Here is a 57671-nt window from a genome sequence, read left to right on the forward strand (position 1 = left end):
TCGGCCAGGCCGGACCGTACCTCGCCGGTGTCCGGTGACGTCGCGCGCACCCGCCAACTGACCGTCTCCCGGGCGATCTGTTTGCGGGTGAAGTCGATGGCGACGTTGGTGCGCACGCGTTCGGTGACCAGGTCTTCGACGGAGGCCCGGTTGCGGGTGGCGGCCAGTTCACGGAACGGCGCCGTGGTGCTCACCTCGCAGTCGTCGGCGAAGAACTCCAGCATCTGCTCGGCGTCGCCCCGGGCCCACGCGTCCTCGAACCGCCGGGCGAGCAGGAAATCCCCGGCCTGCCGCACCCCCAGCTCGATCAGTTCGTCCAGGAACGCGGGCGACCGGTTGAGCTTGGAGGCGTAGCCCCGCTGCCGGGAGGAGCGCGGGCGTTCCATCTCCAGCACGCGGACGGTCATCCGCTTGTACCGCGGGTCGGTGATGACGCCCTGCTCGACGAGCCGGTCGATGCGCTCGATGAACGCGAGCTCCTGGTACAGCGACAGGTTGCCGGCCAGCTCGTTGCGGCGGTCGGCGATGGCGGCCACCGACTCCGGCTCGTCGTCACGGGCCGACGGGTTGATCTGGATGACCCACACCTCGTCCGGATGGTCGTCCAGCAGGTCGCGGATCGGTGGGTTCTGCGAGAACAGGCCGTCCCAGTACTTGCGACCGGCGACGTCGATCGACCGGAACAGCGTCGGGATGGCCGCGGACGCCAGCACGGCGTCCGTGCTGATCTCGCCCCGGCGGCTGTCGAAGGCCTTGAACGCCCCGGACAGCACGTCGACCGCGCCGAGCAGCAGGTGCGGCGCACCGGTCCCGAGGGCCTCGGCCCGCCGGTTCAGGTCGGCCACGTCGACGTGCTGGTCGATCAGGCCACGCAGCATCCGTTCGGCCGCGTCGGCCCCGGGGTTCTGGTACGGGCTCAGAGCCGGGAAGGCGATGTAGTCGGCCGCCTTCGCCGACCACTGCACGAAGGCGTTGACGAACGCCTCGCCGGGGGAGCGGGCCGCGTTGTCGGCCCAGAACCCGCGCAGCCGCTGCCCGGCCACCGACGGGTCACCGTCGACGAGGGCCGACCAGGCCAGCAGCGCGCAGATCGCCCCGCCGGACGTGCCGCTGATGCCGGTGACCTCGATCCGGGACTGCGCGTCCGGCTCCAGCAGCCGGCTCAACACCCCGGCCGTGAAGGCGGTGTGGCTCCCGCCGCCCTGGCAGGCGATCGCCACCCGTGGCCGTTGATCGCCCACCGCTCCCGCCGCTGCCGTGCTGTCGTCGATCCCCACCATGAGTCAGCCTCTCCGTCGACGATCCGGTGTCCTGCGGCCCCGGCGCGCCGGTGGGACGGGCCCGATCGGAACGCTAGTGGGCGCCGGTCCGGCGGGCCATGGTGACGGCGGCCGGTCCGCGATCCCTGCCCCGAACGGTAGGTCTGGAGTAGCCTGGCCTGAACTGTCCGGGTCCCACCCCGTGTGCCGAGCACCGTCGTACCTCCGTGGGAACCGACTGCCGTGGCCGACCGTTGCATCACCGAAGAGGCGGATGCACCCGGCCGGGTCACCGGCACCGACGACCGCCCAGACGATCGCAAGGAGAAACCCCCCGTGGAAGGCCTGCTCCTCCCCGTCCTGTTGTTCGCCGCCCTCGGCGTGATGATGTACATGTCCGTCAAGAAGCAGAAGCGGATGGCCGCGCAGACGCAGGAGATGCACAACGCGCTGCGTCCCGGCACCCGCGTGATGACCAGCTCCGGTCTGCATGGCACCGTCACGGCCATCGCCGACGACACCATCGAGCTCGAGATCTCCCCGGGTGTCCGCACCACCTGGGTGAAGGCCGCCGTGCGCGAGGTCGTCGTCCCGGCCGCCGACGCCATCAGCGAGCCGGCCATCGTCGAGTCGGTCGAGCCGCTGCCGCCGTTCGGTGAGTCCGACGGTCGGTCGAACCTGCGCAAGGACAGCTGACCCCTCGATCCTCCGACGCCCCGACCCCGCATTCCCGGGTCGGGGCGTTCTCATGCGGGTTGCGCGTGGGAAGGGGCCGTCGGCCCCGTCCCGCGTTCTAGGGTGACAAGCACAGCCGGTCGAGGGCCGTGACCGTCCGTCATCAGACGGCGGCGCGCCGTTCCCTCACCGGGGCGTGCAGGAAGAAAGTGGCGACGTGGCGACACCAACGGGACAGTTCCGTCCGTGGCGGTTGATCTGGACCTTCATCGGTATCACGGCCGTGCTCTACGGCCTGGTGTTCCTCCTTCCCGGAGCGAACACCCCAAAGCTGGGCATCGACCTGCAGGGCGGGACCCGCATCACCCTCACCGCCCGCACCCTGGACGGGTCGGATCCGACCCGCACCCAGATGGACCAGGCGCGGAACATCATGGAGAGCCGGGTCAACGGCTCCGGTGTCGCCGGGGCGCAGGTGCAGATCGACGGGTCCCGTCAGCTGGTCATCACCGTGCCCGGCACCCAGGACCTCAACAACCTGACCCGCAGCGCCCAACTGAACATCCGGCCCGTCTCGATCGACGCGTCCGGCAACCCGGTCGCGAGCTTCCCGGCCGGCTACGTGCCGCCGACCACGAGTGCCGCGCCGACGTCCGGTTCCGAGGCCACCGGGTCCAGTGCCCCCACCACCGTCTCGGCCATCGGCGACACCGCGTCGCCGACCCCGACAGTCGACGAGAGCGTCGGTCAGGGGACCGGTGCCGCCGCCACGACCGAGACCGCCGCCCCGACCGCGGCGGCCAGCCCGAGCGTCGTCCCGGCCATCGGCGACACCACCACCGCCTCGCCGCAGGGCCTGCGGGCGGCGGCGGAGGCCACCGACGCGCCGACCAGCGCCGCGGCCACCGACGCGAGCGCCGCGGCCACGACCCCGGCCGGCACCGACGCCTCGGCCACCGGCGCCACCCCGACCAGCACGGCCCCAGTGGCCTGGCCGACCGGCAGCAACCCGGAGAACCCGACCCAGCCGCTGGCCACCGACACCGCCGGGTGGGCGTCCTGGCTGACCGCCGCGCAGAGCGCGCTCCCCGGGCTGAGCTGCGCCGACCTCGAGCCCTACCGTGGGCTGGACGATCCCAGCAAGCCGCTGATCGCCTGCAGCGACAACGGTGACGCGATCTACCTCCTCGAGCCGACGATCATCGCCGGCACCGAGATCAGCAACGCCACCTCCGGTCTGGACCCCCAGGGTGGCGGCTACGTCGTCAACCTGACGTTCAAGTCCGACGGCGCCTCGACCTGGGGCTCCTACACCTCGGCCAACGTCGGCAAGCTGACCGCGATGACGCTGGACGGCGAGGTCATCTCCGCGCCGCGCATCAACTCGGCCATCATCGGCGGCAACACCCAGATCTCTGGTGGCTTCACCCAGGCCTCAGCCTCGGCCCTGGCCAACTCGCTGAAGTTCGGCTCGCTGCCACTGGCCTTCGACCGGGCCGAGTCCGTCAGCGTGTCGGCCGAACTGGGCCTGGAGTACCTCAAGGCGGGCATCATCGCCGGCGGCATCGGGCTGCTGCTGGTGATCATCTACTGCCTGATCTACTACCGGCTGCTCGGCGTCATCACCATCCTGTCGCTGGTGCTGTCGTTCGGCATCGTCTACGCCGTGCTGGTGCTGCTCGGCCGGTGGATCAACTACAGCCTGGACATGGCCGGCGTCGCCGGTCTGATCATCGCCATCGGCATCACCGCCGACTCGTTCGTCATCTACTTCGAACGCATCAAGGACGAGGTCCGCGAAGGCCGGACGTTCCGCTCCGCCGTGCCCCGCGGCTGGTCGCGGGCCAAGCGGACCATCCTGTCCGCGGACGCGGTCTCGTTCCTGTCCGCGTTCATCCTCTACATCCTGGCCGTCGGCGAGGTGAAGGGCTTCGCGTTCACGCTGGGCCTGTCGACCGTCCTGGACCTCGTCGTCGTGTTCCTCGTGACCCACCCGCTGGTCCACCTGGCGTCCGGGTCCAAGATCTTCCAGTCGCCGACGTGGTCGGGCCTGGGCGGGGTGGCCCGGGCCGGTGCCCGGCAGCGCGCCGCCACCAGCCGGGCCCTGGCCGGGGCGCCCGCCGACCCCGCTGCGAACAGCAAGGAGGTGTCGGTGTGACCGGCCCCGAGAAGACGGCCGCCGACGCGGCCGACCTGAACTCCGAGCCCGCGCCCGCCCCCGGGTCGGTCGACGCGGCCGCCGCCGGCCTGGACACCGGCGGCAAGTCCGGGTCGACGCGCAAGGCGTCGTTCCTGTCCCGGCTGTCCACCGGCACCGGCGCCTTCAACGTCCTCGGACCGCGCCGCTGGTACTACATCGTCTCCACCGCGCTGGTCGTCGCCTCGATCCTGCTGATCGTCGTCCGGGGCTTCAACTTCGGCATCGACTTCGCCGGCGGCACCCAGCTGCAGTTCGCCCCGGCCGCCGGGACCGGCATCTCGACGAGCGACGTCGCCTCGACCGTGGCCACCGCCACCGGGGTCGAGCCGGACGCCGTGCAGGTGGTCGGCAGCAATCTGCTGGTCAGCTCGTCCTCGCTGACCCCCGAGCAGGTCACCGCGGCCAAGGCGGCGATCACCTCGACGTTCGCCCCGACCGGCGGCGTCTCGGACTCCGCGGTGTCCGAGACCTGGGGCGGGGAGATCTCGCAGCGGGCGCTCATCGCCGTCATCGTCTTCCTCGTCGCCGTCGCGATCTTCCTGTGGATCCGGTACGAGCGACGGGTCGCCGCCGGGGCCGTGGTGTCGGTGCTGCACGACGTCGTCATCACCGCCGGCATCTACTCGTTGATCGGGTTCGAGGTCACCCCGGCGACGGTCATCGGCCTGCTGACCATCCTCGGCTTCTCGCTCTACGACACGGTCGTGGTCTACGACAAGGTCCAGGAGAACTCCAAGGGCCTGCTGTCGCTGACCCGCCGGACGTATCCGGAGGCCGCGAACCTCGCCATCAACCAGACCCTGATGCGATCCATCAACACCTCGCTGATCGCCCTGCTGCCGGTCGCCGGCCTGCTGGTCGCCGGCGTCGTGCTGCTGGGTTCGGGGACTCTGAAGGACCTGTCGCTGGTCATGCTGATCGGCATGCTCGTCGGCGCCTACTCGTCGGTGTTCATCGCCGTCCCGCTGGCCGTCGACCTCAAGCTCCGCGACCCCCAGGTCAAGGCGCACACCGCCCGGGTCGCCGCCAAGCGTCAGGCCGACGGCCTGATCGTCGACGCCGACGGCGACGTGATCGCCCGCACGGTCGGCACCGGCAAGGCCAAGGCGGCCAAGCGGGGTGCCACCCGCGCCGGCGCCGCGACTCCCGGGGCGGCCCCGACGGCCGCCCCGCCGGCCGCCGGGGTGGCGGTGGCCGAACGCCCGGCCGGTGCTCCCGAGCCGGGGGCCGCACCCCGACCCGGCGTCAAGCCGGTCCGCCCCGGGGCGGGTAAGCGGCCGGCCGGCAAGGGCAGCCGACCGAGCGGCAAGCGCAGCCGGTGACCGCCGAGCACACCATGGACGCCGTGGTCGAGGCGGCCGGGCAGCAGCTCGACCGCCTTGTCCGGGTCCAGCCCGACTTCCCGCAGCCCGGGGTCCTCTTCCGGGACCTGACCCCGGTGCTGGCCGACGCGATGGCCCTGGACCTGCTGGCCCGCGCGCTGGTCGCGCCGGCCCCGACCGCGACGCTGGTCGCCGGGATCGAGGCCCGCGGGTTCCTGCTCGGCGCGGTCGCCGCGATGTCGCTGGGCGTCGGCGTGCTGGCCCTGCGCAAGCCCGGCAAGCTGCCGGGCGAGGTGCTCAGCGAGTCCTACGACCTGGAGTACGGCGCCGCCGCCCTGCAGGTCCACCCGGGGGACGTCCCGGCCGACGCCCGCGTGCTGGTCATCGACGACGTGCTGGCCACCGGCGGGACCGTCGCCGCGGCCTGCCGCCTGCTGCGCCGCGCCGGCGCCGAGGTCGTCGGGGTGTCGGTGGCCGTCGAACTCGCCGCGCTGGGCGGCCGGGCCGCGCTGGCCCGGCAGGAGGCCGACGTTCCCGTCAGCACCGTCCGGGCCTGGTAGCCGGCGGCCGGTCGGGCTCCTCCGGAGCCGGACGGCCGGGTCGCGTGGACGGATGATCGTCCGGTGACCGGATGGTCGCCGGACGTTCGCCCGGCTGTGGCATCGTCGGGGCGTGACCTCCACCGCCTCGCAGCCCACCGAGACCACCGCCGATCCGCGCACGGCCGGCCACACCACCACCCTGGACGGCAGCTGGAACTTTCGCGATCTCGGCGGGACGCGGACGGCGCTCGGTACCGTCCGCCCCGGTCTGCTGCTCCGCGCGGCCGTGCTGTCGGGCTTGACCCCGGCCGGGGAGCAGGCGCTGCTGGATCTCGGGGTGACCGACGTCTTCGACCTGCGGGGGCCCCTGGAGATCGCCCGGGAGGGCGCCGACCGGCTACCCGACGGCGTCACCGGACACGTCACCCCGTTCCACCCGGAGGAGGACGACACCCCCGTCCACGAGGCGTCCGAACAGCAGGAACAGGACCCGATGGAGCGGGCTCGAAGCTACTACACGAAGATCCCGACGCTGGCTCCGGCCTCGGAATCGGTGGCGACGATGCTGCGCGTCTTGGCCGACGACAGTCGGGGCGCGGCCCTGGTGCACTGTGCCGCCGGTAAGGACCGGACCGGCTGGACCATCGCCACGGTGCTCGGCGCCCTGGGCGCCGACCGCGAGACCATCCTGTCGGACTACCTGCTGTCCAACACGGCGGTCGGGTCGCTGCGGGACTGGATGCGCCGGCAGTACGGCGCCGAGGAGGCGGCCAAGCCGTCGGACGAGCTGCTCGGCGTGAACGAGGGCTTTCTCGACGCCGCGTGGACGGCGATGGAGGCCGCGCACGGCGACCTCGACGGCTACCTGCGGGCGATCGGTCTGGAGGGTGGCCTGGACGGCGACGTGGTGGCTCGTCTGCGGGCCCGGCTGCTGGAGTCCTGACCGGCCCGGCTCACAGGCCGCCGCGCATGGCGGCGATCGGTTCCAGGGCCGCGGCCTTCAGCGCCGGGTAGGTCCCGGCCAACACGCCGATCGCCGCACCCAGCAGCGGTGCGATCAGGGCCAGGCGGACGTCGAGGATCGGCGTCCAGTCCCGGAGCAGGGCCGTCACGACGACGGCCAGCACGCCGACCGCCGTCCCGATCAGCCCGCCGAGCAGGCCGATCAGGCCGGACTCGGTGAGGAACTGACCGGCGATGTGACGGCGCCGGGCGCCCACCGCCCGCCGCAACCCGATCTCCCCGGACCGTTCCAGGACGGACAGCAGGGTCACGTTGGCGATGCCCAGGCCGCCGACCACCAGGGCCACCGCCCCGAACGCCAGGAACAGGGTGTTCACGTCGCCGGTGACGTCCTGCGACAGGCGGCCCGGGGTCGGCGGGACCTGCAGGCTGATGGTCTGCGGGTCGTTCGGGTGCAGCGCGATCGGCAGCTGGGTGCCGACCTGCTGGGCGGCGCCCACCGCGGTCCGGACGTCGAGCTGCTGCGGTCCGGTCAGCCCGAACCGGGCCTTCGCGGTGCCGTCCGGGACGACCACGGCGTCCAGCAGGTCGGTGCGTCGCTGCACCTCGGCGAGGATGCCCAGCACGAGGTAGGGCCGGTCGCCGAGGAAGACGCTGGGTTGCCGGTCCAGGCGGGTGATGCCGAGTCGCTCGGCGGCCCGCGTTCCCAGGACAACGACCGGGTCGCCGCGCTCGGAATGGCCGGCGTCGAACATCCGGCCGGCCGACAGGACGCCCAGCTCGGCGCCCAGCAGGTCGCCGGAACTGGCCACCACCGACAGGTCGACGCCGGTGGTGGACCCCAGGACGCCGGTGTCCACCCCGCTGAAGCGGAGCCCGCCGACGTCGACCGGCGAGTAGGTGGCCGCGGCCTCGACCCCGGCCAGCCCGGTGGCCCGGACGACCGCGTCGGCGGGCAGGGCCGGGGTCGCTCCCGGCTCCCCGGTGTCGTCGCCGAACGACCCGCCGCCGGGAGCTCCGGTGGCCGGCTGGGCCACCACGCGGGTGGCGCTGACCGCGTCGAACCGTTGGGCGATCTGCCCGGCGGCCGTCTGTGCGAGACCGAGCGTGGCGACCAGCGCCGCGATACCGGCGACGCAGCCGGCCATGGTCAGGATGAGCCGGGCCGGTTTGGCGCTGATGCTCAGCACGCTCTCGTCGAACAGGTCGAGCAGGGTGAACCGGGAACGCGGCGGCCGGTCGGGTGTGTGCGGTGAAGGCTGGTCGGTGGCCGGGTCGGGGCGGACCAGTTGGCCGGTCATGCCGCCGTCACCCGGCCGTCGGACAGTCGCACGACCCGCTCGGCACGCCGGCTCACCGCTTCGTCGTGGGTGATCACGGCGATGGTCATGCCGCCGGCGTGCAGTTCGGCGAACAGGTCGAGCACCGCGGCCGCGTTGGCCTGGTCGAGATTGCCGGTCGGCTCGTCGGCCAGCAGCAGTGACGGGCCGGTGACCAGCGCCCGGGCCACGGCGACGCGTTGCCGTTCGCCGCCGGACAGGGTCAGCGGCCGGGCGTCGACCCGGTGGCTCAGGTGGACCCGGTGCAGCGCCCGCGTCGCGCGCTCCCGCCGTTCCCGGCGGCCGACGCCCTGGTAGACCAGGGGCAGGGCGACGTTGTCGACCAGGCTGCGGGTGGGCAGCAGGTGGAACGCCTGGAAAACGAACCCGATCCGGCGGCCGCGGACGGCGGCGCGTTGCGCTTCGCCCATCGCCGACACGTCCAGGCCGTCGAGCCGGTAGGCGCCGGCGGTCGGCCGGTCGAGCAGACCCAGCAGGTGCAGCATCGTCGACTTGCCCGATCCGGACGGTCCGACGATTGCGACGTACTCGCCGCGGTCCAGCCGCAGGTCGACGCCCCGGAGCACGTCGACCACCGGCGGGCCCGGGAACGAGCGGCGGATGTCGACGAGCTCGACCACCGGCACCGGCGGCCCGTCGAGAACGGCCGCGCCCCCGCCACCGTCGGCCGCTGGTCCGGTCGACACGCTCATCGCCCGACGACGACGGCGTCGCCGGCCCGCAGGGTGTCCGCCCCGGTGGCGGCGGGAGCGCCGTCCGCGGTCAACGGAGTGACCTCGGCCTCGCCGCCGGCCGACAGACCGACTGTGACCGGTTGCTGGCGGGTGGTGACGCCGTCCGTCCCCACGATCTCCACCGACGTCGACCCGGACGCCTGGGTGAACAGCGCGGCGAGCGGGACGACGAGGACGTCGCCGTCGGTGCTGGCCACCGGGATGGTGACCTTGACGTTGGTGCCGCGCAGGGCGACGGCCTGGTCGGCCGGCAGGTTCTGCGGCTGCAGGGTGACCTCCTGCGAGCCGGTGGGGGTCTGCCCGCCCCCGCTCGTCCCGCCGTCGCCGGAACCGCCGTCACCGGAACCGCCGTTGCCGGAACTGCCGTTGTCGGCACCGCTGTCGCCGGTGGCGGCGGGCTTGCCGACCGAGACCACCGTGGCGTTCAGCTCGGGGAAACCGCGGGCCGTGAGGGTGGCGATCGCCCCGGGCTTGAGCAGGCTCGCCTCCTCGGCGGTGATCCGGGCTCGCACCGTCAGGTCCGCCGCGCTGACCCGCAGGAACGCCCCGGAGACGGTGGCGCCCAGCGAGGTGGTCACCTCGTCGACCCGTCGGGGCAGGGTCGGTAACCAGACGACCTCGGCCGCGGGCAGCGGGGTGATGGCCGCCGCCTGGGCGGCGGTCAGGGCGTCGGTGGCCTGCCGGAGTTGGGCGTTGGCGGCGTCGAGCGCGGCCTGGGCGCCGGCGGTGTCGGTCCGCAGCCCCTCCTCGCGTTGCGCCTGGGCGACGGCCAGCTGGTTCTTCGCCGCGGCGATCGCGGCGGCGTCCGGCGGGCCGGGCGTGCTGGCCCGGTCGAAACGGGCCTGGGCGGCCGACACCTCGGCGTCGGCGCGGCCGACGGCGGCCTGCGCGGCGGCGATGTCGCCGCCGCTCTGCTGGGTCGCAGTCAGCGCGTCGGCCGCCTGGGCGGCGGCGGCCCGGGCGGCGTCCAGGGCCGCCGAGGCCTGGGCGACGGCGGTCGCGTCCGGGGCGCTCCCGGTGTTCTGGGCGGTGTCGAGGGCGGCCTGGGCCTGGTCGACCGCACCCTGCAGGCCGAGCCGGGTGGAACGGGGCGGCCCGGCCTGGGCGGCCGCCAACGCCTTCTCGGCCTCGGCGTCGGCGGCCTTGGCCGCGTTCTGCTGCTCGGTGGCGGACGCGACCGCGGCCTGGGCCTCGGCGGCGGCACCCGGGGCCGGGTACTGACGGGAGGCATAGAGGGCGGCCACGGCGGCGGCGGTCGCCGCGTCGTACGTGCCGTCCTGCGGTCCGGGGTCGAAACCCATTCCGGCCAGGGCGGTCTCGAGTTGGGTGACGTCCGGACCGGTGGACCCGCCGCCCAGCGAGCGATAGGCGGGCAGGGCGCCGGGCAGGGCCAGCACCGGCCGGCCGGCGACCTCCAGGATCACCGTCCCGGCGCTGACCTCGGACCCGACCTCCGGCACCCGGCCGGTCACCACCGACGTGGTGCCCGCGGCAGCGGTGAGCTTGACCTCCACCGATTCGCTGAAGCCGATATCGCCGCGGGTGACCACCGTGGAGGAGAGCTGCCGGCTGGCCACCGGCACGGTGATCGGTCGGGCCGCCGGCGGTGCCGAGCGCAGCGCCGCGTCCGCGGGGGAGACGACGAGTGTGGCCGCCGCGAACCCGGCGCCGGCCATGACGACCGCGACGACCGCCGTCACCACCACGGCCCGGCGACCGGCCAGCCACCCACCCCGGGACGGGGGCGGCGCCGTCAGCTCGTCGTCGGTGACGGCCGGGCCCTGGTCGGCGGGCGGCGGGACGTCCGCCGCCGCCTCGTCGGGTGGGGCCTCGTTCGGCAGGGCGACCCAGCCGGGGCTGACGTCCACCGGGCGGGGTTGCTGCGGCAGCACCGTCGTCGGGTCGGTCGCGGATGGGTCCACGTCGGGAGAGTGCAGGACGCGGTCGAGAAAGGTCCCGTCGGGATCCGACGCTCCGCGCTGCTCGGGCAGGCGGTGGGTCCCGGTCATCAGCCGCCGCCGTTCATGGCGTCGCGGTACCGCTCGAGTTCGGCGCGGTTGTCGTCGACGAACTGCTGCTGCAAGCGCTGGTTCGCCTCGTCCAGGGCCTTCTGGTAGCCGGCCTTCTCGCGGCAGTCGAAGTCGGCGACGGCCAGTGCGATCTCCTCGCTCCGGAGGTCGGAATACCCCGGGGCGGTGGTCAACGGATTGCCGGTGACGAGAGCCGCGGTGGGCGAGGCGGTCTCGAGCTCGGACGGGTCCGGTTGCGGCAGCGACTCGTACAGCTTGTTGACGCGGTCGTTGATGCTCTGCTGGGCGGCGTCGACGGTGCTGAACCCGGGGTGTCCGGCGTCGGACATGCAGCTGCTCCAGTCGTCCTGCGCCTGCAGGACGGCAGGTTCCTTCATGCCCTGGTCCCACAGCTGCGACATCCGGTTCTGCAGGTCGGCGAACTCCTCGCCCTGCTGATATCCGGTGCCCCACACCTGCTCCTGAGCCTGGCCCCAGCAGCCCATGTCCTGCATGTCGACGGGGCCGGCGGTGGCCATGGTCGTCACCAGCTCGCTGAGCTGACTGCTTTCGGCGGCCGGGTCGTCCGGGGCCGACGGCGTCGGGGTGATCTCCGTACCGGCCGACGCGGTCGATGCCTGCGGCTCGGAGGTGCCGGTCACGGCCGTGACGCTGACGGTCGTCTCGGTGTCCGATGGCATCTCGGCCATCGACGATTCGGCCATCATCGGGGCGCCGTGCAGGGCGGCGTAGTAGGCCTCGCGCTCCGAGTCGCTCATCGCGTCGACGATGGCCTGGTTGGGATCCACGGGTTGGTCGGTCGGCTGGGGCATCGCCGACCACGGGTCGGTCGTCATGCCGTAGCCGTACTTCTCGGCGAACTCGCGGGTGCCCCATTGCGGGCCGGTGTCGATGGTGGTGTCGGTCATGACGGGCTGCACGAAGGGGCGGTACTCGAACCCTTCGGTCTGCATGCACGAGACGATGAGGTCCTGGACCTGACGTTCGCGGGCCGTCGACTCCTCGGGGGACACGCTCGGTCCGGTGAAGAACTGGTCCAGCGGGTAGGTGGTGGTCGGTGCCCCGGCCGTGTTCTGCGCCGAGCCCGCCGTGCCATCGCCGGGGCCGCCGGCCGCACAGGCGGCCAGGCTCCCCAGCAGGATCGATGTCGCGGCGGCCGCCGCCGCGAGGGTGACCCGTTTGATTCCCACCGCTCTGTCGTGCTGTCGACTCACCCTCGGACCCCCGTCCACGTGCGGATAGTGAGGCGCACTATGCCCTATCCGGGTGACAGCGGGGAGTACCGATATGTCGTAACCGTCCAATCACCGACCGCGGTCGTACCTGGTCCGGCGAGGGCTACGACCGTGGGGGCAGCGGGCCGGACGACGGGTGCTCGCGGAGGTGGACCGCTGTCGGGCGCACCGACCGGAGACGGTGGCGGGGCCGGCCGGGCCGGCCCCGCCCGCGCTCAGCTCTCGTCGTCGGCGTCCATCCGGAAACCGACCTTCATCCCCACCTGGTAGTGGGCGACCGCCCCGTCCTGGATGTGGCCGCGAATCTCGGTGACCTCGAACCAGTTCAGGCCGCGCAGGGTCTGCGAGGCCCGGGCGATGCCCGACTCGATGGCGTCGGCCAGGCCGTCCGGGGAGGTGCCGACGATCTCGGACACCGCGTACACGTGTTTGCTCATGCGCGGCATGCTAGACCTGCGGCTATGAGCGAGCAGGGCACAGTGGCGCGCCGGGTGGCGGTGGTGACCGGGGCCGGGACGGGCATCGGGAAGGCGGCGGCCCTGGCGTTGGCCGACCGCGGCTGGACGGTGGCGGCGGTGGGGCGCCGCCCCGATCCGCTGCACGAGCTGGCCGGGCAGGTGGGGGGCGACGGACGCGTCACGGTGCATCCGGCCGATGTCAGCGACCCGCTCGCGGTCGACGCGCTCTTCGCCGATGTCGTCGCGCAGCACGGCCGGGTCGACGTGCTGTTCAACAACGCCGGGGTGTTCACCGCCGCCCACGAGCCGGACGAGATCCCGCTCGATGACTGGCATCAGGCGGTGGCGGTCAACCTGACCGGGGCGTTCCTTTGCGCGCGGGCGGCGTTCGGGGTGATGCGCCGGCAGACGCCTCGCGGTGGCCGCATCGTCAACAACGGGTCGATCTCGGCCCAGGTGCCCCGGCCATGGTCGCTGCCGTACACCACCACCAAGCACGCCATCACCGGGCTCACCCGTTCGCTGGCCCTGGACGGCCGGCCGCACGACATCGCCTGCGGGCAGATCGACATCGGCAACGCGGCCACCGAGATGACCGCCGGGTTCGCCGACGCCGTCCGTCAGGCGGACGGTTCGATGCGCGCCGAGGCCCGGATGGACGTCGCCGACGTCGCGCGGGCGGTTGTCTACATGGCCGAGCTGCCGCTGTCGGCGACCGTGCTGTCGATGACGGTCATGGCGACCGGGATGCCGTTCGTGGGCCGCGGCTGAGCCGATCGGGTCACGTCCCAGGGGTACTCCGCGGCCGTGCGTTGCCGCCGGATCACATTCGTGTTCCCAGCTTCGCCGACCGGCCCTGGATTCCTGCATCCGGTGCCGCGCGGGCATACGCTCCGCCCCGTTCCACCACGGAGTGCCAGCACTCCGACACGGATCGAGGACGCACCGTTCCCGCTGAACGCGTTCAGCAGTCAGTTTGCGGGGCGATGCGCAGACAAGGAGCCCGCCATGGTCACCAGTCCGCCCAGTAGCGCAGGTGGACCCCCGGAGTCCGGGTCGCACCACCCGTACCACCGGCCGTCGCCGCAGGACACCGAGGGGCATCTCAAGGAGATGTTCTCCGAGGAGGAGGCCGGCTATCACAAGGGTCTCAAGGCCCGGCAGATCCAGATGATCGCCATCGGCGGCGCGATCGGGACGGGCCTGTTCCTCGGGGCCGGGGGTCGGCTGAACCAGGCGGGGCCGGCGCTGGTCTTCATCTACGCGATCTGTGGCTTCTTCGCGTTCCTGGTGCTGCGCGCCATGGGCGAGCTGGTGCTGCACCGGCCGTCCTCGGGGTCGTTCGTCTCCTATGCCCGCGAGTTCTTCGGCGAGAAAGCGGCTTTCACCGCCGGCTGGATGTACTGGCTGAACTGGGCGATGACCTCCATCGTCGACGTCACTGCGGTCGCGCTGTACATGAAGTTCTTCGGTCAGTACTCCGAGTTCATCAACTCGGTGCCGCAGTGGATATGGGCGCTGCTGGCGCTGGCCATCGTGCTCAGCCTGAACCTGGTGTCGGTCAAGGTGTTCGGCGAGATGGAGTTCTGGTTCGCCCTCATCAAGGTCGTCGCGCTGGTCGCGTTCCTGCTCGTGGGCACCTACTTCGTCATTTTCGGTACACCCATCGAGGGGCAGCAGGTCGGGTTCAGCGTCATCACCGACAACGGTGGCTGGCTGCCGAACGGCATCCTGCCGGCCATCGTGATCATCCAGGGCGTGGTGTTCGCTTACGCCGCGATCGAGCTGGTCGGCACGACGGCGGGGGAGACCGAGAACCCGGAGAAGGTCATGCCCAAGGCCATCAACACCGTCATCTGGCGGATCGCCATCTTCTACGTCGGCTCGGTCCTGCTGCTGGCCCTGCTGCTCCCGTACACCGCGTACCAGTCGGGCGAGTCGCCGTTCGTCACGTTCTTCTCGTCGATCGGCGTCGACGGCATCGGCATCATCATGAACCTGGTGGTGCTGACCGCCGCGCTGTCGTCGCTCAACGCCGGCCTCTACTCGACCGGCCGCATCCTGCACTCGATGTCGTCCGCCGGGTCGGCGCCGAAGTACGCGGGCCGGATGAACAAGGCCGGCGTCCCCTACGGCGGTATCGCGATCACCGCCGTGGTCACGCTGCTCGGCGTCGGACTGAACGCGGTCGTCCCGGAGGAGGCCTTCGAGATCGTCCTGAACGTCGCCTCGCTGGGCATCCTGTCGAGCTGGGCGATGATCGTCCTCTGCCAGCTCAAGCTCAAGCAGTGGGCCGACAAGGGCCTGCTGGAACGGCCGTCGTTCCGGATGTTCGGGGCGCCGTACACGGGCTATTTGACGCTGGCGTTCCTGTTCGCGGTGCTGGTGCTGATCGGTTTCGACTACCCGGTCGGCACATGGACCATCGGTTCGCTCGTGATCATCGTCCCGCTGCTGGTCCTGGGCTGGTTCGCGTGCCGCGAGCGGATCACCGCCATCGCCGAGCAGCGTTCCGGCGTCACCGGCGCCTACCCGGTGGTCGCCAACCGGCCGCCGGACAGCGCTCTCCGGCCGAAGGACACCCCGCCGGACGCCTGACCGTGACCGGCCGACGGCCCGCCGGGAAGACCACCCGGCGGGCCGTCGTTGCATCCGGTGGCGATGACGCGGCGGTGAACGTCGCCGTCCGGAACGCGTGGGCCCGGCAGAGGGCGACCGGGCACGGTCGTATGCTCGGACGACCATCGCAGGGCCCGGGCCGCCGCCGAGGGAGGGACGTGCAATGACAGCGAACATCGGTTCCGATCTCGCGGCCGAGGCCGCCGCCGTTCCGACCGAGGCCCGCGCGCCCGTCACGCCGTCGGTGTCCGGACGGACCGGGGTCGCCGACCCGGCCACCGCGGTCACCGCCACCCGACCCACCGTCGCCGCGGCCCCCGCGACCGCCGTGCCGGCGACCTCCGCGCCCACTCCGTCGGCCACCCGCCGGGTGCGGGCCCGGTTGACCCGGCGGATCAGCGGTCAGCGGTCCGGCACGGCGACCCACAGCGTCCTGGAACCGCTGTTCGCGGTGCACCGCACGCTGCATCCGAAGGCCGACGTCAAGGTCCTGCAACGGGCCTACGAAGTGGCCGAGAAGGCTCACAACGGCCAGTTCCGCCGGTCCGGCGACCCGTACATCACGCACCCGCTCGCGGTCGCGACCATCCTGGCCGACCTCGGCATGGACACCACCACCCTGATCGCGGCCCTGCTGCACGACACGGTGGAGGACACCCCCTACACGCTCGACTCGGTGCGCGGCGACTTCGGTGACGAGGTCGCCCACCTGGTCGACGGCGTCACGAAGCTCGACAAGGTCAAGTTCGGCGACGCCACCGAGGCCGAGACCATCCGCAAGATGATCATCGCGATGGCCCAGGACCCCCGGGTGCTGGTCATCAAGCTGGCCGACCGGCTGCACAACATGCGCACCATGCGGTTCCTGCCGCCGGACAAACAGGCTCGCAAGGCCCGCGAGACCCTTGAGGTGCTGGCCCCGCTGGCTCACCGACTGGGGATGGCGACGGTCAAGTGGGAGCTGGAGGACCTCGCGTTCTCGATCCTGCACTCGAAGCGGTACGACGAGATCGTCCGGCTCGTCGCCGACCGGGCCCCGTCCCGGGAGACGTATCTGTCCCGGGTCACCGAGCAGCTCAACACCGAGCTCTCGGCGGCGAAGATCCCCGGCCAGGTCGTCGGCCGCGGCAAGCACTACTACTCGATCTACCAGAAGATGCAGGTCCGGGGCCGCGAGTTCGACGAGATCCACGACCTCGTCGCGGTGCGCATCCTGGTCGGCTCGGTGCGGGAGTGTTACGCGGCCATGGGTGTGGTGCACGCTCTGTGGGCGCCGATGCCCGGACGGTTCAAGGACTACATCGCCCAGCCCCGGTTCGGGGTCTACCAGTCGCTGCACACCACGGTCATCGGCCCGGAGGGCAAACCGCTCGAGGTGCAGATCCGCACCCACGAGATGCACCACACCGCCGAGTACGGCATCGCCGCGCACTGGCGGTACAAGGAGACCCGCGGCACGCACACCGGCGCGCTGGCCACCGTCGACGAGATGGCCTGGATGCGGCAGCTCCTCGACTGGCAGAAGGAAGCCGGTGACGCCGGCGAGTTCCTCGACAACCTGCGCTACGAGATGGCGCACAGCGAGATCTTCGTCTTCACGCCCAAGGGCGACGTGCAGACGCTGCCGGCCGGGTCGACCCCCGTCGACTTCGCCTACGCCGTGCACACCGAGGTCGGGCACCGTTGTATCGGGGCCAAGGTCGACGGCCGCCTGGTGGCCCTGGAACGGCAGTTGACCAACGGCCAGATCGTCGAGATCTTCACCTCGAAGGCCCCGAATGCCGGGCCGTCCCGGGACTGGCTCGGCTTCGTCGCCTCCCCCCGGGCCAAGACCAAGATCCGCCAGTACTTCGCCAAGTCCCGCCGCGAGGAGGCGGTCGAACTCGGTAAGGAAGCCATCGCCAAGGCCGCCCGCCGCGCCGGTATGCCCGTCCAACGGCTCATCTCGCACGAGGCGCTGTCGCACGTCGGCAACGAGCTCGGCTACCGCGAGATCACCGCGCTCTACGCCGCGGTCGGCGAGAACCACGTCTCGGCCGCCACCGTGGTCGCCCGGGTGGTCTCCGTCCTCGGTGGGGAGGACGAGGTCGGCGACGACGTCGCCGAGAAGTCCGCATCCCCGGTACCGCGCCGGCGGCCCCGGGTCACCGGCGACGCCGGGGTCCTGGTCACCGGGATGTCCGACATCCAGGTCAAGCTGGCCCGCTGCTGCACGCCGGTACCGGGCGACGAGATCCTGGGATTCATCACCAAGGGCGGCGCCGTCTCCGTGCACCGCACCGACTGCACCAACGCCGACGCCCTGCACGCCGAGGCGAACCGTCTCGTCGACGTCACCTGGGACCCGACGTCGGCCTCGGTGTTCCTGGTGGCCATCCAGGTCGAGGCTCTGGACCGGGCCCGGTTGCTGTCCGACATCACCAAGACGCTGGCCGACGAGAAGGTCAACATCCTGTCGGCCAACCTGTCGATGTCCAAGGACCGGATGGCGATCTCCCGGTTCTCCTTCGAGATGGCCGACCCCAAACACCTCGGGCACCTGCTCCGCACGGTGCGGGGCGTCGAAGGCGTCTACGACGTCTACCGGGTCACCAGCGCCTGAGGTGACCCGGCGGTCGGTCTGGGTCGACGCGTTCCGGTCCGCACCGTGGCGGCGTAGTCTCCTGGTCGGTCTGGTGGCGTCGATCGCCCTGGCCTTCCTGGTCCCGGCGGTCTTCGCGGCCGTACGTCAGCGTCCGGGCGCAGTGCCGTGGGAGCCGGTGCTGCCTCATCTGCCCGCGCTGCAGCTGTCGGTCCCGATCTTCACCGTCCAGTACGCCACCATCGCCCTCGTCGCGGTGCGGTTGGTCCGGCGGCCGGGTCTGCTGCCCCGGGCCGTGCACGCCGTCGCCCTGCTCGTCACGCTGCGGATGGTGACGATCGGAATGGTCGCGCTCGACCCGCCGCCCGACCTGGTCACCTTGCAGGACCCGATCAACCAGCTGCTTTACGGGGGGATCGAGCCTCTGACCCGGGATCTGTTCTTCTCCGGGCACACTGCGCTCATGGTGCTGCTGGTCTTCCTGGCCGGACCGGGGGCGGCGCGTCGACTCGCCGCGGCCGCCGCGGTGGCCGTGGCGGTGATGCTGGTGCTGCAGCACGTGCACTGGACGATCGACGTGCTGGCCGCCCCCGCGTTCGCGGCCCTGGCCTGGTGGGTCAGCGGCCGGACGGCCCCGGCCGTCAGCGGCGTCGGGCCGGCGTCTCCCGGTCGGTGAAGACGGTCTGCACCACGGACAGGATGCGCGCCAGGCCGTCCTCGTCCTTGACCGCCACCCGAACGGCTCGTTCCCCGAGCACGGTCCCCATCGAGGTCACGTCGCGCAGGAAGACTCGGTGGGCAGCGGCTCGGGACACCAGGTCGGCCGCGGTCGGACCGCTCGAGGGCAGGTGGGCGAGCAGGAAATTGGCGACACCGGGCACGACGTCCAGGCCCAGTGCGGTCAGGCCGTCGGCCAGGCGGTGGCGCAGGACGGCGGTGCGCTGCCAGCGCCGCTGGTAGTAGTCGGGGTCCTCCAGGGCCCGCACCGCGGCCACCTGGGTGGGCAGGCCGACCGCCCACGGCGGTGACCAGCGCCGGAGTTCGGCGATCGCTTCGGGCGGACCGACGAGGTGGGCGACCCGTGCCCCGCTGAGCGCGTACGCCTTGGACAATGAGGTCACCACGAACACCGAGGACGACGCGGCGGCGAACGGCGCCACGGAGCCGAGGTGGTGGGCCACCGGCAGCCCGGGGGTGGCGTCGGCGGCCTGCGCGTACCGCAGGTACGTCTCGTCGATCCAGATCCGGGTGCTCGCCGGTAGTTCGGCCAGAGCCGTTCGCAGCTCGGCGGTGTCGACCAGGCGGCCGGTCGGGCTGTTCGGGTTGACCAGCACCGCGAGGTCGTACCGCGCCGCCCGCCGCACGAAGTCCGCCGCGTCGAGGTCGTAACAGTCGTTGCGGTGCAACGGATATCGATCCACCTGACAACCGATGACCCGTTCCAGGACGTGCGCGTACTCGCCGTAGCTGGGGTCGGGCAGCAGGACGCGGGACGCCGCGGTGAGCCAGCGACCGAAGGCCAGGTAGATCAGCGCCGAGGATCCCGCCCCCGGCAGGACCGCCGCCGGGGGCACCGACCAGGCCCGGGCCACCGCGGCGACCAGGCCGCTGGCGCCGGTCGGTGGCGAGGTGTGCAGCAACCAGGGCAGGTGCGCCGACACCGCGTCCAGCACGCCGGGGGCCGGTGGGAACCAGGCGTCCAGCACGTCGGCGTTGACCACCCCGTGTCGCCGGTCGAGATCGGCGAAGTCCTCGCCGATGGCCGCGAAGAAGGCGCCGCCGTGGAAGCAGCCGTCGTCGGTCCCGACCGGTTCGGTCGCCGTCGACGGTTCCGGCGAGCACCAGTCCGCGGTGGGGGCGGGGACGCCGGCGACATCCCACACGGCCGCGGTCAGGGCTGCGGTGACGCCGGGGTGGCCGGCCGCTGCGGCGACCAGCTCGGCGACCGACGCCGTCATCACCTCGTAATGCACCGCCCCGCTGGTCACCGGGAGCCCGACCGGGCGCAACCCGGCGCGTCGATACATCCCCAGCACCTCGCGGCGTCCCATCCCGATCACGCGGTCACCGCCCGCGACCCTGACCCGGTGCAGGGCGGCCGCCATCAGCACGGCCGCCATCCGTCCGCCGCGGGCCCCGCCGGGCACGGTCAGCAGTCGGATCTCGAACACGGACTCGCCGGGACGGATGGGCAACCGGTCCCGGTCCAGGTACTTCTCGAGCGACCACCGGCCCGCCGACGGCGGGGTGATACTGACGAAGCCGACCACCGTCGACCCGTTCAGCGCGACCAGGTAGTCGTTCGTCGGATCGAGGGCGTCGGTCAGCCGGCCCTCCGGGGTCGGACGGTGCTGACCCAGCTCGACCGCGTAGATCGCGTGTCGCAGACGGTAGATCTGTTCGCGCTCGGCCGGGCCGGCGAGGGCCAGACGAAGCGGTGCGGTGACCGGCCCCATCCGACGAGGATCGCATCCGGATCACCCGTTCCCGACCCGATCGTCCGAAAATGACGCTCCGGCGGGTCGCCCCGGCTCAGCGCAGCACGGCCCGACAGGCCAGGTGCAGCGCGAGCCGTACCCCGGGATCGTGCATGTCGACACCCAGGATCTCCTGGATGCGTTGGACTCGGCCGGTGACGGTGTTGCGGTGCACGCCCAGGGCCTCGGCGGTGGCGGCGATTCCCGACTCGTGGTCCAGGTAGCTGGTCAACGTCACGAGCAGCACGTCGTCGTCGGCCCGACCACCGGCCGGGTCGCCCCCGCGCAGTGGCGCCAGCAACGACTGCGCCGCGGGCAGGAAGGTGTCGTTCTCGGTGCGGGCCAGCAGCAGTTGCTCCAGGCCCAGACCGTCGACCCGGACGAACCAGTTGTTGGCCGAGCGTTCCGCGGCGATCCGGGCCGCGTCGACCGCCTCGCCGATGGTGACGGCCAGGCCGGTGCGGTCGGCCTGCAGCGAGCCGATCCCGGTGGCGACGTTGAACGTCCGGCGGAGGTTCTCGTGCACCGCCCGCAACTGGTGGACATGGCGTTCGAGGTCCCGCGGCGTCGGGGCGGGGACGAAGCGCAGCCAGGCGGTGACTCCCCGGCCCTGGATGGTGGCGAGCGTCTCGATGCCGAGCGCCTCCAGACCGGTGCGGACCGCGCGGAGCAGCGCGAACCCGTCGACCCGGGTGCGGCCGATCACCCGGAAAGCGAGGTGGTGCCCACTCGTCCGCCAGCCCCGCTCGGTCATCCGGCGGTCGACGTCGGCGTCGTAGGTCTCGCCGAGATCGAGGAAGTCGCGCAGCAGATCGGAGGACACCGACGCATCGGTGACCGAGGCAACCTCGTCGATGAGGATGCGCGCCGCGACCGCGGGCATGGCGATCTCCGCGGCGACCGCCAGGGCGTCGAGTTGGCTCTCCCCGATGCCGGCGGCGAAGAAGGCCAGCCGCAGGCCCGGTCGGGACGGGCTGTCCAGCCGGACGGACGCGACGGACAGCGCCGGGGTGTGCACGATGCTGGTCCACCGGTCCCACTGCACCAGCTCGACCCACAGCCGTCCGACGTCGACCGCCGAGCGTTCGTCCCGGTACTCCTCGAGCACCCCGGAGGTGTCCAGCAGGGCCACCCCGCTGTTCGTCACCGCCGACAGATGGCGCAGCAGGTCGCCGAGATCCCTTGCTCCGTAACGGAAAGCGGACGTCAGCCGGCGCACCAGGTCCAGGACGACGGCGTCGCGGGCCAGGGCCAGCCGCCAGCACGCCTCCACCAGCTCGAACGGCCGGGCCACCGTCAGCACCGTCAGGCCGACCCGGTCGGCCAGTCGGCGGGCTCCGCTGTCCAGCTGGTCGGCCCCGGGGACGGCCAACCCGCGATAGCCGTACTCGTGCACCCGCCGGAGGATCGCGTCCACCCGCCACGGTTCGTGGGGCAGCGGGGTGGCGACGACGGCGAGCCGGCCCGCGCCGGCCGGGTCCAGCTGGTCCTCGGTGAGAGCCGTTGCCGCAGTCGGCCAGTGGCCGTCGACCGGACCGGCGACGAGGCGAAGGCCCCCGCTGCGCGACTCGGCGAGCAACGCCGACAGGCCGAACCCGCTCACGGCGTCACCGTCGGTTCCAGGCCCACGACCCCGTAGGCGGACGGCACGACGCGGCGGAGACGATGCGGTCGGGCGGTCCACCAGGACGGCGCGGCCAGCTCGATGATCGCGACGTGGTGCGCGGGGGAGAGGTCGGTGATCTGCAGCACCGATCGGGTGCGGACGTCGAGCACGGCCAGCAAGTTGGGCGCGGCACTGATCACCTCGCCGTCGGTCATGAGCGCCAGTGTCTCCGAACCGGTCACCAGGCGGTGCACGACATCGTCGGACGAGGCGAGCTGGTAGGTCTGGATCTGCGGGTCGACGGGGTCGGTCAGGACCGAGTGGATGCGTCCCTGGGCCAGCAACCGGCCGCCGAGGGCGGTCGCCAGGTCATCCATCGGTGCCTCGTGCGCCGCGGTGAAGCGCCGGCCGAGTGATAGAGCCCGGCTGACGGTCCCCGTGCAGGCGTGCTCGGCCAGGTCGCCCACGGTGAACCCGCCGATGACGACGGCGCCGGAACCGCCGGACAGGCGCAGCGCGGCCCGCACCATGGCCTCGGCTTCCGCCGGGCGGGGCTGATCGACGACGCCGACCCCGTTGCCGGTCGTGGTCGCCACCACCAGGCCGGGCAACCCGTCGACGAGCAGGGTGATCTGATCGATCCCCGACAGCGCGCGACCCATGGTGTCCGCGTCGACGAGGGTGCGCCCCGCGGCGACGACGAACCCGGTCAGCCCGTTCAGACCGCCGATCTCGAGCGTGCACAGGGCCGGGATGCGGTGGCCCAGCCACCGTTCCACCGCGGCCATGGCCTGATGGATCTGGTCGGGATCGGGCAGGCGTTCGGTGATGACGATCGGGGAGCCGCCGACGGCCACGGTCATGCAGGGCGTGGCCGGATCCAGCTCGTCCACCCCGACGACGTCCACCGGCCAGTCCGCGGCCTGGGCCAGCAGACGCAGATGGGTCGGGCCCCCACCGCCGCCCGCGCCGAGCAGCGCGGAGCCGACGGCGAGGGCGTCGATGTCGCTGCGGTCGACGCGGAAGCCCACGAACGCGCAGCCTACTGGCGGGCCGGTCCGGTCAGTCGGTCGCCGGGACCGGGGCGCTGGCGCCCTTCTCCACGGGGAGGAACTCTTCGGTCAGCCCGAACGCCACCGGGCCGAAGGTGGCGAGCGCTCCCGGGGTCCGCATCAGATCGGGCGTCGAGATCCCCAGCACCCGGACCCGCTGGCCGTAGCGCAGCCGTTCGGTGGTGATCGGTTCGGCGCTCTCGTGGTCGAGGACGCAGATCAGGTCGGGCACGATCGCCAGCAGCTCGTCGCCGCGGTGGGCGGTCAGGTTCTCGTTCTGGAAACCGATCACCAGGTCCGGCCCGTCGCCCGTGGGGGCGATCCGTACCCGGCCGCGGGCGAACCCCTCGGTGGTGCGGCGTTCCACGTCGACGATCTTGCCCTCGAACAGGTCGGCGACATGGGAGTAGCCGGTGGGGGCGAGAGCCGCTGCGATGGCGGTGAACGGCGACCGCTTCTGTTCCCGGGCCACCCGGATGGCGCGGCCGAGCGCCAGCGCCATGGAGATGGTGCGGGGGACCGCGGTGCGGCGCACGTCCGCGCCGCTCATCGCGTACTCGGCGATGTGGCCGACCCCGCCGAGGCGGATGGTGACGGCCCGGGCGAGCCACTCGAGTTGCTTGTCGTCGTCACCGGTGTCGATCACGACAGTCTCACCGCGCTCGCCGGCCAGGGCCAGCGGCGACCCGTGCACGCCGTAGACCGCGAAGGTCTCCATGGACAGCTCCGGGAACGCCCGGCCCATCCCATCGGCGTCCACGACCGGCAGACCGGTCTCCGCGGCGACCAGGAACGGGATCATCGAGTTCACGCCACCGCACTCGATCGGCATGGTGGCGTCCGCCTGCCGGCCGAGGTGGGACTCGAGCGTCCGCAGGGCCAGCGTCGGTTCGGTGCCCGCCGGCAGTTTCTCGATCATCACCGTCGGCGCGCCCATCTGGGCGGTCGGGATGACGAACGCGTCATCGGCCAGATCCGACGGGTCCAGGACGGTGATCGACCCCGTCCCGAGGACCTGCTCGACGAGCTTGGACCCGATGTACGGATCGCCGCCACCACCGGTGCCCAGCAGGGTCGCCCCGCGGGCCAGGTCCGGCAGATCGGCCGCGGTCAGCTGCCAGCTCATGCGGAGACCTCCGAGATCTGCCCGTCGAAGATCTGCCCGTCGAACCGGCGCGCGGGGACGTCGTAGCCGAAATAGCCCGGCCCGACCATCGCCAGCCCCGCCGCCGAGTGCCATCGCGGGTCGCTCGGCGCTGCGATCACCCGGACCCGCTGGCCGTACCGCAGCCCCTCGGTGGTGACCGGTTCACCCGTGTCGTGCTCCAGCACGATGATCAGGTCGGGGGTGGTGGCGAGCACCTCATCGCCCCCCGACGAAGCGATGAGGTGCTCGTTCTGGAAGCGCAGCGTCAGACGCGCGCCGTCGGCCCCGGTGAGGGTGGCCGTGCCCCGGGCGAACCCGGTGGTGGTGGCCCGTTCCACGTCGACGACCTTGCCGGCGAACAGCTCGCGGCCGGCCAGGATGTCGACGGCGCGGGTCACCGGGTCGGTCTTGTCGAGGCGGGCCTGGGCGATACCGGCGCCCAGGTGCAGGGAGCGCTGCAGGGAGTCACGGACCAGCGACTCGCGGGCCTGGGCACCGCTCATCGCGAAGCCGCAGATCATGACGGAGCAGCCCATCTCGACGGCGGAGACGCGCACGATGCGCTCCGTCCACGAGTTGTCGATGGTCTGCACGACGCCGACGTTGCCCTTCTCGTCGGCGAAGGCCAGCGGGGAGGCGCTGATCCCGGACAGGGTGGGCAGCACCATCTGCAGTTCCGGGAACGCCCGGCCCATGCCGTCGGCGTCCAGCAGCGGCAGTCCGAGAGCGGCCGCGGCGGCGATCGGGATGGTCGAGTTGACCCCGCCGATCTCCGCGCAGGCCACGTGCGTGGCCGGCCGGCCGAGGTGCGCGTCCATGGCGCGGACCGGGGCGATGATCGACTCCAGGGTGGGCAGCTTCTCCACCATGACGGTGGGGGCGCCCAGCATGCCGACGGTGATGACCAGGGCGTCGTCGTCGAGTTCGTCGAGCGGGACCGCGGTGACGGGGCCGTGTTCGGTGATGGCCTGCCGGGCCAGCAGGGCGCCGATGTAGGGATCGCCCCCGCCGCCGGTGCCCAGCACGGCCGCGCCCCGGGCCAGGTCGCTGATGTCGTCGAAGCCGATGGACCAGCTCATCGGGCGTCCATCTGCAGATCGCCGACGGCCTTGACCCGCATGCGGGTGGCGTTGCCGGGCAGGTACGGGATCGGCACCTCGTCGAAGTCGACGATGGCCACCGAGTCGGGCCGGGCGCCGGCGGCAATGGCCTTCTCGACCGCCTCCTGCTTCACCGTGGCGATCGTCTCCTCGCGACGGCTCGGCTCCACGGCGACGACCTTGTCGATCTCGCCGCCGACCTGCGCGATGGAGGCGCCGATGGCGTTGGCGACGGAGTAGTTCTCCGGCCGGTGCACCGTGCCGAACAGGGGGAGCTCGTCGGGCAGCAGGATGGAGCCGCCGCCGACGGCGACGACGGGGATCGGATCCGGGGAGGTGCGCATGCGGTCGACGGCCTCGGCCACCCGCTCGGCGATGCGGGCCAGGACCCGGTCGACGAACGCCGGGTCCAGGTGCGCCACCTTGCTGCGGTCGCCGATGTCGGCGCGGCCGGCGGCCACCGCGATGTCGGTGGCCGTCAGGGTGGAGCCGCCGAAGACCAGCGCCTCGGTGGTGAGGCGGTAGCCGACGGATCCCGGGCCCACCTCGGCGGTCTCGGGATCGACGAGGCTGCCGCCGCCGATGCCGATGGACAGCACGTCCGGCATGCGGAAGTTGGTGCGGATCCCGGCGACCTTGACCTCGCCGGCGGTCTCCCGGGGGAACCCGCCGACCAGCAGGCCGACATCGGCGGTGGTACCGCCCACGTCGACCACGGCGCAGGTGGTCAGGCCGCTGGTGACCGCGGCGCCCCGCATGGAGTTGGTCGGCCCGGAGGCGAACGTGGCCACCGGGTAGCTGCGGACGAAGTCCTCGTCCATCAGCGTGCCGTCGTTCTGGCTGAGGTAGATCGGGGCGGTGATGCCCTGGGCCCGGGCCGCCGCGGTCAGCCCGTCGACGATCTCCCCGGCCAGCTCGCGCAGCGCGGCGTTGATGACGGTGGCGTTCTCGCGTTCGAGCAGACCGATGCGGCCGATCTCGTGGCTCAGCGAGATCGCGACCGGGGTGCCGTCCTCGGCGAAGACGTCGCGGACGATCTGTGCGGCCTGCACCTCGAGGTCGTGGTTGACCGGTGAGAAGACGCTGGAGATGGCGACCGACCGGATGCCGTGCCCGCGCATGTCACGGGCGTGCGCGCGCAGCTCTTCCGGGTCGAGCGGAGAGATGGGTCGCCCGTCGAACTCGTAGCCGCCGTGGGCCAGGTAGGTACGGGCCGACAGGGCGTCGACCAGCTCGGCCGGCCAGTCGACCATCGGCGGCAGCGACCTGGTGGCGGGCAGTCCGAGGCGGAGTGCGGCGGTCGGGGCGAGCCGCTTGGCCTCGACCAGGGCGTTGATGAAGTGCGTGGTCCCGATCATCACGGCCTGGATCTCCGGGCCGGTGAACTGGTGCTGCTCACGGAGAGCCTCGATGGCCTGCACGATGCCGGTCGTCACGTCCGGAGTGGTGGAGTGCTTGACCCCGGCCAGCGTGGTGGCGCCGTCCATGAGGACGGCGTCGGTGTTGGTGCCGCCGACATCGATACCGATGTGCATCGAACTGGTTCTCCTGTGGCTGATCGCCGTTGGGTGCGGTGTTGGGGTGGGGCTCGGTGCGGAGCACGGCGAGATGGGCCGTGCCCCGCACCGAAGTGTTCAGGCCCGGCTGGGCGCCGCCGCGGCGGTTTCCTCGGGGGTACGGGTCTGACCGAGACCCTGGACGAGCCCGACCTTGCCGGCCGCGATGTACAGGACCATCGACAGCACGAGGCTCAGCACGGAGGGGATGCCCCAGGTGACGAAGTAGCCGACCAGGGACGAGACGGCCCAGATGATGAGCGTGGCCGGCACCAGCCGCGGGGCGGTGGCGGGCAGCACGTCGTTGCGACGGCTGGACTCCAGGTCGCCGCGCCAGCGTCGGACGATGAAGTACTCGGCGACCATGATCCCGGCGATCGGCGGGAACACGACCGACAGCACGATGAGGAACTGCATGAAGTTCTGCAGGATGCCGGCGGCGGCCAGCACCGTCCCGGCCACGCCGAGGAAGATCGTCGCCGGGACGCGGTGCAGCTGGCGGCGGAAGGACACCGAGATGAAGTTGAGCAGGCCGAGCGAGGCCGAGTAGAGGTTCCAGTCGTTGATCTTGAGCGTGCCGGTGATGACGATCAGCAGACCGACGAACCCGATGGACGACGTCACGATGGCCACGATGTCGCCGCTGCGGGCGGCGTGGGCCAGCAGCACCCCGGCCAGGCCGATCACGAACTCGCCGAGGGTGACGCCCACGACGGTCTGCTTGACGACGTCGCCCGGAGTGCGGTTGAACCGGGTCATGTCGCCGGTGATGATCGCGCCGACGATGACGCCGCCGGCCACGATGCCCGACCCGACCAGGACCGAGATCTCCGGACCGGCGGGGGCGCTGGTCAGCAGGCTGCCCAGGTCGTGACGGGAGAGCTCGGCGATGACCGACCAGGCGACCAGGACCAGGAAGAGCGGCACGGTGATGTTGGCCAGCACCTGCATGCCCTTGAAGCCGAAGGCCACGATGCCGGTGACGGCCAGGCCGACGATGACGCTCCACAGCCAGCCGGGGAGGGCGCCGGGCATCAGTGAGTCCAGCGAGCTGGCGGCGATGGCCGACTGGATGCCGAACCAGCCGATGAGGCTGATGCCGACGGCCAGGCCGACGATCGAGGCGCCGACCTCGCCGAATCCGGTCCACCGGGCGAGCAGGGCGGTGTTCAGGCCCTCGCGCTGGGCGATGATCCCGACGAGGCACATGATGACCTCGACGATGATCGAGCCGAGCAGGATCGCCAGGAACGCGTTGGCGAAGGTCATGCCGTAGCCGAGGGTGGCGCCGAGTAGGAACTGGGAGAGCGCGGAGATCTGCCCGAACCGCTGCACGGCGATGCCGAACCAGTGCTTGCGTTCGGTCAGTGGCACCCGCGCCAGGGTGTAGTCGTCGATATGTGCGCTGCCGGACATGGCGTGCTCCTCAGAGGGTCCAACCGTGGGAATCCTGATTCACGGTAGGGACGGGCCGCCCGGACTGCCATGTGCGTTGTGTCGGACCTGCGGCCTCCGATGGGCGTCTTGCACAGTTCCGTGTGACGCCTTCGTGACAACAGGAACTCACGATCAGTGACCGGGGCGCTCCGTGGTGGCCGTGGCCCGCAGTTCCCCGGCGTTCACGGCCGCCCGGATCCGGTTCTGCGGCGGCGGGATCGGGCACGAGTAGAAGTCGCTGAACCCACAGGGCGGCACGAACGCGCGGTTGAAGTCCAAGGTCAGGGACTGTGGCTCGGCGTTCTCGCCGATGGCGCCGGCCGGGCCGGGGAAGCGCAGGAAGCGTCCCGGGGCGTAGCTCGTACGGCCGGTGGTCGCGTCGGCGAAGACCAGCACCAGATGGTGCCCGTCGGCGAAGACGGTGAGGGAGTACTCGACCCCGTCGATGGTGGCCTCCACCGTCCCGGGTACGGCCTTGGTGTGCCCGTCGTCGGATGCCCGGGTGAAACCCCAGGGGGTCCGCTGGATCTCGGGCGCCGGACGGAACACCGCCGGCAGCACCCAGGCCGGGTCGTAGTCCGCGACCTCGATGCCAGCGAAGGCCAGCCGGGTCGGGGCGGCGGCATCGTAGATCCGCAGCTCGCTGTCCGTCCCGTCCAGACTGAAGGCGTCCACGGTGATGTCGCCCGACCGCAGCAGCGGGAACCCGTCGGGGCCGAGTGACGGGACCAGGGTCTCGCCGGTCACCAGTCGGGTCCCGTCGGCGGTGATGAGCGCCAGCTCGCCGGTGGGCCGGACCCGGACTCCGGGCTCGCCCGGCACCCGCCACACGGTGGCCGGCAGGCCCCGTACGGGTGTCTCCTCGGCGTCGACGGGTTGGTAGTCGACGAGGGCGGTGTTGCCGACCGGGCCGGAGACCTGGGCCAACCGCGCCTGTCGCCACGCCCGATGGGCGGCGCGGGGGTCGGCGGAATCGTCCGGCGGGATTGGGGAGGCGGAGTCCGTCATGGGGCCATCTTCGGCCATCCCCGGTTGTGCGGACGCCGGAGCCCCGCCCGGCCGGCGGCGCGCCGGCGGTCACGCTCTAGCGTGGGGCCGTGATGAGCCCCCTCGAACCGGACGCGGTGGCCCGGTGGACATGACCCTGCTGTCCTTCCTCTTGCTGGTGCTGGCCGGCGTCGGTGGGGGGCTGACCGGGAGCATCGCCGGGCTGGCCTCCCTGGTCACGTTCCCCGCGCTGTTGGCCGTGGGTCTGCCGCCGGTGGCGGCGAACGTCACCAACACGGTCGGCCTGGTCTTCACCGGGGTCGGCTCGTTCCTCGGTTCGCGCAAGGAACTGCGGGGCCAGGGGAGGTGGTTGCTGGGGATCGCGCCGGTTGCCGTCGTCGGGGGCGTGATCGGCGCGGTGCTGCTGCTCACGACGCCGGCCGAGGGTTTCGAGCGGCTGGTGCCGTTCCTGCTGGGCTTCGCCTCGCTGACCATCCTGCTGCCCCGGGGCCGGGCGGCTCGGGCGGGGCATCCGCAGGTTCGTCGGACGGGGGCCCTCGTTGCCCAGGCGGTCGCGCTGTTCCTCATCACCATCTACGGCGGGTACTTCGGCGCGGCCGCCGGCGTGCTGCTGCTGGCCCTGCTGCTGCGGACCCGCGACGACGACCTGCCGCGGGCCAATGCCGCCAAGAACGCGATCCTGGCCGTGGCCAACACGGTCGCCGCGATCATCTTCATCGTCGTCGCCCCGGTCGACTGGGGGGCCGTCATCCCACTGGGCATCGGTTGCCTGATCGGTTCGCGAATCGGCCCGGTGGTGGTGCGATCGGTACCGGTTCGTCCGTTGCGCTACCTCATCGGAGCGGCCGGCTTCGCCCTGGCCATCACCCTGGGGTTCCGCGCGTTCGGCTGAAGTCACAGGGGGTGACGAACGACTGCGACAAACGAGTCACCGGTAGTAGTGGTATTGCTACTCTCCGCGCAATTGCGGGCGGTGTCCGTCCGCTCCTGACCGGGGGGATCGCATGACGGTTCGACTGTTGCTGGCCTCGACCGTGATCACGATGGATGAGGAGCGATCCCGGGCCGGCGCCGTCCTGGTCGACGACGCCACCGGGACGATTCTGGCCGTCGGGAGCGCCGACGAGTGCCGCGCCGCACTGCCGGCGGACGTCTCCTCCGGCGACGTCGAGGTGGTCGACCTCGGGGACACCGTCCTCGCCCCCGGCTTCATCGAACCGCACAGCCACCCGGTGCTGTCCGGGATCTCCACCCAACCACCGGCCATCTGGATCGCCCCGTACGTCGGCTTCCCGACGTGGGACGACGTCGCGGCCGAGTTCCGGCGGGCGGACGCGGAGACCACACCCGGGCAGGCCCTGCTCTTCACCGGACTCGACCGACTCCTGCAGGGAGCCGACGAGCTGGATCGCACCACCCTGGACGGGTTCTTCCCCGAGCGTCCGGTGGTGATCCTGGACAACTCCGGTCACGAGGTCTACTTCAACTCCGGGGCCATCGCCGTGTTGGGGTGGCCGGACGGCATCGCCCCGCCCGACCCGGTCGGCGCGTCGTACGGGCGGGACGCCGACGGGCGGTCCGACGGCCGGGCCAACGAGCTCGCCGCCGTCATGGCCGTCTGCGGTCCGGTGCTCGCGGACGCGGTCCCGCACCCGCTGCAGTCGGCCGCGCTCTGGTACGCGCAGATGGCCCGCAACGGCATCACCGCGACCAGCGACATGACCTACGGCACCACGTCGCTACCCGCCTACGAGGCGCTGGCCTCGGTGCCCGACTGCCCCCTGCGCATCTCGCTCTACCACATGTCGACCGAGCCGGACGCGGACAAGCCCCTGCACTCCCGGGTGCCCGAGGCCATGCTGCGCAAGCAGGGCATCAAGCTGTGGGCCGACGGGTCACCGTGGGTGGGTACGGCCGCGCTCAGCTACCCCTACCTCGACAACGCCACCGTCCGCGGGGCCGGGATCCCCGTCGGACCGTCCGGCACCTCGACGATGAACTACAGCGCCGAGGAACTGGACGCCATCATCGACCGGTTCGTCGGACCCGACTCCGAGGGGCACTGGCAGCTGTCCTTCCACTGCAACGGCGACGCCGGGCTCGACGTCGTGCTGGACGTCTACCGCCGGGCCCTGCAGCGACACGGTCTGACCGGCAGCGACCATCGTTGGCGCATCGAGCATCTCGGTGGCGCCCGGGCCGACCAGTTCGCGACGGTCGCCGAACTGGGGGCCCACCCGTCCATGGGGCCGTTCCAGTTCATCTACTGGGGCGACCTGCTCGACGGCACCCTGTTCCCGTCCGAGATCGGCAGTCAGTGGATGCGGTTCGCCGATGCCGTCGACTCCGGGGCGTGCGTCTCGTTCCACAACGACGGTTCGGTCAGTCCCGCGATCCCGCTGCTCAACATCCAGGCGGCGGTCACCCGGCGGACCCCGTCGGGCACCCTGCACGGGCCGGAGCAACGCATCGGCCTCGACGCCGCCTGGTCCGCGCACACCGTGGCCGCCGCCCGCACCCTGCACCGCGACCACGAGATCGGCTCCCTCGAACCCGGGAAACTGGCCGACCTGGTGGAACTCTCGGCCGACCCGGCCACCGTCGACCCCGACCGACTGACCGAACTGGTGACGGTGCGGGGAACGTGGCGCGGTGGCCGGCGCATCGACCTCGACGCGTTCGTCGCCGAGATCACCGCCATCGACCCCAGCGAGCGGCAGGCCCACGCGACCGCGCTGCACGCCGCCCCGCGGCACACCTGCTGATGAGCAGCGGAACGGTCGCCGCCCCGCCCGTCAGCGGGACCGGAGCGGCCACCCGGGGCCCGGTCGCCGGGTTGGCCCTGCTCGGGGTGATGGCCGGCGCCCAGGGCGCCGACCCGAACGTCGCCAGCACCGCGCTGGTCGGAGCCGGCCGCGGCCTGGGCATGTCCGGCGACCTGCTCGCGCTGGCCGCCAGCATCTCCACCCTCGTTCTGTCGGCAACGGTGATCTCCACCGGCCTGCTGGCCGACCGTCTCGGCCGCCGGGGCGTCCTGATGGCCGCCCTGGTGCTGGCCGCGGTGGGCGACCTGCTGGTGGCCGGCGCGCCGGCGTCCCCGCTCTACCTGCTCGGGCGGGCCCTGGCCGGGATCGGGTTCGGCGCGGTGTTCGGCGCGGCGTTCGCCTACATCCGGGCCATCACCCCACCGGACCGGATCGCCGGGGCGATGGGCGTCTTCGGTGCGGTCAGCGGCGGGACGGCGCTCGTCCTCACCTTCCTCGGCGGGGCGCTGGCCTCCGTGCACTGGCGCCTGGCCTTCGTGGTGCTACCGGTCGTCGCCCTGCTGTGCGTGCCCGCGGTCCGCGCTCTGCTGCCGGCCCAGGAACCGCGGCCGGACGGCCCGACCGACTACCCGGGCCAGGTGCTGCTGGCCCTCGGGGTCGTCGGGGTGCTCTACGGATTCAGCCATGCGGCGTCCGGGCTGACCTCCCCGGCAACCCTCGGTCCGCTCCTGGGAGGTTTCGCCCTGCTGGCCGCCTTTGCGTGGCGGGAGCGCGCGTCCGGGGCCGGCGAGGACCGGCGCTTCTTCCCAGTCGAACTGTTCCGGCGGCCGGTCTTCCTGGCCGCCGTGTGCGCCGGGTTCGTCTACAACTTCGGCACCGCCGTCGGGTTCCTGCAGCTGACCAACCTCTGGCAGTACGTCACCGGCCTGTCCACGCTGTCGGTCTCGCTGTGGCAACTGCCGTTCCTGGTCAGCGGCATCGCGGCGGCCGTCGTCGTCGGCCGGGCCATGACGCGCGGGCTGGCGGCCGCGGCCGTGGTCGGTATCGGGACGCTGACCTCCGCGGTGGGTTTCGTCCTGCTCGCCGTCCTGCACTCGTCGACCTCGCTGTGGGGCTTCCTGCCCGGGTCGATCCTGCTCGGTGGCGGCGTCATCATCGCCTCGCTGCCGTACGGCACCCTGATCATCTCGCAGGCCGACGCCCGGTACTTCGGCCCGGTGACCTCGGCGCGCACGACGATCGGCCAGTTCTACTACGCCGCGGGCCTCGCGCTGTCGACCGTGCTGATCGACCGGCTGACCACCGGCGGCGTGGTGCGCCGCCTCACCGAGGCGGGGGTCCCGCCGACCCAGACCGGACAGGGCCTGGACGCCGTCACCGCCTTCGCCGCCGCCGGCACCCAGCCCGACACCGCCCTCGGCCAGCCGGCCCTGGGGGCGGCGACCGGCTCGTACGCGTCCGGCTTCGTCGTCACCATGCTCGTCTGTGCCGTCCTGGCGCTGGTCGTCGGTGGGGCGGGCTGGCTGCTGCTCCGCCGCAGCGCGCAGGCACCGCCGGCCTCCCGGTGACCCGCAGGGGACCGGGAGGCCGGCGGTCGGACGCGGCTCAGGCGTGTCCCTGGGCGATCTGGTCGGTGTCCGCGGCGGTCGGCGTCGGGGCACCGTCCGGCGCCGCGCCGTCCGTGTTCCCGCCGGCCGAGCCGCCGGCGATCCGGTAGGACCACACCTCGCTCGAGACGCCCACCGGGTGCGGCGCCGGCCCACCGGAACGCTCCTGGGCCGACCGGTGACCGTGGGCGAACGCCGGGGACGCCATCCACGCCTGGAACGAGTCCTCGTCCCGCCAGCGGGTGATCACCAGCCAGGTGTTCCGCTCGTCGGCCGGCTGCAGCAGCTCGAAACCCTCGAAGCCGTCCTGGTTGTCGACCGATCCGGCCCGGGCGGCGAACCGCTTGGCCAGTTCGTCGCCGGAGTCGGCGGGCACGGTGATGGCGTTGATCTTGATGATGGTCACCCCGACATCTTGCCCCGCAAGCGGTGGAATTCGTCGTTGGTCCCAGAACGAAGCAGCTGGGCGTGACGGCACGTCCCACCAGGGACCATCCACATCCCGCTCCGGAATGACGTGTCCATCCGCACCCGACGGCAAGATGTCCCCATGAGTGACGCGCGTGGGCAGGACGACCGGCTGCGCGTTCTGCAGTTCTGGTGGACGAGTGAGCTGTTCAGTCCACAGTCGATCCCCACACTGACATCGGCCTCGACCCGGCCGGCTGATCGTCAGACCGTCCGGTGGTCGCCGAACGAGCCGCTCCCCTGGGAGCGATTGACTCCTCCGCCCCGACTGCGGGGGACGGAGCGTGTCTGGCGGCACACGGTCTATCTCGGCGTCTACCCCCTGGAAGCGACCTACGAGTCCCTGCATCACGCGTTCGGGGAGGACCGTGATGCCTACGACGAACGGCCGGGCGGAGAAAGCGCTTGCGCTGCATTGGTTGCCGACCAGGCTGGGTTCCTGGTCCCTGATTCCGTCGTTCTCTCGTCGGCGCTGTGGGCGGTCGGCCGTATCCGCAGCCCGGGGATCCGAGACCCCGGCTGGGCCGATGGGTTCGACCGTGCGGCGCGGGAACTCCTCGAGGCCGTTGATGACTTCGAAGGCCGGCGTCGGGAGAAAACCGGATCCGACGGACCCCCGGCCCTCGACCGCGATGCGATGACCGGGCTGTTGGCCATCGCGCATTCGATCGCGGGAGTCGACGGCCTGACCGAGTTGGCCACTGCGCAGGTGGTCATCGACAGTCGGGCCATTTCCGTACGCCGGGAGGAGGACGCGGTCGACACCGACTTCCTCAACAGCTTCTTCCTCGACGACCTCCGCCAGGTGCGCACCCAGGTTGCCAAGGGTGACATCGGCGCCGCTCTGGCCGCTTACCTGACACCGGAACACCGCGTCGACCCGGGGCGGCGTCTCGACGTCGTCGAGCGACCTGCAGTGGTCGAGGCCGGTGTGGTGGTCGAACGGCTCCCACCCGGGCGGTGGCCGAGCGAACCCGGCCATCCGTTGGCGCTCAGTCAGCAGTTCGCGGTGAACCAGGCGCTCAACGATCTGGGGCCGACGCGCGGGCTGATGGGTGTCAACGGGCCCCCCGGTACGGGCAAGACGACGATGCTGCGCGACGTCCTGGCCGGCAACGTCGTGGAGCGCGCACGACGATTGGCTTCTTACGCCACCACCGATGCCGCCTTCACCCCGGTCACCCATCGGTGGAATGCTCAGGACGGACCCCCCCGACGAGTCAGACAGCTCCGTCCGGAGCTGACCGGATTCGAAATGGTCGTCGCATCCGCCAACAACGCCGCGGTGGAGAACGTCACCACCGAGATTCCGGCCGATAAAGCCATCGCGAAATGCTGGCAAGGCTCTGCGGATTACTTCGGCTCGTTGGCGACCGAGATCCTTAAGGCATCAGCGAAGGATCAGCCCGAGGAGGCCCCGCCTCTGACGGCCTGGGGGCTGGTCGCAGCTCGGTTGGGAAACCGGAAGAATCGCTCCGACTTTCGTTCGACTTTCTGGTTCGACAAGAAGGATCCCCGGACCAAGGAAACCGTTCCCGGAAGTGTCCCGGCGATGCAGACCCGCCTGCAGCAATGGCACAGGGGACAGGTTCCGCACCGGACGTGGGGCCAGGCCCGAGAGTTGTTCGACCAGTCGTATCAGCGAGTCCTGTCATTGACAGCGGAACGGAGACGAGCCCAGGAGCGACTTCGACGACTACAGCCCCTGCGCGACGAGGAGCGTTCGAACATCGAACGAATCGCCCGAGACCGCGAAGCGCTCGCCGCGATCGAGCGAGCGTGGGCAGACGGGCACGCTTCGATGATCCACGCCGATTCCGTCCGGGCCGCTGCGGTCGACAATCACGATCGCCAGTTGATGGCCAAACCAGGCGTCCTGGAAATCATCTTCTCGTTCGGTGCCGCACTCAGGAAATGGCGTCCGGAGCTCGATCGGCTGGGGCAGGCGCTGCGGGATGCGCAGGACCGGCACCACCGAGCCACCGCCCTGTGCGATCAGCTACGACAGTCTGCCGAGCGCTCACGGGCGGATCTGCAGTCTGCGGAGCAGCGAGCTCAACGCATTCGACAGGAGCTGAAGATCCTCCAGGTGGACCTGTCGACGGACGAAAGCCGCTACGGCCTCTGCTACCCCGGTTCCGGGTGGACGGGTGACGCCCGGGAATTGCACGCACCGTGGCTCGACGCCGAGCTCGATACCGCCCGTTCGGAATTGTTCCTGGCCGCGCTACGCCTGCACGAGGACTTCCTGGCCTGCGCCGCTTCCGACCTGCTCGACGGTCTCCGCGCCGCTGTGGAGGTGGTCGCCGGCTCGGTTCCGCCCAAGCTCGAGGACGAGAAGCGCCGAGCCGCCTGGCAATTGTTCTTCTTCGTCGTCCCCCTCATCTCGACCACCTTCGCCTCGGTCGGTCGCATGATGACCGGTCTCGGGCGGGAAGCGCTGGGGTGGTTGTTCATCGATGAGGCCGGTCAGGCCTCGCCGCAGTACGCGGTCGGCTCCATCTGGCGGGCGCAACGCGTGTTGGCGGTCGGCGACCCTCTGCAATTGCAGCCGGTCGTGACCATCCCGCCCAAGGCGCAGCGCGACATCGCCGGGTTCTACCGTGTGTCGGGAGTCTGGCTGCCGCCGCGGGCCTCAGTGCAGACGCTGGCCGACCGCGTGGCGGCCACCGGGACATTCCTCCCCCAGGGCGATGACCAGGTCTGGGTCAGCGCGCCGCTCCGTGTGCACCGCCGCTGTGACGATCCGATGTTCGGCGTCAGCAACCGCATTGCCTACGGGAACATCATGGTCAACGGTGTGCGCCGAAAGTCGGACAAGTTCGGCGACGAAGATGCAGAAAAGCTTGTCTGGCCCAGTTTCTGGGCCAACACGGCCGCCGTCCAGGCCGGGACGCATGTGCAACCCGGTCAGATGGAACGTCTGCGCGGCGCGCTGTCGTATGTCAGCGGGATGGACATTCCCCTGTCCGAAGTCATCGCCATCTCTCCGTTCAGGGAGGTTGCCGACCGGCTGGCCGCTCTGGCCCACGAGTACCCGGGGTTGCGAGCCGGGACGATCCACACGGCTCAGGGACGCGAGGCGGACGTGGTGATCCTGGTGCTGGGTGGCGACCCTTCTCGCCCGGGAGCCCAGGTGTGGGCGTCGTCGTCGCCCAACCTGGTGAACGTCGCGGTCAGCCGGGCCAAGCGTCGCCTCTACGTCATCGGCGATCGCGATGCCTGGGGCCGTTACCCGCACTTTCGGGAGTTGGCCCAGGCACTGCCGACCAGGTGACCGCTACGGACTGGCCCGGTAACGCCAACGGCCCCGGTCCGCCCGCCATTGGGTCGGGAGACCGGGGCCGTCGAGGCGTGCGATCAGCTGGACGCGGGCGCGCTCGTCTCCGGGGCCGAAGCCTCGGGGCTGCCGGTCGCCGGGTCGGACGAGGCGTCCGTCGGGGCGGCGCCACCGTCCACGGCCGACGGGTCGAGACCCGGGACGTCCGTCGACGCGGACGGGGTGGCGTAGGTGCCCGAGCCCTGCAGGGCGTCCTCGGGGACGACGACCTTGGAGATGGTCGCGGTGGTGGCCGGGGCGCCGTCCTGCGCGCCGTTGGCCGTGCCGCCCGCGGCGATCTGCTGGACCACGTCCATCCCGTTGCCGTCGACCTTGCCCAGCACCGTGTACTGCGGGGTCAGACCGGGGGAGTCGCCGTAGACGATGAAGAACTGCGAGCCGGTGTCGCTGGCGCCCGCGTTGGCCAGGGCGATGGTGCCCACCGGGTAGGAGTCACCCGTGCTCTGGCCCGTCGTCGGGTCGACATTGCCGGTCGGCGGTTCGCTGGCGTAGCTGTAGCCGGGGCCACCGTTGCCCTGACCACTGGGGTCGCCGCACTGCAGGACGTTCAGACCGGCGCTCTTGGTCAACCGCCAGCAGGTGGTGTCGTTGTAGAAGCCCTGCTGGGCCAGCGACAGGAACGCGTTGACCCCGCAGGGGGCCGTCGCCCGGTCCAGGGTTATGGGAACGGCGGAACCGTTGAGGGTGATCTCGGCCTGCACCGTGCCGCTGTTGAGCGGTGAGAGATTGTCGGGGGCGCTGACGGATTTGGCCGCCGCCCCCGACGCGGGATAGGAGCACGGGGTGCTCGGCGCCGTCGAGCTCGGAGTGGCACTGCCGTCCGCGCCGGATGCTGTCGAGGTGGCCGGGGAGGAGTGGTCGGCGAAGATCAGCCATACCGCACCCGAGACCACGAGTACGGCGGCCACGACCCCCACGACGAGCAGGCGCTGCCGGCGGCGCCGTTCCTGCTGCTGCCGACGGACGAGTTGCCGTTCGAGCTTGCGCTTCGCGGCTTCCCGACGCTGCTGGTTGGTGGGCATGCTGGCCGTCCTCCTGCTGCGCTGACCCTCTCGGGCTGACGTACTGCCTCTGTCGTCCCCGCCGGCGGTCCCCCTGGAGGCCGTCCCGCCCGGTGCAGTCGACGATCGTCGAGCTGATCCCGGCCGCTTACTCTAGGCGAGCGAGGTCGACCGACCGGCGCACGAACCGGGCAAGACCATGAGAACCGACTGTGGGGAGACCGAAGTGAGGGTGGGCCGGTGCTGATCGCAGGGTTCCCGGCCGGGTCCTTCCAGGCCAACTGCTACGTGCTGGCGCCGTCCGCCGGCGCCGACCTCCCCGCTCCGTGCGTGGTCATCGACCCGGGCGAGGGCGCTCTGGAGCCGCTGGCGCGGGTGCTGGCCGACCACCACCTGCGGCCGGTCGCGGTCCTGGTCACCCACGGTCATCTCGATCACACCGCGTCCGCCGCTGCGGCCGGCCGGGAGTACGGCGTCCCCGTCGGCATCCACCCGGGTGACGAGTACATGCTGGCCGACCCCGGCGCGGCGCTGTCCGCGCAGTTGCGGGCCGCCCTGTCGGCGGCGGGCGACGCCTGGTCGGAAGGGGTGCAGCCCGACGAGGTGCGGTTGCTCGCCGACGGCGAGGAGCTGGGGTTGGCCGACCTGCCGCTGTCCGTCGTCCACGTGCCCGGCCACACCCCCGGGTCGGTGACCTACCGCCTGGCCGGGGAATCCCCCGACCCGGCCGCCGGCACACCGGGCCGGCCCGAGCTGCTGTTCACCGGGGACACCCTGTTCGCCGGGTCGATCGGCCGCACGGACCTGGCGGGCGGGTCGATGCCCCAGGAGGTGGTGAGCATCGCCGATCGCCTGCTGACCCGGCCGGACGACGCGGTCATCGCCCCCGGGCACGGACCGACCAGCACCGTGGCCGCCGAACGCGCCGGCAATCCGTTCCTGCGGCCGCCGGCGATCGCCCAGGCCCGGGCCGAGCTGGCCGCCGGGCCCGGCGCCTGACGTCACCGGCGTCGATCCACCCGTCGATTGCCCCGAACCCCGATCCGCCCCCGATCCGAAGGTCCCGATGCCTGACTTCGTCGCCCCCAAGGGTGTTCCCGACTATGTGCCGGCGCGCAGCCGCGGGTTCGCCGCCGTTCGCTCGGCGCTGCTCGCCGCCGCCGACCGGGCCGGGTACGCCCCCATCGAGCTCCCGGTCTTCGAGGACACCGCCCTGTTCGCCCGCGGCGTCGGGGAGTCCACCGACGTCGTTTCCAAGGAGATGTACACCTTCTCCGACCGGGGCGGACGGTCGGTCAGCCTGCGTCCCGAAGGCACGGCCGGGGTGATGCGCGCGGTCATCGAGCACGGACTGGACCGGGGACCGCTGCCGGTCAAGCTGGTCTACGCCGGACCGTTCTTCCGGTACGAACGCCCGCAGGCCGGTCGCTACCGGCAGCTGCAGCAGGTCGGCATCGAGGCTGTCGGCAGTGACGACCCGACCCTGGACGCCGAGGTCGTCGCCGTCGCCGACGAGGGCTTCCGCAGCCTGGGCCTGACCGGCTACCGGCTGGAGATCACCTCCCTGGGCGACCGGAACTGCCGGCCGGCCTACCGTGAGCTGCTGACCGCGCATCTGGGCGGTCTGGACCTCGACGAGGCCACGGCCGAACGCGCCCGCATCAACCCGCTCCGGGTGCTGGACGACAAGCGGCCGCACATGCGGGAGATGCTGGCCGACGCGCCGCTCATGCTCGACCACCTCTGTGACGCCTGCCGGGAGCACTTCGACCGGGTGCGGGCGGTCCTCGACCGGCTCGGCGTGGCCTACGAGGTCAACCCGCGCATGGTCCGGGGGCTGGACTACTACACCCGTACGACGTTCGAGTTCGTGCACCCCGGGCTGGGCGCCCAGTCGGGGATCGGCGGCGGCGGGCGGTACGACGGTCTGATGGCCGAACTCGGCGGGCAGTCACTATCCGGGATCGGGTTCGGCATCGGCGTGGACCGCACCCTGCTGGCGTGCGAGGCCGAAGGCATTCCCGTCGGGCAGCGGGCGCGCTGCGACGTCTTCGGTGTCCCGGTCGGGGGCACCGCGGCGGCCGATGCGGTCGCGGTGCTGCTCGGGCAGATCCGGCGGGCCGGGCACCGGGCCGACATGGCCTACGGCGGTCGGGCCCTGAAGACGGCCATGAAGGCGGCCTCCGGCTCGGGAGCCCGGGTCGCCCTCATCGTGGGCGACCAGGAACTGGCGGACGGCACCGCCGTGGTCCGCGATCTCGCTTCCGGTGACCAGCGGACCGTACCGCTGGCCGAGGTATCGGGTGCGGTGGAGAACCTGCTGGGGGACTGACCCGAAGGAACGAGGGAGAAAGATGGGAAAACACTGAGCGTGGCTCTGCGTGTCACATCAGTCACACCCTCAACCTCCACATAGGTTGCGCAAGCCCGGCATACCGCCGGACTGGCCGTTCCCTGGGAGGGTGCGTCGTGAAGGTTCACAAGCTCGGAGCAGTATCGAAGCGCGGAGCGGCGGTGGTCGGTCTCGCAGCCGCCGCCCTGCTGACCCTCGCCCCCGCCGCCGGTGCGGAGGAGAGCCCGGCCGTCGCCAGCTGCCCCACCCCGGTGCTGACCGCCATTCCGGCCGACGTCATGCCGGGCACCCAGGTCACCGTCAGTGGCAAGAACTTCGGTGGTTGCGTCGAGGAGCTCGAGGCGGCGGCGGCGACCAACACGGTCCAGATCGGCATCGCCACCGACCAGAAGGTCGGCACCGTCCTGGCCACCGTCGAGACCTCCTCGGACGACCCGTTCACCTTCACGGCCACCGTCACCATCCCGGACGTCCCGTCCGCCGGTGACACCATCGCGCTGGCGGCCGGTACCGAGGACTCCAAGACCGGCCTGACCTACTTCGCGGTGCTGCCGCTGCAGTACACCGGCGGCTCGGCGACCCCGACCGGCGTTCCCGCCGGCACCGGCGGTTTCGGTCTGTCGGACGACGACTCGGGCAACACCGCCCTGACCGTCGCCGGTGGCGTCGGCCTCGCCCTGGCCGGTGCCGGCGCGCTCGGCCTGCGCCGCCGCAAGGCCAGCGCGCACGTCTGAGGTCGAACCGGATGAACGACACGAGGCCAGGACCGGAGCCCCGCTGGGAGCATCCGTTCCTGCGTCGTGCCGCTCCTGGGCCGGACGAGTTCCCGCCGGCCCGGGGGCGGGTCCCATCGCCCGGTGCCCGTCCGGCCGGTCGTCCGCTCCCGCCGGCCGCACCGCCACCCGATCCCAGGTTCCGGGCGGCTACCCGACCGGGACCACCGCCGCAACGCCCTCGATCCCGGGCGGTCACCGGTCCGGCGTCACCGCCGCCCCGGGCGGCCGCTCCACATCGACGCTGGGCCTGGATGTCCCTGGCCCTGGGGGTCGCCCTGATGACCGGCGTCCAGCTGGCCGAGGCGCGCACCGTCACCGGCTCCGGGGATTTCTCGGCGACCGCCCCCGCCCCCCGGACACCCGCTTCCGGCCCGGCTGCACCTGGGGCCGCCAGTCCCGACGCCTCGACGTCGACCGCGCCGACCTCGTCGGCCGATGCGGCGCCGACGTCGCCGTCGTCAGCGGTACCCACGCCGGCCGCGGCCATCCCGGCAGCCCCGACCAGCGACAGCAGCTCGGCCGCCCCCAGCACCCAGGACCCGGCGCCGGCGCCGGCCCCGACCACGCCATCCCCGACCGCGGCGGCTCCTGTTCCGGCCGGCATCCCGGTCGGGTTCGCCCTCCCGCGGCTCGACGTGCAGGCGCCGATCGACCCGGTCGGGCAGGTGGACGGTGAGCTCGAGGTCCCAGAGGACATCCGCCGCCTCGGCTGGTGGACCGGAAGCGCGGCCGCCGGCGGCTCGGCCGGCACCACCGTGCTCGACGGTCACATCGACTCCCCCCAGGGGCGCGGCGTCTTCTTCCACCTGCAGGAGGTCGAACCCGACGACGAGGTGGTGCTCACCGTCGCCGGAGGCGCCACCGTCACCTACAAGGTCACCGAGCGCCGGTCGTACCACAAGGCCGATGGGCTGCCGGCCGAGGTGTTCGCGTCGACGGATCAGCCGAAGCTGGTTCTCATCACCTGCGGCGGCCGCTACGACTTCGCCCAGGCCAGCTACGACGACAACATCGTGGTGATCGCCGTCCCGGCCTGACCACGAGCCGACCGGACGGACTGTCGAACACCATCCCGCTTGCAATCGGACCATACACGTGTTCGTATGGATGGCATGCGGTGGGAAGGTCGGTCGCTGACCGTCGAGGATCCATCGGCCCTGCCGGGTCTCGGCCGGCTGGCCGGTCTGGTGCGGACGGTGCGCACCCCCGAGTTCGCCGGGGTGACCTTCCACGAGGTGCACGCGAAGTCGGCGTTGAACCGGGTGCCCGGCGGATCGCCGATGCCGTTTGCCTGGACGGTGAACCCGTACCGGGGGTGCACCCATGCCTGCGTCTACTGCTTCGCCCGGCAGACCCACGCCTACCTCGAGTTCGACGCCGGCCGCGACTTTGACAACCAGATCGTCGTCAAAACCAACATCGGCGATGTGTTGCGGCGCGAGCTGGCCCGGCCGGGCTGGAAACGCGAGCACGTGGCGATGGGCACCAACACCGACCCGTACCAGCGGGCCGAGGGGCGGTACGCGCTGATGCCCGGGGTGGTGCGCGCCCTGGCCGACAGCGGCACGCCGTTCTCGATCCTCACCAAGGGCACCGTGCTGTCCCGGGACCTGCCGGTGCTGGCCACGGCGCACCGCTCGGTGCCGGTCGGCATCGGGGTGTCGCTGGCCCTCGTCGACCCCGAACTGCAGGCCACCCTGGAACCGGGTACGCCGAGTCCCCGGGCCCGGCTCGATCTCGTCCGCCGCATCCGGGACGCCGGCCTGCCGTGCGGCGTGTTCGTGGCCCCGGTCCTGCCCCACCTGACCGACACCCCTGAGCAGATCGACGCCCTGGTCGCCCAGTTGGCCGATGCCGGTGCCACCGGGGTGAGCGGTATCGGACTCCACTTGCGGCCGGGCGCCCGGGAGTGGTTCTTCGCCTGGCTGGGCCGCCACCACCCGGACCTCGTCCCCGAGTACGAACGGCTCTACGCCCGGGGCGCGACCCTGCCGGCCGAGTACCGCCGCACGCTGGCCCGGCGGGTCGCCGACGCCGCACGTGCCCACGGGGTCGGGTCCGGCGCGATGCTCGACGCCGGCAACCCCGTCCGTGGGGTACCGGGCCAGGCGGAGGCGTCGTTCCCCGTCGGCAGCCTGCCCGCCGGAAGGAACGGACCAGCACCGGTGGAGGCCGAGCCGCTGGCCCTGTTCTGACGCTTGCCCGGGTGGCCGTCGCGCAGACCGGGTTTGGGACGGCGGTCGCCCGGTGATCTCCTGCCCCATGACGACTCTCACGCTGACGGCCCGCGGCACCGCTCCGGTGGACGTCGCCTGGGAGCGGTACGCCCGCCCCGACCGCTGGCCGGGCTGGTCGCCGCAGATCCGGCGGGTCGACGCGACCGCCGGGCGCATCGCACCCGGGGTGACCGGGACGGTGCGGGCCGTCGGAGGGGTGTCCGTCGACTTCGAGGTGCTCGCCGTCGACGAGGCGGCCCGCACCTGGACGTGGCGGGTGCGGCTCGGCCCGCTGACGCTGCATCTGGAGCACGCGGTCCGACCGGATGCGTCCCGGGCCGCCGACGGGTCCGCGACCGAACTGCGCATCGACGGTCCGTGGCCGGTGGTCGTGGGGTACGCGCCGGTGGCCCGGCTGGCGCTGGGCCGGCTGGTCAGTCGGTGACGTCCTCGCCGTCGAGCAGGTCGTCGCTGTCGCCCAGCCGGGACGCCGGACCCCACACGCGGTCCCCGATCGCCTCGACCAGCGGGCCGGCCACGAACAGCCCCAACCAACTCCACTGGGCCACGTTCGCCCCGAACCGGTAGCCCAGTGGGATCGACACCAGGAACACCAGCGGCACCGGGATGGAACCGAGGAGGTGACGGCGCTGCTGCGCCGTCGTCGGCGGGTGTCGGAGCAGGCCGTGACGGGCGGCCGTCTGCCAGACGGCGGCCTGCATGACTCCCAGATAGCTCAGCACCACCGCGTAGGCCGCGACCGCGAGGGGCTGGGTGCCCTGCCGGCCCAGCGCCTCGGTGACGAACGGCAGCAGCACGATGCCGAACATGAAGGCGACGTTGACGGTGATCAGCCGGTTGTCGAGCGCCCGGAAGCTGGCCAGCATCCGGTGGTTGGCCCGCCAGAACGACACCACCACCAGGAAACTGATGGTGAAGGCCAGCAGCGACGCCCCGTTGGCCTCCCGCAGCGCCGACAGGCTCGACCAGGCCTCCGGGGTGAAGTCGTCGACCGTCGTGATCAGCAGCGTGACGGCGAACGCGAAGATCGCGTCGAAGAAGGTGATCGCCCGGGCGAACTCCAGCGCCTCACGGTCGTAGGAACGAGCCACCGGGCGATCCTCCTCGACCGTCAGTCGCGACGCTCGCCGCGACGCTCCTTGCCGAACCGTCGCGGGGTGCGGGGGCCGTGCTGGCCGGGCGCGTGGGCGGCCCCACCCGTCCGGCGGCTGCCCCCGGTGTCGGGCTGGATGCGCAGCGCCCGGCCCGACACCTTGGCCGCCCCCAGGCGGCTGAGTGCGGCGTCCGACAGCGGCTCGTTGATCTCGACGAGCGAGAACGTGTCATAGATGTCGATCTTGCCGAGATCGGAGCCGCGCAGGTCGCTTTCGCCGGTCAACGCGCCGACGATGCCGGCCGGGCGCACTCCGTCGCGGTGTCCGACGGCCAGCCGGTAGCGGGGGCCGATGGGGCCCTCGCGACGGCGTCCGCCGCGTTCGGCGGAACCGCGATCGGAGACGCTGCGGTCCCCGCGACCACCGGGTCGGTCGCCCCGCGTCGGTCGGTCGCTGCGGGTGCGCTCGTCGAAGGTGTGCTCGACCTCGGGCTCTGCCATCGGCCGGCCCTCGTCACCGATCGACAGGGCCAGCAGGGCCACGGCCAGTTCCTCGGCGGTGGCCTGCCCGGTGGCGAGGAAGTCGGCGACGGTGCGCCGCGTGTTGCTCAGCAGGCCGGCGTCCGACCGTTCGACGGCGCGCCGCAGCATCGACCCGAGCCGGTGCGAGGCGACCTCGGCCGCGGTGGGCGGGGTGACCTGGGTGATCTTCTGCCGGGTGGCCCGCTCGATGGCGCGCAGCCGGCCGACCTCGCGGGGGGTGAAGAACGTCAGGGCCTGTCCGGTCCGACCGGCCCGGCCGGTGCGGCCGATGCGGTGGACGTAGGACTCGGGCTCGAGCGGGGCGTCGAAGTTGACGACCAGGTCGATGCGCTCGACGTCCAGACCGCGGGCGGCGACGTCGGTGGCGACCAGGACGTCCAGACGCCCGTCGCGGAGGCGCTCGATGATGCGCTCGCGTTCCTTCTGCGGCACGTCGCCGTTGAGGGCGGCGGCGGTGACGCCGCGGGCGACCAGTTCGGTGCCGACCTCGTCGCAGGCCTGCTTGGTGCGGACGAAGACGATGGTGGCCGGCTTCTGGTCCTCACCGTCGGCGCCCGCGGCGGCGGCAGCGGTGCCCTCGTTCATCTGCAGGATGCGGGCCAGCACGTCGACCTTCTGCCGGAACGGCACGACCGCGTAGGTCTGGGTGACGTTCTCGACGGTCGAGGACTGCCGGGCCACGGCGATGTCGACGGGGTTGGTCAGGTGCGAGGCGGCGATCGACCGGATGGCCGGCGGCATGGTGGCCGAGAACAGGGCCGTCTGCCGGTCGGACGGGGCGTCGGACAGGATGCGGTCGACGTCCTCGGCGAAGCCCATCCGCAGCATCTCGTCGGCCTCGTCGAGTACGAGGTAGACCAGGCCGGAGAGGTCGAGGGTGTGGCGCTCGAGGTGGTCGATGACCCGCCCCGGGGTGCCGACGACGATCTGGGCGCCCTTGCGCAGCGCGTCCCGCTGGGGCGGGAACGGGGCCCCGCCGTAGACGGCGACGACGTCGACGCTGGGCAGGTGCTTGGCGAAGGTGGTCAGGGCCTCGGCGACCTGCATGGCCAGCTCGCGCGTCGGGGTCAGCACGAGGGCCTGCACCTGGCGCTGGCGGGGCTGGATGGCGGCCAGCAGGGGCAGGCCGAAGGCCGCGGTCTTGCCGGTGCCGGTCTGGGCGACGCCGGTGATGTCGCGTCCGGCCAGCAGGGCCGGGATGGCCGCGGCCTGGATCGGGGAGGGGGTGACGAACTCGAGGTCGACGACGGCGCGCAGCAGCGGCTCGGGCAGGTCGAGGTCGGTGAACCGGAGCTGTGGGGAGAGCAGCTCGTCGTCGTCGGACTGGTCCGACTCGTCGGAGCGGTCGAGAGCGTCGGACCCGTCGGTCGCGTCCGCGTCGACGTCGGCGGCCGGCTCGGAGGTCAGGTCGGTGGCGCCGTCGGACTCGACGGCCGCAGGGGCGTCGTCGAGCGACGGAATCGATTCAGAGATGGTGTCGGGGGACAGGGTCGCGTCAGAGGTCATGACTGCCGTTCGGTGCGGTGGTGGTGGAGAGGGAGAACGTCCGACCACATGGCCGTCCGTTCCTCCGGATCTAGTCGCCCCGTCCCCGCACGACCGTGATCGATCCCGGGCCCTGGCAGCGACCGGTGCTGCACCGATCGGAACGCCGTCCCACAGCGAGAAGCTCGCGACACACTCCTTGAGCGGATCAAGCCTACCAAGCCGCTCGTCCTGGCTCGGGCGAACGAGACCGGGCTCACCCGCGCGAGCGGGTGGCGTCCGGTTCGTCCTCTGCGGCGGTCGCGCCGATGCGGCGGGTCAGACGTTCTGGAGCGGGTGCGGGGATCCGTGTTCCTCGGCTTCCCGGCGGCGGTAGGTGCGCACGTGCTGGGCGAGTTCCCCCAGCCGTTCGGCGCGCTCGGTCGGTCGGGCCTTGCCGATCCAGTCCACGTAGACGCGCTGGTCGTCGGGGCGCAGGGCCTGGAAGGCCGCGAGCGCCTCCTGGTCGTCCTGCAGTGCCGTGGCCATGTCGTCGGGGACAGCCACTCCCTGGTCGGTGATCATCGTCGATCCTTTCCCCTCGGGTGTTGCGGTGCTCGTCGGTCCGGCCGGGGTCGGGCGCCCCGGCGGAGACGGGCGGGTCGGCGCCGTTGCCGACACGCACCGACCAGTGTTCTCCTGCCGCGCCCGGGTTGCCACCGCTTGCGCGGGCGGATGGCCCGGCCGGGTGACGACCGTAGGATCGACGGGCTGGTGCGCCCGCCGGCCCGCGTCCCGCCGTTTGATCCCAGGGACGCCCGCGGACGCCAGCGCCCGACGAACCGCCAGTACCGAACGAACTCCAGTAAGGACTCCTCGTGCTCCGTGATCGCACCGCCGGATCTCTGCGTGCCGCCGATGCCGGCACCCGTGTCACCCTCGCCGGGTGGGTCGGCCGGCGCCGGGACCACGGTGGCGTGCAGTTCATCGACCTGCGCGACGCCAGCGGTGTCGTGCAGGTGGTCTTCCACGACGAGTCGGTGGCCGCGGCGGCCCACGCCCTGCGCAACGAGTACTGCATCCGGGTCAGCGGCACGGTGAGCGTGCGGCCGGCCGGCAACGAGAACCCGGAGCTGCCGACCGGCGAGATCGAGGTCGAGGTCGACGAGCTGACGGTGCTGTCGGAGGCGGCCACACTGCCGTTCCAGATCGAGGACTCCTCGTCCGGAGCCGGAACGGTCGGCGAGGAGACCCGACTGCACTACCGCTACCTGGACCTGCGGCGCCCGGCGCCGGCGGCCGCGCTGCGCCTGCGGTCGGCAGCCAACCGGGCGGCCCGGTCGGTGCTGGACGGGCACGAGTTCACCGAGATCGAGACGCCGACCCTCACCCGCTCCACCCCGGAGGGGGCCCGCGACTTCCTGGTCCCGGCCCGGCTGCGGCCCGGGTCCTGGTACGCCCTGCCGCAGTCGCCCCAGCTGTTCAAGCAGTTGCTGATGGTGGCCGGGATGGAGCGGTACTACCAGATCGCCCGCTGCTACCGCGACGAGGACTTCCGGGCCGACCGTCAGCCGGAGTTCACCCAGCTCGACGTCGAGATGTCGTTCGTCGAGCAGGACGACGTCATCGCGCTGGCCGAGGAGATCCTGGTCGCCCTGTGGAAGCTGGTCGGCCACGAGATCAGCACGCCCATCCCGCGCATCACCTTCCGTGAGGCCATGGACGCCTACGGCTCCGACAAGCCCGACCTGCGGGTCGACACCCGGCTGACCGAGCTCACCGAGTACTTCGCGAACACCCCGTTCCGGGTGTTCCAGGCGCCGTACGTGGGCGCGGTCGTGCAGCGCGGCGGGGCGGCCACCCCGCGGCGCGGGTTCGACGCCTGGCAGGAGTGGGCCAAGCAACGCGGGGCGCGCGGCCTGGCCTACGTCACCGTCGCCCAGGACGGGACGCTCGGCGGTCCGGTGTCCAAGAACATCTCCGATGCCGAACGGGAGGGTCTGGCCGCGGCCACCGGAGCCCAGCCGGGCGACGCGATCTTCTTCGCCGCCGGCGCCCGTCGCGGCGCCCAGGAACTGCTCGGCGCGGCACGCCTGGAGATCGCCCGCCGCGACGGGTTGATCGACGAGTCGGCGTGGTCGTTCGTCTGGGTGGTGGACGCCCCGCTGTTCGAGCCCACCGGCGAGACCGGCGACGTCGCGGTCGGCGGCGCGGACAGCCAGTGGACCGCGGTGCACCACGCGTTCACCTCGCCCAAGCCCGAGCACCTGGACACCTTCGACACCGATCCGGGGTCGGCGCTGGCCTACGCCTACGACATCGTCTGCAACGGCAACGAGATCGGTGGCGGGTCCATCCGTATCCACCGGGCCGACATCCAGCAGCGGGTCTTCGGCGTCATGGGCCTGAGCCCGGAAGAGGCGCAGGAGAAGTTCGGCTTCCTGCTGGAGGCGTTCTCCTTCGGCGCCCCGCCGCACGGCGGCATCGCCTTCGGCTGGGACCGCATCGTCATGCTGCTGGCCGGGGCGTTGTCGATCCGCGAGGTCATCGCGTTCCCGAAGTCCGGTGGCGGTTACGACCCGCTGACCGGCGCCCCGGCGCCGATCACCGTCGAGCAGCGCCGGGAGGCCGGGGTGGACACCCGGCCGGCGAAGCCCAAGCCCACCGACAGCCCGGACGGCGGGCCAGTTTCCGGGGACGAAACACGTCCTTCGTAGAGTGACGCCCGCTCGGCACACTCGAACAGAAGGGCTGTGACGTGGGGATCAAGGTCGCCCTGGAACACCGGACCACGTATTCGTTCGACCGGCTGGTCACCATCCATCCGCACGTGGTCCGGCTGCGGCCGGCCCCGCACACCCGGACGGCGATCGAGTCGTACTCGTTGACCATCGAACCGGCCGACCACTTCATCAACTGGCAGCAGGACCCGTTCGGCAACTACCTGGCCCGCATCGTCTTCCCGGAGCGGGCCCGGGAGCTGTCCATCACCGTCGGTGTGGTCGCCGACCTGCAGGTGGTCAACCCGTTCGACTTCTTCATCGAGGAGTACGCCGAGACCTACCCGTTCGCCTACCCGGCCGAGCTGGCCGACGACCTGGAGCCGTACCTGCGGCCGGTGGACGAGACGGAAGCCGGGTCGGGGCCGGGGCCGCGGGTCCGCCAGTGGCTGGCCGACTTCCCGATCACCCCGGGGACGCCCATCGTCGACTTCCTGGTGCAGCTGAACCTGGCCGTCCAGGGCGACGTCGGGTACTCGGTCCGGATGGAACCCGGCGTCCAGACGCCGGACCACACCCTGACCACCGCCATCGGGTCCTGCCGGGACTCGGCCTGGTTGCTGGTGTCCCTGCTCCGGCAGCTGGGTCTGGCCGCCCGGTTCGTGTCGGGCTACCTGGTCCAGCTGACCGCCGACCAGGCGTCACTGGACGGCCCGTCAGGGCCGGCGGCCGATTTCACCGACCTGCACGCCTGGGCCGAGGTGTTCGTGCCCGGGGCCGGTTGGATCGGCATGGACCCGACGTCCGGGTTGTTCGCCGGGGAGGGGCACATCCCGCTGTCGGCCACGCCGCACCCCAGCACGGCGGCGGCGATCGACGGCTCGACCAGCCCCTGTGTGGCCACCCTGGACTTCGCCAACATCGTCCGCCGGGTCCACGAGGACCCACGGGTCACGCTGCCGTACACGCCCGAACAGTGGACCGCCATCGACGCGGTCGGCCGGTCGGTCGACGAGCGACTGACCGCGGGGGACGTCCGGCTGACGATGGGCGGTGAGCCGACCTTCGTCTCCATCGACGACTACGTGGCCCCGGAGTGGACGGTCGCGGCCGACGGCCCGTTCAAGCGGCGCCGGGCCGGTGAGCTGGCCGAGCGGCTGCGGCAGGTCTACGCCCCGACCGGTCTGGTGCACCGCGGCCAGGGCAAGTGGTACCCGGGAGAACCGTTGCCGCGCTGGCAGATCGCGCTGCACTGGCGGACCGACGGGCAGCCGCTCTGGTCGGCGCCCGAGCTGCTGGCCGACCCGTGGGCGGTGGCTCCGGGAACGCCGGGGGTGCCGCTGACGAAGAAGGACCGCGAACGTCCGGCGCCGCCCGGCCCGCTCGCCGCGCTCGACGAGACGGAGCGGGCCGACCTGACCCGCCGGTTCGTCACTGCCGTGGCCGGCCGGTTCGGTCTGCCCGACAGTCAGGTGCGACCGGTCTTCGAGGACCCGGTGGCCGCCCTGGTCGCCAGGCTGCGGGCACCGGCGGGCGATCCGCCGACCGCCGATCTGGTGCCCGACGCCGACGGTCCCGACGCCCGGGCCGCGCTGGTGGCCCGACTGGATCGGCCCGTCACCGTGCCGGCCGCCCATCTGCTGCCGTTGCACGCCGACCCGGTCGACGCCGACGACGAGCGGGTCAAGGGCGTCGACTGGGGCAGCGCCGACTGGCAGCTGCGCCGCGGCCGGATCGTGCTGCTGCCCGGGGACTCCCCGGCCGGCCTCCGGTTGCCGCTGGACGCCATCTCCTGGGAGCCGGCCGACCCACCGGCCGACGCCGACCCCTACGCCGCCCGCGGCGACCTGCCCGCCGCGGCTCAGGGCGGGGTGCGGGCGGTGGTCACCAGCGCCGACAAGGCGCCCACCACTGCACTGGTGGTGGAGGTCCGGGACGGCTGGCTGCAGGTCTTCCTTCCCCCGCTGACCGACCTGGACCGCTTCGTGGAACTGATCGACGCGGTCGAGAATGCCGCCCGCACGGTCGATGTCGCGGTCGTCCTGGAGGGTTACGGGCCGCCCGGCGACCCGCGGTTGCAGACGCTGACGGTCACCCCCGACCCCGGCGTGATCGAGGTCAACGTGCAGCCCACCGGCTCCTGGGCCGAGCAGGTGGAGCTCACCACCGTGCTGTTCGAACAGGCCCGCCTGAGCCGGCTGGGCACCGAGACGTTCGCGATCGACGGCAGCCACCGGGGGACCGGCGGCGGCAACCACATCACGCTCGGTGGCCGGACCCCGGAGGAGTCGCCGCTGCTGCGTCGACCGGACCTGCTGGTCTCCCTGCTCACCCACTGGCAGCGGCACCCGTCGCTGTCGTACCTGTTCTCCGGTCAGTTCATCGGTCCGACGTCCCAGGCGCCGCGGGCCGACGAGGGGCGCGCGGAGACGCTGTACGAGCTGGAGATCGCGTTCGGCGAGATCCGCCGCCAGCTGCGGGAGGACGGCACGGTGGCCCCGTGGGTGGTCGACCGGGCGCTGCGGCACCTGTTGACCGACGTCACCGGTAACACCCACCGGGCCGAGTTCTGCATCGACAAGCTCTACAGCCCGGACTCCTCGCGTGGTCGGCTCGGCCTGCTGGAACTGCGCGGTTTCGAGATGCCGCCGCACGCCCAGATGTCACTGGTCCAGGCCCTGCTGGTCCGGTCCCTGGTCGCCCGGTTCTGGTCCGATCCCCTCAGTGATCCGCTCATCCCGCACGGCGACGACCTGCACGGCCGCTTCCTGCTGCCGCACTACGTGCACGCCGACATCGTCGAGGTGATCGAGGACCTCCGCGCCCACGGCATCGCGTTCGCCACCAGTTGGGTGGACCCTTTCCTGGAGTTCCGTTTCCCCCGCCTGGGAACTGTCACCATCGGCGAGATGGAGCTGGAACTGCGCTGGGCGATCGAGCCCTGGCATGTGCTGGGTGAGGAGGCGACAGCCGGTGGTACCGCCCGGTACGTCGACTCGTCCGTCGAGCGGCTCCAGGTCACCCTGGACGGCGCCGATCGCGACCGACACGTGTTGCTGTGCAACGGCTTCCCCGTGCCGCTGCGAACCACGGGCATCCCCGGGCGGCAGGTCGCGGGAATCCGCTACCGGGCGTGGCAACCGCCCAGTTCGCTGCACCCGACCATCCCGCCGGACGCCCCACTGCGGTTCGATCTGGTCGATTTGGCCGCCGGTGACGCGGCGGTCAGCCTGGGCGGCGCGACGTACCACGTGGCCCACCCGGGCGGCCGGTCCTACGAGGCCCCACCGGTGAACGCGATGGAGGCCGAGGCGCGGCGGAACCGACGCTTCGACGCAGCGGGCCACCGGTCGGGGGCCATCGACATGGGTGTCCTGCGCGAGCGGATGGCCCGGCAGGCGATGGACCGCTCGGCACCCGGATTGCTGGATCTGCGGCGGGCCCGCACCCTCGACGGGCCGCAGGGCGGTGGCCGGCCGGGGGCCGGTACCGGGTCTCGCGACGCCGTCGTCGGGAAGGCACCGCGGGGGTGAGGATGTGATGACCGACGGGCTGGTCGCCCGCTACCTGTCCCGGCCCGGGGCGACGGCCGCGACGGCGGACGCCGCTCCGGCGGCCCGGCGGTTCCAGGAGATGACGGGCACCTCGGGCGAGCTGCGTCCCGGGTGGGTCGACCTCGCCCGGCTGCTCGACGTGCTGGGCCCGTCCGGACTCGCCGAACTGGACCTCTCGGTGGAGCGCCTGCTCGAGGACGACGGGGTCGTCTACACGCCGATCGCCGGCACCTACGACGGCGGTCCGACGGCCCCGGAGCGCTGGCGCCTGGACCCGCTGCCGCTGGTGGTCGAGGACGCCGAGTGGCAGCAGCTGGAGGCCGGTCTGATCCAGCGTTCGGTCCTGCTCGACGCGGTGATGACCGACCTCTACGGCCCGCAGGCCCTGCTCGACCTCGGGCTGCTGCCGCCCGAGCTGGTCTTCGGCCACTCCGGGTACCTGCGGGCTGCGGCCGGGATCCGCAACCCGGGCGCCCATCAGCTGTTCTTCCACGCCGTCGACGTGGTGCGTGACGGACAGGGCGCCTTCCGCGCGCTCGGGGACCGCAGTCAGGCCCCGTCGGGCGCCGGATACGCCCTGGCCGATCGGCGGGTGGTGTCCCGGGTGCTGCCGGATCTGTTCCGCCGCAGCGCGCCTCGCGGGCTCGGCGCTTTCTTCCACACCATGAGGTCGGCGCTGATCTCGGTCGCTCCCCGGACGGCCGAGGATCCCCGGGTGGTGGTGCTGTCCCCGGACACCCACTCCGAGAGCGGTTTCGACCACGCCCTTCTGGCCTCGACCCTCGGTGTGCCACTGGTGGAGACGGCCGACCTGACGGTCCGGCACGGTCGGCTGTGGATGCTGTCGGTGGGCCGGCTGGAGCCGGTGGACGTGGTGGTCCGACGGGTGGACGCCGACTGGTCCGATCCGTTGGAGCTGCGACCGACGTCCCGGTACGGCGTCGTCGGATTGACCGAGGTCGCCCGGCGGGGTGCGGTGTCGGTGGTCAATCCCATCGGCAGCGGTCTGCTGGAGAGCCCGGGGCTGCTGCCGTTCCTACCGGAGCTGGCCGGCGCGATCCTCGGCGAGTCGTTGAAACTGCCGTCGCAGCCGTCGTTCTGGTGCGGACGGCCGATCGATCTCGACCACGTGCTGGCCCATTTCGAGCAGATGGTCCTGCTCCCCACCGACCGGGGCCGGTCGATCCACCCGGCCCGTCTGTCGCGGGCCGAGCAGGCGGCCTGGCGGGACCGGGTCCGCGCCGAGCCGCACCGGTGGGTGGGGCAGTCGATCAGCGACCTGGCCGAGGCGCCGATCGCCGATCCGACGGGTCTGCGGTCCGGGCAGGTCAGCATGCGGTTGTTCTCGGTGGCCCACGGTTCCGGGTACGTGGCGATGCCGGGTGCGCTCGGGCGGACCCAGGACGTCGCGATCCCGGGCGGTCCCAGCGTGGCCAAGGACGTCTGGGTGCAGGCGCCGCGGCGGTCGGCCGGCCGTGACCGGGTGTGGCTGTACGAGGGCCCGACGGTCACCCCGGTGCCGGTCGAGTCGACCTCGTCGCCCCGCGTGCTGGAGGACATGTTCTGGCTCGGTCGGTACGCCGAACGGGCCGAGGACCTGATCCGGCTGCTGAACGTGACCCGGGAGCGGATCGACGAGTTCCGGTTCCGTCCCGACCATCCGGGGGCCGGCACCGTTCCGGTGCTGCTGGCCGCGGTGTCCGCGGTGACCGGGACCCGGCCCAGCGCGCCGGGCGATCCGCTGCGGTACTTGCGGGACCTGTTGCTCGACGGTGCGGATCCGGGATCGGTCGCACAGTCGCTGACCGGGTTGCGCAGCGCCGCCCGGGCCGTTCGCGATCAGCTGTCGGACGACACCTGGATCGTGCTGGCCGGGATGGACCGGGCCATCGCGGAGCTGGCCGCGGCACCCGATTCCGCCGACGGCGGCGGGATCCTGCTGGAATCGGCCCAGGCCGCCGTGCTCACCGGGATGCTTGCCCTGTCGGGGATGGCCGCGGAGAACATGGTCCGCGACCCCGGTTGGCACTTCCTGGATCTCGGTCACCGGATCGAACGCGCACAGCAGCTCACCGCGCTGCTGCGGGCCACGCTGCGCCGATCGCACGGTCCCGCGGTCGACTCGCTGGTCGTCGAATCGGTGCTGACGGTCGGGGAGTCCGGCGTGACGTACCGCCGCCGCTACCGGGGCCGCATCCAGATTGCCACGATGCTGGAGTTGCTGCTGCTCGACCCCGGTAACCCGCGGTCGGTGGCCTACCAGGTGGCCCAGGCCCGGACGGACCTGCGGGCGCTGCCGGTCGGCTCGGCGACCTCGCGACCGGCCCGCCGGCTGGAGGAGATCGACGCGGTGCTGCGGCGGTGTCGGCCCGAGGAGCTCGAGGTCGAGAACGAGATCGGGGAGAGGGTCGAGTTGACCGCGTTGCTGGACGGTCTGAACGACGCCTTCCGGGCGGTGGCCGACGCCACCACGGCCCAGCACTTCTGGCGGCCCGCGCCGATGGTGTCCTTCGGTCTGGACGGCCTGGTGGAGACCCGGTGACCGCTCACCGATCGTCGGTGCGGCGATGACGACCGGCGGGGCGGTGGTGCCCGATGATGCGGTCGTGACGACCCGCCGCTACCGCATCGAGCATCGCACCGAATACCGGTACTCGGACGAGGTGTCGTCCTCGTACGGCCGAGTGTCGTTGCGGCCGCGCGACTTTCCTGGGCAGCAGTGCCAGGACCATCAGTTGACGGTGGACCCCGTACCGGACGACGAGTCGGACGGCTCCGACGTCTACGGCAACCACACCGGTTACTACCAGATCAGCCACCCGCACCGGGTTCTCAGCGTGGTCGGGGTGTCCCGGGTGCAGGTGCAGCGACCGGTCGTCGACGAGGTCGCGGCCGGGCAGCCCTGGGAGTCGGCCCGCCCGGCGGGACCACTGGGGGCCCGCGCCATGGAGTTCGCACTGCCGTCCACCCGGATCCAGCTCGGACCGGACGTCGCGGCCTACGCGGCCCGTTCGCTGCAACCCGGGCGCCCCCTGTTGGACGCGGTCCTGGATCTGACCCACCGCATCCACGCCGATTTCCGGTACGACAGCGAGGCCACGACGGTCTCCTCGACGATCGCCGACGTCCTGAACACCCGAGCCGGGGTCTGTCAGGACTTCGCGCACCTGGCCGTCGCCGCGCTGCGGACCCAGGGGCTGGCCTGTCGCTACGTCTCGGGTTACCTCGCGACCGACCCGCCCCCGGGCCGGGAGCGGATGGTGGGGGCGGACGCGAGCCATGCGTGGGCGGCGGTCCGGCTGCCCGACGGGGAGTGGGTCGGGTTCGACCCGACCAACGATCAGCTGGCCGACGAGCGCTACACGGTGCTCGCCTGGGGGCGCGACTACGAGGACGTGGCCCCGTTGCGCGGGATCATCTTCACCGACGCCGAGAGCAGCGAGATGTCCGTGTCGGTGGACGTCGCCCCGCTCGACTGAGACGGGGCCGGTCGGCGGGAGGAACGACGAACGGCGCCGCCGGGCGGGACCTCGTCGTCCCGCGCCGGCGGCGCCGTGGTGTCGTGCGGTGGTGTGGATGACCGGGGCGGATCGGCCGGACCGACCCGCCCCCGGGACATCACAGACCGGAGGCGGCCGCCTTGCGGGTGGCGGCCTGCAGGGCGTCCCACGAGGACAGCGTCGACTCGCGCAGCGAGCGGTACACGCCGAAGAAGTCGTCGTAGATCGCGGTCTTGCGGCTGTCGGGCTCGTACTCGCGCACGATGTTGACGGTCGCGTCGGCACCCTCGGCGTAGCTGGAGAAGATCCCGGCGCCGACGCCGGCGACGATCGCCGCACCCTTGGCGCCGAACTCGGTGCCGGCCGGGATGATGATCCGGCGGCCGAGGACGTCGGCGAAGATCTGCGCCCACACGGCGCTGTTGGCGCCGCCGCCGGCCATCCGGACGGTGTCGACCTGGGTCGGGATGGCGTCGAGGCAGTCGCGGATGCCGTAGGCGACACCCTCGTACACCGCGCGCAGCAGGTGGAAGCGGGTGTGGCTGCCGGTGATGCCGTTGAACGAACCGCGGGCGCTCGGCTTGACGAACGGCGCACGCTCGCCGCCGGGGGCCAGGTAGCCGTGGAAGATGACCCCGGCGCTGCCGACGGGGGTGTCGTTGAGGGCCTGGTCCAGGTACTTGAACAGCTTGACGTTGTTGGCCGACGCCTCGTTGCGGAACGGCTCGCCGAACTCCCGCAGGAACCAGTCGAGGTTCGGGGTGCAGTTGTTCATGCCCAGGGCGCGGATCCAGGTGTCCGGGCCGTGCGGGATCATCCAGCCGACGTCGCGGGGCTCGATGGTCTCACCGATGCTGTCGGTGGCCACCGTGACGATGCCGGCGGTGCCGACGACGGCCATGCAGTCGC

The 57671-nt window shown here is 72.0% G+C and carries 43 protein-coding genes (2 of these 43 only partly in view); 23 read left to right on the top strand and 20 right to left on the bottom strand.

All coding sequences use genetic code 11. The features are described 5' to 3' along the window. Positions 1–1280, bottom strand: partial view of a patatin-like phospholipase family protein gene (locus FDO65_RS01085; protein ID WP_240757354.1) — the 5' portion only. It extends 55 nt beyond the left edge of the window; 1280 of the gene's 1335 nt are visible here — the first part of the coding sequence; it begins with the start codon at positions 1278–1280; its stop codon lies beyond the left edge, outside the window. A 315-nt stretch (positions 1281–1595) separates the two neighbouring features. Here FDO65_RS01085 and yajC point away from each other — a divergent pair, with 315 nt between their 5' ends. The 5 genes from yajC to FDO65_RS01110 all read left to right on the top strand — a co-directional run bounded on the left by yajC (position 1596) and on the right by FDO65_RS01110 (position 6941). After that, a complete protein-coding gene (gene yajC / locus FDO65_RS01090; protein WP_137447648.1) occupies positions 1596–1955 on the top strand; it encodes a preprotein translocase subunit YajC in 360 nt (119 codons plus the stop codon). Positions 1956–2151: 196 nt separating this feature from the next. Beyond that, positions 2152–4092, top strand: coding sequence for a protein translocase subunit SecD (secD, locus tag FDO65_RS01095; protein ID WP_137447649.1), 1941 nt, complete (start codon positions 2152–2154; stop codon positions 4090–4092). After that, entirely contained in the window at positions 4089–5456 is a 1368-nt protein-coding gene (gene secF, locus FDO65_RS01100; RefSeq protein WP_240757355.1) for a protein translocase subunit SecF, read from the top strand. Before secD ends, secF begins: the two co-directional genes overlap by 4 nt. Then, the gene (locus FDO65_RS01105; protein WP_240757356.1) at positions 5453–6016 is read left to right on the top strand and encodes an adenine phosphoribosyltransferase; all 564 of its coding nucleotides are present in this window, start codon (positions 5453–5455) and stop codon (positions 6014–6016) included. Before secF ends, FDO65_RS01105 begins: the two co-directional genes overlap by 4 nt. Positions 6017–6128: 112 nt before the next feature. Then, on the top strand, positions 6129–6941 hold the full coding sequence (locus FDO65_RS01110; protein WP_166441991.1) for a tyrosine-protein phosphatase: 813 nt from the start codon (positions 6129–6131) through the stop codon (positions 6939–6941). A 10-nt stretch (positions 6942–6951) separates the two neighbouring features. Here the strand turns inward: FDO65_RS01110 and FDO65_RS01115 are convergent, their stop codons facing one another. The 5 genes from FDO65_RS01115 to FDO65_RS01135 all read right to left on the bottom strand — a co-directional run bounded on the left by FDO65_RS01115 (position 6952) and on the right by FDO65_RS01135 (position 12737). Continuing rightward, a complete protein-coding gene (locus tag FDO65_RS01115; protein ID WP_137447651.1) occupies positions 6952–8262 on the bottom strand; it encodes an ABC transporter permease in 1311 nt (436 codons plus the stop codon). Beyond that, on the bottom strand, positions 8259–8993 hold the full coding sequence (locus tag FDO65_RS01120) for an ABC transporter ATP-binding protein (protein ID WP_137447652.1): 735 nt from the start codon (positions 8991–8993) through the stop codon (positions 8259–8261). The genes FDO65_RS01115 and FDO65_RS01120 overlap by 4 nt, the downstream gene beginning before the upstream one ends. Next, positions 8990–10957, bottom strand: coding sequence for a peptidoglycan-binding protein (locus FDO65_RS23005; RefSeq protein WP_166441992.1), 1968 nt, complete (start codon positions 10955–10957; stop codon positions 8990–8992). Before FDO65_RS23005 ends, FDO65_RS01120 begins: the two co-directional genes overlap by 4 nt. A gap of 86 nt (positions 10958–11043) precedes the next feature. Next, entirely contained in the window at positions 11044–12255 is a 1212-nt protein-coding gene (locus FDO65_RS01130; protein ID WP_137447654.1) for a hypothetical protein, read from the bottom strand. 260 nt (positions 12256–12515) lie between these two features. Continuing rightward, positions 12516–12737, bottom strand: coding sequence for a dodecin (locus FDO65_RS01135; protein ID WP_137447655.1), 222 nt, complete (start codon positions 12735–12737; stop codon positions 12516–12518). 24 nt (positions 12738–12761) lie between these two features. Here FDO65_RS01135 and FDO65_RS01140 point away from each other — a divergent pair, with 24 nt between their 5' ends. The 4 genes from FDO65_RS01140 to FDO65_RS01155 all read left to right on the top strand — a co-directional run bounded on the left by FDO65_RS01140 (position 12762) and on the right by FDO65_RS01155 (position 18634). Further along, entirely contained in the window at positions 12762–13529 is a 768-nt protein-coding gene (locus FDO65_RS01140) for an SDR family oxidoreductase (protein WP_137447656.1), read from the top strand. A 342-nt stretch (positions 13530–13871) separates the two neighbouring features. Next, a complete protein-coding gene (locus tag FDO65_RS01145) occupies positions 13872–15356 on the top strand; it encodes an amino acid permease (protein ID WP_420847507.1) in 1485 nt (494 codons plus the stop codon). A gap of 184 nt (positions 15357–15540) precedes the next feature. After that, positions 15541–17979, top strand: coding sequence for a RelA/SpoT family protein (locus tag FDO65_RS01150; protein ID WP_276606793.1), 2439 nt, complete (start codon positions 15541–15543; stop codon positions 17977–17979). 73 nt (positions 17980–18052) lie between these two features. Continuing rightward, positions 18053–18634 carry a phosphatase PAP2-related protein gene (locus FDO65_RS01155; RefSeq protein WP_137447658.1) on the top strand — a complete coding sequence of 194 codons (582 nt, stop codon included), beginning with the start codon at positions 18053–18055 and terminating at the stop codon, positions 18632–18634. Here the strand turns inward: FDO65_RS01155 and FDO65_RS01160 are convergent. From FDO65_RS01160 to FDO65_RS01195, 8 genes are all read right to left on the bottom strand, one after another. Further along, positions 18600–20414, bottom strand: a complete 1815-nt coding sequence (locus FDO65_RS01160) for a histidinol-phosphate aminotransferase family protein (protein WP_137447659.1) — start codon at positions 20412–20414, stop codon at positions 18600–18602. The genes FDO65_RS01155 and FDO65_RS01160 overlap by 35 nt on opposite strands. Before the next feature lie 76 nt (positions 20415–20490). Further along, on the bottom strand, positions 20491–22038 hold the full coding sequence (locus tag FDO65_RS01165) for a PucR family transcriptional regulator (RefSeq protein WP_137447660.1): 1548 nt from the start codon (positions 22036–22038) through the stop codon (positions 20491–20493). Further along, positions 22035–23072, bottom strand: a complete 1038-nt coding sequence (locus FDO65_RS01170; RefSeq protein WP_137447661.1) for an S-methyl thiohydantoin desulfurase domain-containing protein — start codon at positions 23070–23072, stop codon at positions 22035–22037. Before FDO65_RS01170 ends, FDO65_RS01165 begins: the two co-directional genes overlap by 4 nt. 31 nt (positions 23073–23103) lie before the next feature. Continuing rightward, complete coding sequence (locus FDO65_RS01175; RefSeq protein ID WP_137447662.1) at positions 23104–24219, bottom strand: DUF917 domain-containing protein; 1116 nt, start codon at positions 24217–24219, stop codon at positions 23104–23106. Then, positions 24216–25319: a DUF917 domain-containing protein gene (locus tag FDO65_RS01180; protein WP_137447663.1), complete on the bottom strand. Its 1104-nt coding sequence runs from the start codon at positions 25317–25319 to the stop codon at positions 24216–24218. The genes FDO65_RS01175 and FDO65_RS01180 overlap by 4 nt, the downstream gene beginning before the upstream one ends. Further along, positions 25316–26875 (bottom strand): hydantoinase/oxoprolinase N-terminal domain-containing protein, encoded by a 1560-nt coding sequence (locus FDO65_RS01185; protein WP_137447664.1) that lies wholly within the window; start codon positions 26873–26875, stop codon positions 25316–25318. Before FDO65_RS01185 ends, FDO65_RS01180 begins: the two co-directional genes overlap by 4 nt. A 99-nt stretch (positions 26876–26974) precedes the next feature. Further along, positions 26975–28312: a purine-cytosine permease family protein gene (locus tag FDO65_RS01190; protein ID WP_137447665.1), complete on the bottom strand. Its 1338-nt coding sequence runs from the start codon at positions 28310–28312 to the stop codon at positions 26975–26977. Between the two features lie 153 nt (positions 28313–28465). After that, positions 28466–29341: a DUF1684 domain-containing protein gene (locus FDO65_RS01195; protein WP_137447666.1), complete on the bottom strand. Its 876-nt coding sequence runs from the start codon at positions 29339–29341 to the stop codon at positions 28466–28468. Positions 29342–29471: 130 nt separating this feature from the next. Between FDO65_RS01195 and FDO65_RS01200 the strand changes: the two genes are divergently transcribed. From FDO65_RS01200 to FDO65_RS01210, 3 genes are all read left to right on the top strand, one after another. Further along, entirely contained in the window at positions 29472–30233 is a 762-nt protein-coding gene (locus FDO65_RS01200; protein WP_137447667.1) for a sulfite exporter TauE/SafE family protein, read from the top strand. A 112-nt stretch (positions 30234–30345) separates the two neighbouring features. Then, positions 30346–32106 carry an amidohydrolase gene (locus tag FDO65_RS01205; protein WP_137447668.1) on the top strand — a complete coding sequence of 587 codons (1761 nt, stop codon included), beginning with the start codon at positions 30346–30348 and terminating at the stop codon, positions 32104–32106. Next, complete coding sequence (locus tag FDO65_RS01210) at positions 32106–33674, top strand: MFS transporter (protein ID WP_137447669.1); 1569 nt, start codon at positions 32106–32108, stop codon at positions 33672–33674. The genes FDO65_RS01205 and FDO65_RS01210 overlap by 1 nt, the downstream gene beginning before the upstream one ends. A 37-nt stretch (positions 33675–33711) precedes the next feature. On the opposite strand, the gene FDO65_RS01215 is transcribed toward FDO65_RS01210, so the two are convergent. After that, the gene (locus tag FDO65_RS01215) at positions 33712–34119 is read right to left on the bottom strand and encodes an antibiotic biosynthesis monooxygenase family protein (RefSeq protein WP_137447670.1); all 408 of its coding nucleotides are present in this window, start codon (positions 34117–34119) and stop codon (positions 33712–33714) included. A 144-nt stretch (positions 34120–34263) separates the two neighbouring features. Between FDO65_RS01215 and FDO65_RS01220 the strand changes: the two genes are divergently transcribed. After that, positions 34264–37458 (top strand): DEAD/DEAH box helicase, encoded by a 3195-nt coding sequence (locus FDO65_RS01220; protein ID WP_137447671.1) that lies wholly within the window; start codon positions 34264–34266, stop codon positions 37456–37458. Positions 37459–37541: 83 nt separating this feature from the next. Here FDO65_RS01220 and FDO65_RS01225 read toward each other — a convergent pair whose 3' ends face one another. Continuing rightward, on the bottom strand, positions 37542–38543 hold the full coding sequence (locus FDO65_RS01225; protein ID WP_137447672.1) for a peptidylprolyl isomerase: 1002 nt from the start codon (positions 38541–38543) through the stop codon (positions 37542–37544). A 219-nt stretch (positions 38544–38762) separates the two neighbouring features. Here FDO65_RS01225 and FDO65_RS01230 point away from each other — a divergent pair, with 219 nt between their 5' ends. From FDO65_RS01230 to FDO65_RS01255, 6 genes are all read left to right on the top strand, one after another. Beyond that, positions 38763–39521, top strand: a complete 759-nt coding sequence (locus tag FDO65_RS01230; protein ID WP_137447673.1) for an MBL fold metallo-hydrolase — start codon at positions 38763–38765, stop codon at positions 39519–39521. A gap of 67 nt (positions 39522–39588) precedes the next feature. Further along, positions 39589–40854, top strand: coding sequence for a histidine--tRNA ligase (hisS, locus tag FDO65_RS01235; protein ID WP_137447674.1), 1266 nt, complete (start codon positions 39589–39591; stop codon positions 40852–40854). A 182-nt stretch (positions 40855–41036) separates the two neighbouring features. Next, complete coding sequence (locus tag FDO65_RS01240) at positions 41037–41609, top strand: LPXTG cell wall anchor domain-containing protein (protein ID WP_137447675.1); 573 nt, start codon at positions 41037–41039, stop codon at positions 41607–41609. 293 nt (positions 41610–41902) lie between these two features. After that, positions 41903–42688, top strand: a complete 786-nt coding sequence (locus tag FDO65_RS23010; RefSeq protein ID WP_137447676.1) for a class F sortase — start codon at positions 41903–41905, stop codon at positions 42686–42688. Positions 42689–42763: 75 nt separating this feature from the next. After that, positions 42764–43846: an Rv2578c family radical SAM protein gene (locus tag FDO65_RS01250; protein WP_137447677.1), complete on the top strand. Its 1083-nt coding sequence runs from the start codon at positions 42764–42766 to the stop codon at positions 43844–43846. Between the two features lie 67 nt (positions 43847–43913). Beyond that, complete coding sequence (locus FDO65_RS01255; RefSeq protein ID WP_137447678.1) at positions 43914–44312, top strand: SRPBCC family protein; 399 nt, start codon at positions 43914–43916, stop codon at positions 44310–44312. Here FDO65_RS01255 and FDO65_RS01260 read toward each other — a convergent pair. The 3 genes from FDO65_RS01260 to FDO65_RS01270 form a co-directional block, all read right to left on the bottom strand. Beyond that, on the bottom strand, positions 44302–44979 hold the full coding sequence (locus FDO65_RS01260) for a TMEM175 family protein (RefSeq protein ID WP_137447679.1): 678 nt from the start codon (positions 44977–44979) through the stop codon (positions 44302–44304). The two genes, FDO65_RS01255 and FDO65_RS01260, sit on opposite strands and share 11 nt — an antisense overlap. Positions 44980–44999: 20 nt before the next feature. Continuing rightward, a complete protein-coding gene (locus FDO65_RS01265) occupies positions 45000–47030 on the bottom strand; it encodes a DEAD/DEAH box helicase (RefSeq protein WP_137447680.1) in 2031 nt (676 codons plus the stop codon). A gap of 297 nt (positions 47031–47327) precedes the next feature. Then, a complete protein-coding gene (locus FDO65_RS01270; protein ID WP_137447681.1) occupies positions 47328–47573 on the bottom strand; it encodes a YdeI/OmpD-associated family protein in 246 nt (81 codons plus the stop codon). A gap of 293 nt (positions 47574–47866) precedes the next feature. Between FDO65_RS01270 and aspS the strand changes: the two genes are divergently transcribed. The 4 genes from aspS to FDO65_RS01290 are packed head-to-tail and all read left to right on the top strand — an operon-like array spanning position 47867 to position 56741. Then, positions 47867–49705, top strand: a complete 1839-nt coding sequence (aspS, locus tag FDO65_RS01275) for an aspartate--tRNA ligase (protein ID WP_137447682.1) — start codon at positions 47867–47869, stop codon at positions 49703–49705. A 41-nt stretch (positions 49706–49746) separates the two neighbouring features. Then, entirely contained in the window at positions 49747–53241 is a 3495-nt protein-coding gene (locus FDO65_RS01280) for a transglutaminase family protein (protein WP_137447683.1), read from the top strand. Positions 53242–53248: 7 nt separating this feature from the next. Next, positions 53249–55804, top strand: coding sequence for a circularly permuted type 2 ATP-grasp protein (locus FDO65_RS01285; protein WP_137447684.1), 2556 nt, complete (start codon positions 53249–53251; stop codon positions 55802–55804). Positions 55805–55829: 25 nt separating this feature from the next. Then, positions 55830–56741 carry a transglutaminase family protein gene (locus FDO65_RS01290; RefSeq protein WP_137447685.1) on the top strand — a complete coding sequence of 304 codons (912 nt, stop codon included), beginning with the start codon at positions 55830–55832 and terminating at the stop codon, positions 56739–56741. 139 nt (positions 56742–56880) lie between these two features. Here FDO65_RS01290 and FDO65_RS01295 read toward each other — a convergent pair whose 3' ends face one another. After that, positions 56881–57671, bottom strand: partial view of an FGGY-family carbohydrate kinase gene (locus FDO65_RS01295; protein WP_166441993.1) — the 3' portion only. The gene runs 766 nt beyond the window's last position; the window shows 791 of its 1557 coding nt (coding positions 767–1557); its start codon lies beyond the right edge, outside the window — the gene reads right to left on this strand; the stop codon is at positions 56881–56883.

It is taken from the genome of Nakamurella flava (genome assembly GCF_005298075.1).
GTDB classification, from domain to species: Bacteria; Actinomycetota; Actinomycetes; order Mycobacteriales; family Nakamurellaceae; genus Nakamurella; species Nakamurella flava.

Bases quoted from the DNA above. Each gene is read 5' to 3' on its own strand.
- FDO65_RS01265 (WP_137447680.1), bottom strand. From the start codon at position 47,030: ATGACCTCTGACGCGACCCTGTCCCCCGACACCATCTCTGAATCGATT.
- FDO65_RS01200 (WP_137447667.1), top strand. From the start codon at position 29,472: ATGACCCTGCTGTCCTTCCTCTTGCTGGTGCTGGCCGGCGTCGGTGGG.
- FDO65_RS01195 (WP_137447666.1), bottom strand. From the start codon at position 29,341: ATGACGGACTCCGCCTCCCCAATCCCGCCGGACGATTCCGCCGACCCC.
- FDO65_RS01190 (WP_137447665.1), bottom strand. From the start codon at position 28,312: ATGTCCGGCAGCGCACATATCGACGACTACACCCTGGCGCGGGTGCCA.
- FDO65_RS01270 (WP_137447681.1), bottom strand. From the start codon at position 47,573: ATGATCACCGACCAGGGAGTGGCTGTCCCCGACGACATGGCCACGGCA.
- FDO65_RS01145 (WP_420847507.1), top strand. From the start codon at position 13,872: ATGTTCTCCGAGGAGGAGGCCGGCTATCACAAGGGTCTCAAGGCCCGG.
- FDO65_RS01255 (WP_137447678.1), top strand. From the start codon at position 43,914: ATGACGACTCTCACGCTGACGGCCCGCGGCACCGCTCCGGTGGACGTC.
- FDO65_RS23010 (WP_137447676.1), top strand. From the start codon at position 41,903: ATGTCCCTGGCCCTGGGGGTCGCCCTGATGACCGGCGTCCAGCTGGCC.
- FDO65_RS01115 (WP_137447651.1), bottom strand. From the start codon at position 8,262: ATGACCGGCCAACTGGTCCGCCCCGACCCGGCCACCGACCAGCCTTCA.
- FDO65_RS01120 (WP_137447652.1), bottom strand. From the start codon at position 8,993: ATGAGCGTGTCGACCGGACCAGCGGCCGACGGTGGCGGGGGCGCGGCC.
- FDO65_RS01205 (WP_137447668.1), top strand. From the start codon at position 30,346: ATGACGGTTCGACTGTTGCTGGCCTCGACCGTGATCACGATGGATGAG.
- FDO65_RS01135 (WP_137447655.1), bottom strand. From the start codon at position 12,737: ATGAGCAAACACGTGTACGCGGTGTCCGAGATCGTCGGCACCTCCCCG.
- FDO65_RS01150 (WP_276606793.1), top strand. From the start codon at position 15,541: ATGACAGCGAACATCGGTTCCGATCTCGCGGCCGAGGCCGCCGCCGTT.
- FDO65_RS01210 (WP_137447669.1), top strand. From the start codon at position 32,106: ATGAGCAGCGGAACGGTCGCCGCCCCGCCCGTCAGCGGGACCGGAGCG.
- FDO65_RS01160 (WP_137447659.1), bottom strand. From the start codon at position 20,414: ATGGGGCCGGTCACCGCACCGCTTCGTCTGGCCCTCGCCGGCCCGGCC.
- FDO65_RS01290 (WP_137447685.1), top strand. From the start codon at position 55,830: ATGACGACCGGCGGGGCGGTGGTGCCCGATGATGCGGTCGTGACGACC.
- FDO65_RS01140 (WP_137447656.1), top strand. From the start codon at position 12,762: ATGAGCGAGCAGGGCACAGTGGCGCGCCGGGTGGCGGTGGTGACCGGG.
- FDO65_RS01225 (WP_137447672.1), bottom strand. From the start codon at position 38,543: ATGCCCACCAACCAGCAGCGTCGGGAAGCCGCGAAGCGCAAGCTCGAA.
- hisS (WP_137447674.1), top strand. From the start codon at position 39,589: ATGCCTGACTTCGTCGCCCCCAAGGGTGTTCCCGACTATGTGCCGGCG.
- FDO65_RS01220 (WP_137447671.1), top strand. From the start codon at position 34,264: ATGAGTGACGCGCGTGGGCAGGACGACCGGCTGCGCGTTCTGCAGTTC.
- FDO65_RS01285 (WP_137447684.1), top strand. From the start codon at position 53,249: ATGACCGACGGGCTGGTCGCCCGCTACCTGTCCCGGCCCGGGGCGACG.
- FDO65_RS01250 (WP_137447677.1), top strand. From the start codon at position 42,764: ATGCGGTGGGAAGGTCGGTCGCTGACCGTCGAGGATCCATCGGCCCTG.
- FDO65_RS01175 (WP_137447662.1), bottom strand. From the start codon at position 24,219: ATGAGCTGGCAGCTGACCGCGGCCGATCTGCCGGACCTGGCCCGCGGG.
- FDO65_RS01185 (WP_137447664.1), bottom strand. From the start codon at position 26,875: ATGCACATCGGTATCGATGTCGGCGGCACCAACACCGACGCCGTCCTC.
- FDO65_RS01180 (WP_137447663.1), bottom strand. From the start codon at position 25,319: ATGAGCTGGTCCATCGGCTTCGACGACATCAGCGACCTGGCCCGGGGC.